The sequence below is a fragment of the Shewanella sp. SR1 genome (genome assembly GCF_020447145.1).
In the GTDB taxonomy this organism is placed as follows: Bacteria; Pseudomonadota; Gammaproteobacteria; order Enterobacterales; family Shewanellaceae; genus Shewanella; species Shewanella baltica.
On the sequence record NZ_JAJAEF010000001.1, the window covers coordinates 115,343 to 173,013 of the forward strand.

A 57,671-nucleotide genomic window follows, 5' to 3' on the forward strand; every position below is an offset into this window, starting at 1 on the left:
ATTCACAATGCGATCAGCTGTGGCCTCTGGAGACATATCAACGCCATTATCGTAAGCGGTTTGAGTCGCGTTTTCGCCCATAGTAGGCGCTAGCTCTTTGTCTATGGCATCAATAGCTGCACGATAGAGCAAGGTCATAGATTGATCGCCTGACTTGATATTCACTTCCTGCTGCGCTGATAAGATCGCTTGATTCATTAATAACTTACTAGTCTGATATGCCGTTTGCTTGGATGTGACTTTCGCGTCCTTCGAATCACTCACTTCGGTACCCTTAGGCGCCGTATTTTCAGCATATTTTTTCTGCGGCAAAGGGGTACTTTGCACTTGAGAGGATTTATTGATTTCCATGATGACTATCCATTCAATTCGGGTCGACTTTATTATCGACCAAAATTTGACCAGCTTTAGTAATTTTTAGAATTGAAGTACCATCGTGACCACAAGGCCATGATAAGGCCCGCATAAATTGAGTGGGTTCATTCTTTATAAATTGCATAAAGCGCCATCCACCCGCATGCAGCTCATTACTATCGTCGAGCTTAGAGATAAGCCAATAGAAAAGGATGTTACACCATGGCAACAGGCCGCAGTTTGAGTCATTTCCGCTTTCACGTGTTTACACGAATGCTTAAGCGCACTACTGAGCACTATATGGGCATCAATATTAAACGCCTTAGTTTGCTCACTGGTCTTATTATCTTAACTTGCCTCAGCCTCGCACCGATTAGCCAAGCCCATGCAGAAAACAGGCTGATTATTTTAGTCAGACATGCCGAAAAAGCCGACACGCCAGCCAATGACCCACAGTTATCGCCCAAGGGGGAAATGCGCGCAACGTCACTGATCACCGCCTTGAACCGCACGCCATTGTCGCAACTCATCGCGACTCAATACCTGCGAACCCAGCAAACACTCGCGCCCATCGCCGAGGCTCGCCATTTGCCCGTGACGATAGTCGAAGCAGCTAAACCTATCGAAGAACATATTCAGCAGATTGTCGAACAAGTGCATACAGTACAAGGCAATACGCTCATCGTTGGGCATTCAAACACAGTGCCATTGATCATCAAAGCCCTGGGTGGACCTGAGATCCAAGCGATCGGCGAAGAGGACTACAGTCAGCTGTTTTTACTCTCTCTTAATGATGGCCAACCCGCAAGCTTGATCGCCACCCGTTACGGACAAGAATAAGGATAAATAACATGAGTGAACTCAATTGGTTTATGTGGGGACTCGATCTGTTTTCAGGACTGTTTTTGATCGTTATAGGACTCGCAGTACTCGCGGTTATTTACATGTATATCGCAGATAAAATGCAGACCAAACAAGCGGTAAGACATAACTATCCCGTGATTGGTCGCTTTCGATATCTGTTCGAAAAACAAGGTGAGTTTTTCAGACAATACTTTTTTGCCCAAGACAGGGAAGAACTCCCCTTCAACCGTGCTGAACGCAGCTGGGTGTACCGCGCCGCCAAAAATGTCGATAGAACCATAGCCTTTGGTTCGACTCGCCCTTTGGATACAGCTGGTACTATCATGTTTATGAATACCGCCTTCCCAACCCAAGATGAAGATATCACTCCTATTCACCCGCTGACGATTGGCACTCACTGTCGTCAGCCCTATACAACTCAAGCCATTTGCCATATTTCAGCCATGAGTTTTGGCGCTCTATCGCGCCCAGCCATCACCGCCCTTTCCCATGGCGCAGCGCAAGCGGGTTGCTGGCTTAATACGGGTGAAGGCGGTTTGAGCCCTTATCATCTCAAAGGTGGCTGCGATCTCGTCTTTCAAATTGGAACAGCAAAATACGGTGTGCGAAATGAACAAGGACATTTAGACGATGAAAAACTGAAAGCGATAGCGATTCATCCTGAAGTCAAAATGTTCGAAATCAAAATGAGCCAAGGCGCAAAACCAGGCAAAGGTGGCATTTTACCCGGTATTAAAGTGACCGCAGAGATTGCCCATATTCGCGGTATTCCAGAGGGACACGACTCAATCAGTCCCAATGGCCACATCGAATTTAAGTCAGTAAACGATATTTTGGATATGGTTGAGCGAGTACGTGAAGTTACAGGTAAACCTACCGGCATTAAAGCCGTACTCGGCGATGTGCAGTGGCTGGAAGATTTATGTGATGAAATTGAACGCCGCGGCGAAGACTCCGCCCCCGACTTTTTCACCTTAGACAGCGCCGATGGTGGCACGGGCGCAGCGCCGCAACCATTAATGGATTATGTCGGATTACCATTGAAAGAAAGCTTACCTATCCTAGTCAATATCTTGATCCAACGAGGCTTGCGTAAACGCATCAAAGTCATCGCCTCGGGCAAACTTATCGTCCCATCCAGAGTCGCTTGGGCTTTGGCATTAGGCGCCGACTTTATCGCATCAGCCCGAGGCAACATGTTCGCCCTCGGCTGCATTCAAGCCTTGCAATGTAATAAAGATACTTGTCCAACGGGTATCACGACGCACAATCCAAAACTACAACAAGGGCTAAATCCTAGGGATAAATCGACGCGGGTCGCTAGCTATAATCATAATTTACACCATGACTTAGGGCTGATTGCGCACTCTTGCGGTGTGACAGAGCCAAGACAGCTCAAGCCTTCACATGTACGAATTGTGCTCGATAGCGGCTTATCCATCTCACTCGACAAATTCTATTCGCACATGGATAAATAGCCGCGAACCCTTGCGGTTATTAGCCAGTACAACTTTTGTCTATATGGGTTTTACATCAGGTATATTTGAATGCGCATCACAAAAGAGGTAAGATTCGTGAGGTGAGGCGTTATTCAAATACCTTACCCACAATAGAACTTAAGGAAACACTTTGAAATCTAGCTTCGTAAGCCAACTGCCCCCCAGTAAAACTGTAAGCACGAGCTGTAAGAGCTGTAATCGCCTAACTGAGATCGAAGGCGAGCTTGTGTGTTTTCGTGAAGGACAGATCATTCGACTCACCTTGATCGATGAGTCAGCGCCTAAATTGAATCTTTTATGCGAAGGTTGGAAAGCTGGCAAGCTGAACGGCGTAGCTTAATTCGGTAATATTTATCGAGAGTCGCATTCATCTAGAGTAGTTCTAGAGCAAAATAACGCTTCCTTGAGCATCGAGAATAGAAGTTCACCTCTATCCTCCCACATTCTTATCTAACGCGTGCTTTCTAACGCATTTTCTAGCGTATGGCCTATGATCTCTAGCGCATGCTCATCATATAGTCACTTGTCGGCACGTTCATATCGCGGATCACACCCGCAAGTACCATCTCTGGATTGACCTTAGCCAAAGTAAGGCACCGAGTCGTCACCAGTAGACCCGCATTCAATTCAGCATGAATACGTTGCAGCGAATCATAATCAACACCACGTTTTTTCAATGTCGCCATGATGGCATCCCAATCAGTGGCGACTTTTTCTTCTTTGCCTTCAATGTTAACTCTCAGTGCAATATTTTCCATGCCAGATCTCTTCCGATTGATGTGTTGGCATTTGAGTATAGAGAGCCAAAGCTGAATAAAGACTGAACTGTATTGCGCTATTAACTGCTCAGAGGAGTATGTTGTTGCTCATTTTGTATCCGCCATAATTTGGCATATAGACCATTTGCCAATAGCAAAGTCTGATGATTACCTTGCTCAACAATTTCACCTTGGCTCAAGACGACGATTTGGTCAGCATCGACAATAGTAGATAATCTATGAGCTACCACAAGGCTGGTATGCCCTTTAGCAACTTCCCGCAGTGCCGACAAAATCGCTTGCTCGGAGCGGCTATCGAGCGAGGATGTCGCCTCATCAAACACCAGCACGGGTGAGCCCTTCAAAATGGCCCTCGCTATAGCGACCCGCTGTTTTTCTCCGCCAGAGAGTTTTAAGCCGCGCTCACCCACCTTTGTATCCCAACCAAGGGCAAGTGATGCGATAAATTGCTCTAAGTGCGCCAGTTTAATCGCGTTGCGCACCTCTTCATCCGTCGCGCCCGGGCGACCATAACGTATGTTCTCAACTAATGAATCGTTAAATAGCACTGTATCCTGCGGCACGATAGCGATGGCCCGTCGCAGCGCATCTTGCGTCAGATGACGGATATCTTGTCCATCGATTTTGATCCCGCCTTGGTCTACATCGTAAAATCGAAACAACAGTTTAATCAGCGTCGACTTACCGGCACCACTATCGCCGACTACGGCCACTTTTTTTCCCGCTGCAACCTTAAAACTCACGCCCCGCAAAATTTGCCGCTCGTCGTAGCTGAAATTCACGTTTTCAAATACCAGCTCGCCCTTGGTGGGCTGAAAATCGAGCGCTTGGGGTGAGTCGACTATCATGGGATGCTTATCGAGCAGGCTAAACATGCGCTCAATATTGGCTAAGGCGCCGCGAATTTCGCGATACACGAAACCTAAGAAGTTAAGGGGTAAAAAGAGCTGCATCATAAACGCATTAATCAATACAAAATCACCTAAGGTCATATCGCCATAGGTGACTCGGTACGCCGCCAGCGCCATCATAGCTGTCATCGCCAGAGCGATAATCACAGCTTGTCCGCCATTGAGCGCAAACAAAGATAAACGGTTTTTACGCTTAGCGACTTCCCACTGTTCGAGCGCTTGATCGTAGCGCTGCGACTCATACTTCTCATTATTGAAATACTTAACAGTTTCATAGTTCAGCAAACTATCAATCGCCCGTGTATTTGATAAAGAGTCAGCCTTGGCGGCATCACGTACATACTCAGTGCGCCATTCAGTCGCGACCACAGAGAAAATAATGTAGGCCAACACAGCAATAAAGGTGATTGCCGCAAACGCAATCCCGTAGTTATAGAAGAAAATGCCAATCACCATGACAATTTCGAGCAAGGTCGGCACTATGTTGAACACCATAAACCGCATGAGGAAACTCACGCCACTGGTGCCGCGCTCAATATCACGGGATAGACCGCCGGTTTTGCGCTCTAGATGAAAATCGAGATCAAGTCGGTGTAAATGGTCGAATACCGCTAAGCCTAAACGGCGGATCGCCCGCTCAGTCACCCGACCAAACAAGGTATCGCGGATCTCCCCCGTAATCGCCGTCAGTAAACGAATCGCACCATAGGCCAACACTAATCCCACGGGCACACTAAGGGCTTGCGCGGTTTTATCGGCATCTAAGGTGTCGACCAAATGCTTCAGTATAAAAGGCAAAGCCACGCTGGTCAGCTTAGCGATGATGAGGCATGACATCGCCAGGGCAATACGGCCTTTGTATTCCAATAAGTAAGGCCAAAGCAGCTTCATGACGTGCCAGTTTAATTTATCGACTGGACCTTCAAAATATAACGTTGGACGCATAGGAGATAACCTTGAATGAGTTATGCCAATTGTAACAGTACAAACCAGACATAAGCTAAACGAAACGAGCAAAGCTTGAATAAAATCAATCAGATTTTCCTGACAGACAAATAGACTTATTCACGACACAATCCGTTGCTATTCTGATCCTATTAAAAGCTAAAACGTCATACTTACGCATTACACTGGCATATTCATAATAAATGAATTTATACTGATTTCTGTGCTGGTATAAATACCGATAGCTTGCGTTTGACTTGACCTTTGCGCCGTATAACAGAAGACAAGTTTGCTGTGGGGGAAGGCTTAGCTCAACCTTACTGCTGTTGATTATTTTTGCAGTTTTGCCCAAAATGCCATGGAGGCGGTTATACAAATCGATAGAATTTGTTAACCTCTACACGCTAGATTTTGCGATTCATACGCCCAAGCTCTAGCGAGAACATTAAGACAAACAAATTAAATAAGATCAAAGGAAGCTTTATGTTGGATTCCGCTAAAGTTCAATACCCGCCATTACCACTGATCCAAACTTGGGTGTGGATGATGATCGAATCAGGCAATCCAGAGATACAAGATAAAGGTAGAGACAACCTTATTGCCGCCTTTGGTAGCTTAGCCAAAGCAAATGAATACATTGTTGAAATAAGCAATAAATAGATAAAACAAAGGCGCCGGGATAGCGCCTTTGTTTTTACTTTACCCGCAATCGTTAACGACTAACTCAGGTATCGTTGCGTTTGATGTTCGCACGAGCAGACAATTAAACCTGACGGCGTTCGATAATACTCTGATTCAGAATGGCCAACAGGCGCTCGGTATCATCCCAACCGATACACGCATCGGTAATACTCTGGCCATAACACAACTCTTGACCTTCAATTAAATCCTGACGACCTTCCACTAAATGGCTTTCTACCATAACACCAAAAATAGCAGTATTGCCCGTCGCCACTTGGCCAGCCACATCTTCGGCAACCACTAACTGACGTTGATACTCTTTACTACTATTGGCGTGGCTAAAGTCGATCATGATGTTGTCGGCAAGCTTAGCTTTTAATAACTGCTGGCTAATTTCAGCGACATGCGGCGCACTGTAATTAGGCTCGCGACCACCACGTAAAATAATGTGGCAATCAGGATTCCCTTTCGTCGAAACGATCGCCGAATGACCCAACTTAGTCACAGATAAAAAATGGTGCGGTGCATTGGCAGCACCTATCGCATCGATAGCGACTTTAATGGTGCCATCGGTCCCATTTTTAAAACCGACCGGACAAGAAAGACCTGAGGCTAATTCTCTGTGCACTTGTGATTCAGTAGTACGGGCGCCGATGGCTCCCCAGCACATTAAATCTGCCATATATTGTGGGGTTATCATATCAAGAAACTCACCCGCGGTTGGCATGCCGCTGTCGTTCAAATCCACCAATAACTTACGCGCAGTGCGTAAACCATCGTTGAGTTTAAAGCTGTTATCCATGTAAGGATCGTTGATAAGCCCCTTCCAACCCACTGTGGTTCTTGGCTTTTCAAAATACACTCGCATCACGATTTCGAGTTGATCCTTATAACGCTCACGCAGCGCAACCAGACGTTGACCATATTCCAACGCCGCTTTGGGATCGTGGATAGAACAAGGCCCAATCACCACTAACAGGCGATCATCAGTTTTAGCCAGAATATTGTGGATACTATTTCGCGCATTAAACACAGTCGCAGAGGCTTTTTCAGAAGCAGGAAATCGTTCTAGAATCGCGATAGGAGGAAGTAACTCTTTTACTTCTTTAATGCGAACGTCATCATTTTGGTAATACATAATTTTACTGCTCCAACTCTGGTGTTTTAGGCTATTTCTATCGCTGCGATAAGGGATCTCAACTGCAATACTGAGTTCAATTTATCGAGTCTCAAGCGCCAATGCAACCAAGTTGTCTCCATTTCAAAAAATCAAATATAACTTATTGTTTTAATATATTTTAAAAAAATCAAAATTCAAATATGCCAGCTAACTCACAGCCTTGATGAACAAAATCGAATATGGCGGATAAAAAGCAGGCGGGAAATGCTTGCGGCAAGTATGAGTGAGCTATCCATGCCTGTCAGCTAAGGTGTTAACGACTAAACGCTTGAATGAGTGCAATTGATGCCAGCCCTCTATGCAAGAGAACTGGATGCTAGATAGCCGGCCAACACTAATGGTGCAGCATGACTTGTAACTTGTTCTGATAACGGTGACGCTCTGAATCATCGCGGCTCAAAGCTAGCGCTTTTTCCATATTCAGTTTGGCACGCTTTTCATCCCCCAGCGCCCAATAGGTTTTTGATAAACCGAAGAAGAATTCATGCCGATAATCGGCCTTAGCCAACGCCCTTTGATACCAAGCCAAAGCCTCGTCGTATTGATGCTCATCAAAGGCTTGCTGCGCCATATCATAGTAATAATAGGGATTATGTATCCTTGCTAATTCAAGCACTTTATTAATTTCGGCCCATTCATCAAGCCGCCCCTGATCCCCTAAAATCAAAGCTAAGTTATAAAGCGTGGTTAAATTTTTCGCTTCAAATTTAAGGGCATAGCGATACACCTGTTCGGCCCGTTTCTCATCCCCTTTATGCCGATAAATGATGGCGAGCGTATTGAGTGAGGGCACAAACTGACCGACGTTTAAACCCGCTTTGATGAGGGCATAGGCTCTGTCTAAATCGCCATTCACTAAAGACTCTGCCGCCATGTTGTTGTAAAACATGCTGATTAAGGTCTGCTTATTCACTCGGGTCTTACCATATCCTCGTAGGGCGCGCTCAGGCATAAAGTCCACTAAGATTGCCGAAGATGACACATAGACTGAATGCAAATTCTCTGGCGGAAGTAAGCGTAAGTTCACATGACCATTGATTAAATAAAAATCCCCTTGCTTGTCCCATACGGGTTCAATGGCAATATCTTGATACTCAGCGCCCACATTCAATATGTCCGCCAGCGCAGAAGTCATTACCACTAAGGACATGCAATTCCCCGCCCTTTGGGCGTAGGTTTCACGGGCAATTTGGGTCAGGTTATCTTGATAGCGAAAATCAATTTTAGCGCTATTGGTTTGACTGGCATTGATATAACTGGCTAACCATTCGTTGGCTAACATGGCGTTATTGTGGGAAAAAGTGTATTTGTCATAGCTACGTTTTACGTCTGTCACCACCTCTGGCGGCAAATAAAAAATATCCGCAACTGAAGGAATATCAGCTACAGGGGAAAACAGTGAATCGGCAAGTAGCGACTCAAGATCAGATGGATCAGGCTCGATGGTCGTCGAGCTACAGGCAAACAACTGACTGAGTGCAGCGCCCATGATGGCACTCAGGTATACGGCTCGGAATAGTTTCGACATATGTCCTCCCACACCATTAGCTCCTATTTGAGCTTATTACAAATGGCGAAAAAGACGACATAAAATGGTTACAAAAAATGACAATCGCTATCGTTCAAAAATAATGGCAAGTGATTTAGCAAGTTAGTTACTGCGAAGGTCGATCAACCTCTATGTATAGCTCGCGCTGCTGGTAATGGTATGGCCGATAGTTATGTTCTCCACAGGTGAAATAGCGATAGGGCTTCATCACAGTAATACAACCTAAAGGTAAAGCCTGCAGAATTTGGATCTGCTGCTGACGACGCAGCGACTCCTGCCACTCAAAATCCTTGAGCACTTGATCGCGCACAGCAAAGGCATCGACAGACTCACTCGAGCGATTAACTATGACTTCTCCTGCTAAGGCAGATACTGATATCAAGCCAGAAATGACGATAAGACTGAGTCGCGTAAATTGACCGACAGCTGTGGCATTTAAACTCATAGTTCACTCCTTTATTCGTGCAGTAAATGGTGCAGGTAAATAATGCTGCAAGGAAACAGTAATACTCGGCAACCGACTTATGCCTTCCCCCTTAAACTACTTGAGCTTCAACCATTGCGATGACCCATATAAAAAGCAGAGCCTAAGCTCTGCTTTACTATCCCTCGATCCACGCTAGGCATCAAGTTGAATCACAATTAATTCGCCAGTTTACTTAGCCAGCATTTTTAACCGTAACAAACTCTGGATACGCATCGATACCGCAATCAGACGCATCCATACCATTGTATTCTTCTTCCTCTGTCACACGGATCCCCATGGTTTTCTTAATCACATACCAAACCACAAAGGATGAACAGAATACCCAAGTAAAGATGAAGGCTGCACCGGTCAACTGCCCAGTAATAGTCGCATCAGCGTTGGATAATGGCACACACATTAGACCAAGGAAGCCAGCCACGCCGTGTACTGAAATCGCGCCCACTGGATCGTCAATCTTAATGCGATCTAAGCCCACAATCGAGAACACCACCACGCCGCCCGCAACTAAACCAATCACACCCGCCATTAACAGTGAAGGTGAAAGAGGATCTGCCGTAATCGCCACTAAACCCGCCAAAATACCGTTGAGTATCATGGTTAAATCCGCTTTACCCCAAATCATCTTACACACGATCAGCGCAGAGATAGCACCGAACGCCGCCGCAGTATTGGTATTAACAAACACTTTTGCCACTGAGCTCGCATTCGCCGCATCCGACACCATTAATTGCGAGCCACCGTTAAAGCCAAACCAGCCCATCCACAGAATAAACATACCTAAGGTTGCCATCGGCAAGTTAGAGCCAGGGATAGGATTCACTTGACCGTTAGGGCCATATTTACCCTTACGCGCACCGAGCAATAACACACCCGCAATCGCCGCCGTCGCACCTGTCATGTGCACAATACCGCTACCGGCAAAGTCCACAAAGCCCAGTTTAGAGATAAAACCTTGGCCCCAAGTCCAATACCCTTCTACTGGATAGATAACCGCTGTCATCACCACAGAGAAGAACAGGAAAGCCCATAACTTCATCCGTTCCGCCACAGCGCCAGAGACAATTGACATCGCCGTTGCCACAAACACCACTTGGAAGAAGAAGTCAGATTCTAATGCATGGCTCGCATCTGATGATTGAGAACCGATTAAGGTACCAATCGATGGCAACCAACCCCCTTCAGTGTTATCCACATACATGATGTTGTAGCCCACCAGCAGATACATCACACAGGCAATCGCGTACAACACAACGTTCTTCGTTAAAATTTCAGTGGTGTTTTTAGAGCGAACTAAACCCGCTTCTAACATGGCGAATCCCGCCGCCATCCACATAACTAACGCACCAGAAATCAAAAAGTAAAAGGTGTCGAGTGCAAAGCGTAGTTCAGTGACTGTGCCGCCTAATTTTGTTAATTCTTCCATTGTCAGCCCCTTATAGCGCTTCTGTATCGAGTTCACCCGTACGGATACGGATAGCTTGTTCTAAGTCGACGACGAAGATCTTACCGTCGCCAATTTTCCCCGTATGGGCCGCAGTGGTAATGGCCTCAATCAACATGTCGAGATTTTCAGCCTTAGTGGCAATTTCTAGTTTTACTTTTGGCAAAAAATCCACCTGATACTCGGCGCCACGATACAACTCTGTGTGCCCTTTTTGACGGCCAAAACCTTTAACTTCGGTCACCGTCATGCCTTCAATACCTATTCCGGCGATAGCTTCACGGACATCATCCAACTTAAATGGCTTGATGATAGCGCTGACTAGTTTCATCCTGACCTCCAAAAAAACGCGATTGTTATTAACTTGTATCAAAGGTAATTCAATCATTAGGCCAACAATTTAACTTACTGATTATTTTAAACTTTAACTAAACAAGGTTATTTTAAAAGGTTAAAAATGCACCATGATCGAGCACAAACAAGTGCAACGCACTCTTTTAGTGAGCAGTTTAAGTGCAGCAGCTATTCGACCTTAGGCCTATTGGTAACAAGGTTAAATTGGGGTCTACTGGGGGAAGCGTAAATCGAGATGAAACCTGAGCATCACAGCACAAGCTCTTAGACAAAAGCGAAGATCATCACTAAGACAATCATCAAGCGCAGAAGGAAGGCCCGATGTTAAAACCCGAAGAATGTGTTCTCGTTATCGTCGATGTGCAGGGAAAACTTGCACAAATCATGGATAACAGTGACAAGCTGCACCAACAACTACAGACCTTAATCCAAGGTGCACAATTATTTGAAATACCCATACTGTGGTTAGAACAGCTACCCGATAAACTCGGAGCAACCAGTCCAGGGCTTCAAACCTTGCTGGAGAAAACCGGCTCCCCCATTGCCAAGCAACATTTTAGCGGCTGGCACTGTGAAGAGTTTGCGCAGGCACTCACTAAGACGGATCGCAAACACGTCATACTGGCGGGCATTGAAACCCATGTGTGTGTTTATCAAACCTGTTGTGACCTTATAGAACAGCAATATTCGGTGCATCTCGTCGCAGATGGCGTCTCGTCACGCAGTGCCGATAATAAACAACTGGGTATTCAGATGATGACGGCCAGAGGCGCCTTATTAACTAACGTGGAATCGCTATTATTTGAATTACAACATCAAGCCCAAGGCGAGCGCTTTAGGGCATTATTAAAACTGATCAAATAGCAATTCACTCCTTGGCTCTAATGAAGTAAACAGCCCTTGGTTCAGGCATGACGTTGACATTCACTCCCATAAAAAAGCCCTCGCTGAGTCAGCGAGGGCTTTTGCTTACATGAGGGGTTAGCTCAGGTTAAAAACAATTTGTTAAACACTATTTATAAGTGGCTTCGCGTTTTTTCGCTTCTTCATCCCACTTAGGTAACATGTCTTTCTTAAATGCTTCTTTCTCTGCATTCATTTTTTCCATGTCCATACCTAAAGCGGCTTGTGCCTTGGCTTTAGTAGAAATATCAGGGATCGCGATAGGATCTGTGATGCTTTTCTTCGCTAACAATTGCGCTAACTTAACCCGCGCATCTGCCGCTTTATCTACCGCTGTGCCTAGGATACGTAAGACTTCTTCAGGGGCATGCGCAGCAGCGCCGTGTGAAGCAATCGCATAGTCCCAACGCCATTGTGAATGACGGATATCGGTTAGAATGGGCTTCATTTCCGCTTCAGTTGCACCGGCTTTCCAAGCGGCCGCAGCTTCAAAGTGCGCTTTCACTAGTTGCGCTTCGGCGCGGCCTTTTAGCTCTTTCACTTTAGCTTTACGTTCGTTGGTCAAGCCGACTAAGAACTCTTTACTTTGGCTGTGGCACGTCGCGCAGGTTTCTTCAAAACGATCAAATGGGTTACCCACTTTATGATCTGTGTACTTACGGCCCTTGTCGTTGGTCACTTTTGGCATGTGACAATCAACACAGCTCACATCATTCTTACCATGAACACCGAGTTTCCAAGTTTCATAGCCAGGATGCTGCGCTTTTAACATAGGGGTTTTTGACAGCGCATGCGTCCAATCTGAGAACTCAATACCGTCGTAATAGGTTTCCATTTGCTCAACGGTTGTGCCCATATCCCAAGGGAATTTAACAAAACCTTTTCTGCCTTCTTTTTTCTCGAAGTAGTATTCAACGTGGCACTGACCACAGACCATTGATTGCTTGTCTTTTTTAGACGCTTTGGCAAAGGGTGTGCCTAATGCTTCCATACCACGTTCAGCAAAGGGGCGGGATATACGCAGTTTTGGCGTGCCTTTTTCATGGCAGTCACCGCAGCCTATGGTGTTCACCACTTCTGGGCCGCCTTTTGCCCATTTGCCTTTGAAGTAACCATCTTCGCCTTGTTCTTCAATCAAACGCGGCACATCTGGGCTCTTACAACTCCAACAAGCCATCGGCATTGGGCCATCTTCCGCGTTGGTGGGTGCGCCAGTACGCAGAGTGTTACGCACATCCGTAATGGCGTACATGTGACCACGTGGTGCGTTGTAATCTTTAGCAAAACCATAACCTGCCCACAGCACGACTAAGCTTGGGTCCGAGGCCAACACATCGGTATTCTCAGTGCTTTTATCTGTGTCATGCCAACTGGCGTATTGATTAGCAAATTTGTCTTTATAAACTTCGTTACGAGGCTCTGTTTTATCACTGGCCATTGCGCCCGCCGCCATGAAGCTGGCGGCAACCAGTGCACTCAGTGCAAAGGACTTACCTGTCATCTTCTTCATCATCTCATCTCCGCGTTGCATTATTGTTGTAAAATACGACATCTCCATGATCAAAGTTAGTGACTAAACCCTGCTAAAAATATACCTCTTAGGGGGTATCTGGGTTGAAGTTTGCGCTAGATCAAAATGTAAAGGTGTTGTTGTTCACATTTTTATGCTTTTGTTAATGTATTACATTATTTTCTAATGTAAAAACCACTGCAAAGTGCCATAACAGCGGCCATTAAAATGAATAGCGGATTAATGAAACGAGGCAGTCTAACCTCAAAAGTTCTAGGATTGATGCTAGTACTCATTCTGCTCTCTAGCAGTTTATCGACCTTTGCTATCATCAATTTGTCCTACAGCTTGGGCGATGCTAAGGCAATTAACGCCTCGGGTTCTTTGCGGATGCAAAGCTACCGGCTGATGTTTTACGCCAACTCTGGCAGTGATGCCGCGCAGGACAAAATCACCGAATTCGAAAATACCCTCTATTCCGATACATTAAAGCCTTCGGACAGTTGGTTTAGCCCACGGAAGATTGCCGATCAATATCAGCTCGTGATCGATAAATGGCTGGTAATGAAGTACTACATAGAGCAAGAAAACTCCCGCGATTATGTAGCGTCACTAAAGGACTTTGTCGATACCATAGATTTACTGGTACTGGAGATGGAGCATCACGCCGCCTTTAAACTCAGGCTCCTTGCTGCCAGCCAAATATTAGGCTTAAGCGTCATGCTGATTATCGCCTTTGTGGCGGTGCGTTTTACTAAAAAGAAAGTGGTGATCCCGCTGCAAAAACTAATGGAGTCGGCGAATACCATTTCTAAGGGCAATTTTGAAATCGAAATGCCCGAAACCGAATATATCGAACTCACTGCGCTCACCCATGCCCTGCAAAAAACCGCCAAGGAACTCGCCATGCTTTATGGCGATTTAGAGTCGCAGGTGGCAGAGAAAACCTTAGCACTCACTCGGGCTAACAATGAGCTGGCATTTCTATACGATAACCTGCTGACATTAAACGCGAATAAGCTCGATTATAAAGCGCTCAGAGCGGCACTGAATCAGTTAAAAGGTTATGAGTCACTCGACTACCTAAGACTGATTATCCAGTATCCAGAGCAAGAGCTTGAAGTGATTGAGGCCGATGGCGGCTGGCCAGAGGTAACTCAAAACAGCACCCGTTTCCCGCTGCAATTTGAGCAAGCGAATCTGGGTTACTTAGAGTTGATTGCCGATCAAACACCGAATATCGCGCTATTTAATAATTTCGCGATTATGCTGACTCGCTCAATTGTGATCCACAACGCCACTGAGCAAAGACAACAACTGGCGCTGATGGAGGAACGCGGCGTAATCGCACGGGAATTACACGACTCCTTAGGTCAAGTGCTGTCCTTCCTTAAAATCCAAATTAGCTTATTACGCAAAAACTTAGATCACAGCTGCCGCAACCCTACCGTTGAGGCTCAATTAACCGAAATCAATGAAGGCGTGAGCACTGCCTATGTGCAGCTCAGGGAATTGCTGTCGACCTTTAGACTCACGATTAAAGAACCCGATCTAAAAAGTGCCTTAGAGGCTATGCTTGAGCAGCTCAGAACCAAGACGAGTATCAAGATCACCTTAGACTATAAACTTGCACCACAATGGCTAGAGGCAAAGCAACATATTCACATACTGCAGATCACTCGGGAAGCGACCTTAAACGCCATCAAACACGCCGAGGCCAGCCTCATCAATATCCATTGTTATAAGGATGACGAGGGCATGGTCAATATCAATGTTTGCGATAACGGCATAGGTATTGGACATTTAAAAGAACGAGATCAACACTTTGGCATAGGGATTATGCATGAGCGAGCCAGCAAACTTTCAGGTAAAGTCGTATTTAGCGACAACGAGATAAGCAGATTTAAACCTGCTACGGCAACCACGATTGAGCAAGGATGCAACGAACAAGACGATACACTCAAGCCTAACCATTCATTCAATCTTGCGCAGCACAGCAAAGGTTCAAGTGGTACTAGAGTGACGCTTATTTTCCCCTCTCAACAGGAGCCTTCAAATGGGTAAACCTTATTCCGTACTTGTGGTCGACGACCATCCCCTCTTACGCAAAGGCATCTGCCAGCTCATTGCCTCAGATCCAGACTTCAGCCTTTTTGGCGAAGCCGGTGGTGGTTTAGATGCATTAACCGCCGTCGCCACCGATGAGCCCGATATCATCTTGCTCGATCTGAATATGAAAGGCATGACAGGCCTAGATACGCTCAATGCCATGCGCCAAGAGGGCGTCACCTCGCGCATAGTGATACTCACAGTTTCCGATGCCAAACAGGATGTGATCCGTTTATTACGCGCAGGAGCCGACGGCTATTTGCTCAAAGATACTGAGCCCGATTTACTGCTCGAAAAACTCAAAAATGCCATGCTTGGCCACAGAGTTATCAGCGATGAAGTGGAGGAATACCTCTACGAGCTAAAAGATGCGACCGATGAGCAAGAATGGATTTCGAGCCTGACGCCAAGGGAGCTGCAAATTCTAGAGCAACTGGCGGAAGGCTTAAGTAATCGGATGATTTCAGAGCATTTACACATTAGTGAAGGCACAGTCAAAGTGCACGTGAAAAACCTACTGCGCAAAGCCAATGCCAAGTCGAGAACCGAAATGGCGGTACGCTACCTTAATCAGTAATACCTGAGTTTAGCGAGGTATAGCGCAAACAATAAAGGCAATCCTATGATTGCCTTTATGTTTTTATCGAACAGGATTTGAATGGACGATTACAGACCTTTCTCGATAAATGTCTGCCAACTCAGTAGCGCCAGCTCAAAGTCCTCTAAGCCACAATAGGCTTCAGATTCAGCATCATAGAGTGACATCGCCTCTTCTAATTCATACTCTTGCTCGAAACCTAACGTATTCGCAAACACCCGCGCCTGCTCACGCTCTAACTCTAAGGTGAAATCATTACCGACGAGACGCCATGCACCGCGTTTATCGGTTTGAATTTCTCTAATAATGTCTAACACTTGCTGAATTTTGGCTAACTCAGGCCCTAATTCTTCTGTAAACCATTGCCCCAGCACTTCATGATCCATGCTAAAGCTGGCCAGAAAAGTGCCGGTTAAACTGTTACGCCGAAATTCGTATTCCATTTTATTGTCTCTTTGCTCTAAGCCTACTAATGCTAATTTTAACCTATCCTTGCCGAAGTTGCTCGCCCCACGCAGCACAGCCGATTTAATACCAATCGTACAAAATATCTGTTCATTCAGCGGGAGTTCAACGCGCTTTAGACAAGGCGAAGGCTTGAAGCCTTAAACGCAGTATAAAGCGCGTTGCCATGCCGTTAACATCAGCCGCCCTTCGGGAGCCACACAGGCATCCCACTCCCGTGTTGCATTGGCTTAAAAGGGAATAACCATTCCTGCCTTGGATTGAAATACCTGTGAGGCTCTGAACTGATTAGATATTTAATGTGATTGGTATAACTCTATTGGCGTTGGCCTCATATCCGTTAAGCACAAGTACTGACTTCATTTTCATGGCAAAATCAGTTAGCTTGTTTGTATGATTTTGAAAGTTATATGGAATGCGATATGCACGAAGGATTTATCTACAGTTTAGTGCTAAGCGGCGCCCAAGCGGGTTCCACCTTAAGCTTGGAACAGATCGAAAAATGGGATCCGCAGGATGGTCTACTCTGGTTGCACCTTCGCTATCGCAATAAAAAGGCGCGCCACTGGATACTCAATAGCGGCCTGCCGAAGGTCGAGAGTGATGCCCTACTCGCCCAAGATACTCGCCCCCGCGCCGTTATCGCCGGCGAAGGCATATTGCTCGCGTTACGCGGCGTCAACCTCAACCCCAATTCAGCTCCCGAAGACATGGTGGCCGTGCGTATTTATGCCGATAAACAGCGGATCATATCCACCTGCGATCGCGAGTTACAGTCGGTCAAAGATGTCGCCGAGCTGATCCTTGAGGGCAATGGGCCTGCAACTACGGGCGACTTTATCGTCGCTGTCTGCGAGCGACTCACTAACCGTAAAGTCGAGTTCATCGATAAGTTAGAAGAACAACTCTCTGATTTAGAAGAGCTCGTTGTCTCGGGCAATGTAAAAGACTTACGCACAGATATCGCCGAACTACGCCGCCAAACTGTCGCCATTCGCCGCTATTTAGCGCCCCAGCGTGAAGCCTTTTCAAAAATGATTTCCGAGCAAGTTAGTCTGTTTAACGATTCGGAGCGACTTAAACTCAGGGAAACAAATGATAAGCTTATCCGCACCATTGAAGATCTCGATGCCCTGCGCGATAGGGCGAATGTGACTCAGGAAGAATTACTCAGCCAACAATCGGAACAGCTCAATAAACGCTTATATTTCTTATCTTTAGTGTCGGCAATTTTCTTACCATTAGGCTTTTTAACCGGCTTACTCGGGGTCAATATTGGCGGCATACCGGGCGCCGACAACACTTGGGCCTTCGCCACCTTCTGCGGCATATTAATCTCACTCGTCGCCCTACAAATGGCACTGTTTTATCGATTTAAGTGGTTATAGCCACCTTAAAAACAACAACGCCAATCGATTAGGATTGCGTTGTTTTCGTTCATTCTTATAAGCTGAATGTTATGAGCTAATGCTTATGCTCTAAGCGGGCGATTATGTCGTCGGCAACTCAAACACATGAGTCATGACTTTATAAAGCTCTGTCCCTTGGTGCACAGACGCCGAAGCAAAATGCAAAATCGGCACGCAGTCCTGCGGCAAACTGACCGTCTTTAGCTCATCTGCCGTACCGTATAAATCCATACGCAGTAAATTCACTAAGGGCTGTCCCGCAGTCAGTGGCTCACCCACAGGCGCGAGGTATTCCACTAACCCTGAACTTGGCGCGTGATACTTTTTATAGTCCTTAAGGTAACAACCAAAGCGCTGCATTTTAGCGGGCGCAACAGTTTCAGCGATCACGCCGCTGTGGCTTAAATACGCCAAAATCCCTTGGGCATCAACCAACGCATCCTCAAGACAGACGCGCTCTTGGCTCGCCAACTCCAAGGTTAACGCTGACACAGCAACGGCTAAATCTCGCCCCTGCGCTTTTGCAAAATCACTTAATTGCCACCAAGGACAAAACGCTGCCTCATCCATAGCACCACCAAAGGTGTTGGGGATAACAAGCGTATAAGGGATCGACAAAAACTGCGCGGCAGCTAAGTCATATTCAGGACAATACAAGTGCTTACAGGATTTAGGACCCGTATGCAGATCGAGCACTATATCCGCGCCGTGGGCCATAATCTGCAGATTAACCGCAAGCCTATGCCCGGTTGTAATGCCCCATTCATGCCGTAATTTTTGCTGACAGGCTTCAACCAAAGTACTGCGATAAGCTTGGATCAGCTCGCTATCACTCAACTTGGCATGTTCGCTATACCAAGTTGGCAAATCGATAGCATGATTCAAATACTCACGATTCCAATTCGCCCCCGTAATAGGATCAAATCGGCCAAGGGTAAACTCACCACTTTTTTGGTTGATCCCAAGAGGATTGGCAAGCGGCACTAAGGTGATTTCGCCGCGGATGTCACAGTGTTCGAGCTGCTTCATCAACTGATAAATCACCGCATTACCTTGCACTTCAGCGCCGTGGACATTGGCCTGAATATACACTTTAGGGCCAGTCGCCTTATCGTCGCTCGGCTTAAAATGGTAAATAGGCAAGGTAAGCGCTTGCCCTGCGGCAAGCTCGCCAATTTGCAGAGACGATGTTGTCGGCAGCATATTAAGCGCCTTCGAACAGATTTTGATGCAGCGATTTCACCACTTGCGCCGCTTCCGATTCTGCCACTAACACACACAGATTATGTGGGCTGGCGCCTTGGCAAATCATCCGCACATTGTGTGGTTCTAACACTTCAAACACACGGCGACAAATACCTGGCGTGGTCGCGATGCGGTTACCGATAATCGCCACTAAGGCCAAACCGTCTTCGACGCGCACCCGGCAATGCTGTGATAATTCTTGCAACAATGCCTCACTCAACAAACCTTGGCCACTTGAATCTGAGCCAGTTTTATCGAGGGTTAGAGACACGTTCACTTCTGAGGTGGTAATTAAATCCACACTGATCTTATGTCGCGCCAATGTCGCAAAGGTTTCCGCTAAAAAGCCCTGTGCATGCAACATTTGCAAGCTGTGAAGATTTAACAGGGTTTGGTCGCGGCGCAAAGCCACAGCGCGGAATACGGGCGCATCTTCCACTTGATGACGGATCCAAGTCCCGCCCTTTTCAGGCTCTTTACTTGAACCCACAAACACTTGAATTTGTTGACGAACAGCAGGAAGAATGGTCGCAGGATGCAATACCTTGGCACCAAAGGTCGCCATCTCGGCGGCTTCATTAAAGCTGATCTCGGCAATCGGAAAGGCATTGGGCGCAAGGCGAGGATCGGTTGTATAAATCCCTACGACATCGGTCCAAATCTCGACCGCTGAGGCGCGTAGCGCTTCGGCTAACAGCGCAGCAGAATAATCACTACCACCGCGGCCTAATGTGGTCGTTTGACCTGCTTCATCGGCACCGATAAAGCCTTGTGTGACAATCACTTGTTCCGCTAATAGTGGCTGAAGATAATCACGAGCTAAAGTCGCAATCTGCTCAACCTGAGGTTCCGCGCGGCCAAAGTGGCTGTCGGTACGTAATACTCGGCGTACATCGAAGGCGCTGGAGTTAACACCTTTCTCGCGGATGACTGCTGAAAACAACGCCGAAGAACATTGCTCACCGAGGGACAACAACTCATCCATGGTCGCTTTGCTGCGTTGTGATGCGAGCGCGTCACTCAATACTGACATGCGACTCAATAATTTATCTAATGCGGCGGCCACATCGTTAGGACGACCGAGCTTATCTAAAATCGCGTATTGAATTTGGGCAATTTGTTTTAATCGCTGTAATCGACCATCGTCGTTGATGGATTCTTGAGTCAATTCCACTAACAGATTGGTCACGCCACTCGATGCGCTGACCACGACTAAACGGCAATGAGGATTAGCTAACACTATGTCGGCACAGCGATTCATAGCGTTATAGTCGGCGACTGAGGTGCCACCAAATTTTGCGACAACGAGGGACATTAGCGCACCTCCGTGAAACACGTAGGGCAAGAAATAAACGCAGATTGAATAAAATATTGATTAACTAACATGATCACACTCCGAACTAACTTCGTTCGAAGAGCCTGGTGCTCAATGATAACGCACCCCAAAAGAAGGGAAACAGCAATCGTCACCAGAAGCTCTCCACCAATTACAGGTGACAATCGTCAGGATTCAGCCTGAGCGACCGACATAAACATGCAGCAACCATATCTATGCCTCGGCGTTAATCTCCCTCATCAGTCATCGCTGGAGTTTGTGCTCCTCTGACCGACTACCTAGTTAACGCTCCTCTTCTGTTCCTTTCCTAGGAAAGGGACGAAAAAAGTAGCAATAAACCCCTAATGAAGTCAATGCTAATTTCATAACAAATGAATAATTTAAATAAAATCTTTTGAAAACAACTAAGTGCTTAAATCGGGTAACTCGTATACCAACTGCACATAATCACTAAATTTGCCTAAACACACTTCATCATGTCCGGCCAAGGTGCAAGGCACTAAGCTCACATCCCCTTGTTCGACCACATAAATCGCGTATTGATTAAATTTCTTCCCCAATTGCAGCGCCATCGTTCTATCGATAAACACGGCCCAGCTTTTTTCCATGTGGGATAAATCCGGCGCCGCGCCCACTAAAGCACGATAGGGACTGCCGAGTAATTCAATTTCACGGAGAAGTTGGCGATCGAGTAAACGGTTTTGACTGGGAGAAAGCAGCTTTGAAGCGGGATTATGAGCGGTAATAACAGCAAAGGAAAAATCACAGGATAATGCTTGAGTCAGCAAAAATAACGGCGCTTGGTAACATTGCCACAAATCTTGAGTCTTATTGTCCATTGGTAGTCTAATCGAAAAATGAACCCAGGCTAGTGTAGCAGAGTGATTGTAAAATCCAAAGAGGCGTGAACTGGCTCACAGGAATGGCAAATACATTAGTTATACTAATCAATAGCTAAAGTAAATATCATGGTAAAAAACCCGACTCACCTAAAATTTGTTAACATTTCATTTGTTAACAAATGACTAAAACGAGTACAATGTACGTACTGGTGAGTTGAAACAGATTGAGCAAGATGCTTATCGTTCAATACAGTTTGTTACATATATCGCTTTAAGTAACGTGAACTGACCGGGCATCTGTTTAAAATGTGTTCTACATTTGATTTGTCTTTTAAACATTTAAAAAAAACAATAGTTAAGGAACTTATTCTAACTATTGCTTATCGAAGTTGGTACTGATTACGTTTTCTCGTATTACACTTAAACGTGCACTTAATCTACATCCAGATATAGATGTCACCGTAAAGATTTTCCTTTTGAGCACAAAGCAGTTCAAGGAAGTATCAACGCTTTTATGAATATAAGAGCCCGAAGTAAGTTGCTCTTATTGGTTAGTATAAACTGATTAAAATTTAGGTAAATAATATGCAAAATCCGCACATTCTGATCGTTGAAGATGAAGCCGTTACCCGTAACACGCTGAGAAGTATTTTCGAGGCAGAAGGGTATGTGGTAACTGAGGCCAATGATGGCGCAGAAATGCATAAGGCTATGCAGGAAAACAAAATTAACTTGGTCGTTATGGACATTAACTTGCCAGGCAAGAATGGCCTGTTGTTGGCACGTGAACTACGTGAAATCAACAACATCGGTCTGATCTTCCTGACAGGTCGTGACAACGAAGTCGACAAAATCCTTGGACTTGAAATTGGCGCGGACGATTATATTACCAAGCCGTTCAACCCACGTGAATTGACGATTCGTGCTCGTAACCTTCTGACTCGCGTCAACAGCGCTGGTGCCGAAGTCGAAGAAAAGAGCTCAGTAGAATACTATCGCTTCAACGATTGGAGCTTAGAGATCAACAGCCGTTCATTAGTGAGCCCACAGGGTGAATCTTACAAACTGCCACGTAGCGAATTCCGCGCTATGCTGCACTTTGTTGAAAACCCAGGCAAAATTTTGACTCGTGCCGATCTACTGATGAAAATGACTGGCCGTGAACTTAAGCCACACGATCGTACTGTAGACGTGACTATCCGTCGTATCCGTAAGCATTTCGAAAGCTTGCCAGATACGCCAGAAATCATCGCGACTATCCACGGTGAAGGCTATCGCTTTTGCGGTAACTTAGAAGGCTAATTGCCCGCTAAGCGACACCCGCATTAGCAACAGGATTGATTCGATAAGCATCAATTCACAAAAAAACCAGATCCTAGGATCTGGTTTTTTTATGTCTAAAATTTAGCGAATCAGATTAATAGGCGACGCTTACAGAGTTAAGAGTCAGGCTGATGGCAAAGCCGATGTCCAAAATAGAGACGAAAATCTTCTTATAAAACAGCAGTATAATTATAAAACAAGCTCCACCTATCAGCGCTAATGAGAGCGAGTGATGTAAGAGCGAAACAAGGAGCGAGCCTACAACGTATGGCATACGCAAGCAGGCCCGCTCTCTATCTCGCGCTACTTAGCGCTTTTCAGCTGTCTATCGAGGAAATCCGCTAATGAGCGGTATAAGTGATTACGCACTTTCTCGCCACGCATCGAATGTTTAGATCCCGGATAATCGATCATCTGGAATAATTTGCCTTCATCCTGCAGCGCTTTATAAACCCGAGTGCTGTTTTCAAACAAGACGTTATCGTCAGCCATGCCGTGATACATCAACAGACCTGCTTGATAGTTTTTCACGTAAGGAAACACGCTGCTGGCTTCATAACCCTTTTCATTACCTTCGGGGTGACCTAAGTAACGCTCAGTATAATGGGTGTCATACAAGCGCCAGTCGGTCACAGGTGCGCCCGAAATCGCGGCTTTAAAGTAATCCGGCGCCTTAAATAAACTCATCAAGGCCATGTAACCACCGTAACTGTGGCCGTAAATCGCCACATTATCGGCATCGACAAAGGGCTGACTCCGTAAATAATCCACCCCCACTTTTTGATCATTCACTTCAGCTTCGCCCAAATGACGGTAAATCACCTGCTCGAACTGAGTGCCTCTGTGGGCACTGCCGCGGTTATCTAATTGGAATACCACATAGCCTTGTTGCACAAGATACTGGGTAAAGTAGTCCTGCTCGCTCCAACTATTGGTCACTAACTGGGCGTGCGGCCCACCATAAACCCGCACTACGACAGGGTATTTCTTGCTTGCATCGAAGGGAACGGGTTTGAATAAGCGGGTTTGCAGCACTTGGCCATCTTCGGCTTTCAGTTCACCAAATTCAGGGATTTGCCACAGCCCTGCATAATCATATAAAGGATGACCTTGCTTAACCGCATTTTGCTCGACCCAAGCCAGTTGCTGGCCCTCGTCACCGTGTAAACTGATTTGCGGTGGCTGAGATAAGCTGTTGAAATAATCCAGATATACGCTCTGATTATCGGCGAAAACAGGATTGTGCATCCCCGCTTGCTTGCTCACGCGCTCAACCTTGCCGCCCGCTAAAGGCACGCGATAAAGCTGTTTTTCAATTGGCGTGTCTTTACGGCCGGTGAAATACACCCAGCCTGCGGTTTCATCTATGTATTCCAACTCATCGACAGCCCACTCGCCCTTAGTCAATTGTGTTTTGAGTTTACCTTTTAAGTCAAAAAGATACAGATGATTAAAGCCGTCACGCTCAGATGCCCAAATAAAGGCAGACTGCTGTTTTAAGAAATGCAGATCGTTATTGAGGTTTACCCAAGCATCACTGCGTTCTTTCACTAAGGTTTTTGGCTTAGTCAGCGCATCTAACGCCACTAACTGCAAATCGAGCTGATGTTGATCTCGGCTCTGCCACTGGAACGACAAGTGTTTGCTATCGGGCAACCAATCGACACGCGGCAGATAAATGTCTTTGCTATTCTCTTCGCGCAGGCTCACCCAATTGATGGCCTTATCTTTTAGCGTGACCACACCTAATGCGATGTCGACGTTGTTTTTACCTGCGGCAGGATAACGCTGCTCGGTGAGTTTAATACCATCGGCATAGATCTCATTGCGCGTCACTTGCTCGACCGCAGATTCGTCGATACGGGTGAAGGCGATAGCCGATTCATCGGGCGCCCACCAGTAACCGGTCATGCGATCCATTTCTTCTTGAGCGACAAACTCGGCCATGGCATTTTTAATTGCCCCGCCGCCATCGGTCGTCATAGCTTGGAGTTTTTTCGTCGCCAGATCTAACACATACAAATTTTGATCCCGCACGAAAGACACAAAATGCCCCTTGGGCGATAAGCGTGCATCTGTAGCAAACCCTTCGCCAATCGGCAATTGGGTCACGCTATTGTCGACGAGGGAAAAATAATACAGATTGCCAGAGGCCGGAATTAATAGCGCTTGGCTATCATCGGCCCAGAAGTACTCCATAATGCCTTCGCCATAAATACGTTGGCGCTCGCGGCGGGCTTTTTCTTCATCGGATAATTCATTTGTCGCAAGTTTATCGGCATTTAATAGCAGGCTCGACTCACCGGTTTTGACATCCATCTGCCAGAGATCATAAAAACTTTGATTATCTTTACGGCCAGCAAGATAGGTAACCCGCAGCCCATCGGGTGACAATTTTAAGCCACGGGGACTGGTGCCCGCTAAGGCAGGTGAGGCATTCATTCGCTCAATCGTCAGTGGCAGTTTGCCACCTTCCATTGCCAAAGCTGGGGTGGTTGTTGAAATCATAGCTGTCGAAATCATGGCCATTTGGCTCGCTATCAGTAGGGGAACGGCGCGCACCTTAAGTGAGCACGCAGGGAACCAAGTTAACCTATTTTTAATCATTATTATTCCTTGGAAGTATAATCGCCTAAGATGTCAGCGATTAAAAACAAGCCGACATTGTGCCAGAGGCAAACCCCAAATAGAAATAGCATGCAATATACAGATACAAATTAGGAGCATCTCGTCGGCTCAGTCCAAATAATCCCTAAAAGCCCTAATATTCGCTAAAAGCATCAGCAACATCGCTGAAATTGTCGACTAACTGAGTTATCATTCGCGGCAAATAACGAAATTGACCTCATTGTTGAACCTCTAAAGGACATAACATGCAGACTCTGACCCAGCACCTGACCTCACAGGCAGTGAACGACTCCCTCTCCCAGCTGATTTTAACCTTAGCCGACACCTCAAAAGCCATTAGCCATGCCGTTCGCCACGGTGCGCTAGCAGGCGTGTTAGGCGCGACTGAGCAAGAAAACGTCCAAGGTGAAACCCAGAAAAAACTGGATATCATCACCAACGACATGCTCAAAGATGCATTAAAAGCTGACGGTACAGTGCGCGGTTTAGCGTCGGAAGAAGAAGATCATATAGTTGAAGTCAGCCAAAATGGTCAATATCTGGTGTGTTTCGATCCACTAGATGGCTCATCTAATATTGATATCAACTCGTTAGTCGGCACGATTTTCTCTATCCTGCCCGCCCCTGCTGGCGAGTTGACTGAAACCAGCTTTTTACAATCTGGCCGTGCGCAATTAGCCGCAGGTTATGTACTTTATGGTCCATCGACCATGCTGGCATTAACCACAGGCCAAGGCGTGCAACTCTTTACTTTGCACCCAGAAACCAATGAGTTTTTACTGACTAACGCCGCCATGAGCATTAGCCCAGATACCCAAGAGTTTGCCATTAACATGTCGAACCAACGTTTTTGGGAAGCGCCAATGCAGACCTATATTGCCGATTTACTGCTCGGTAAAATTGGCCCACGCGAAAAATCATTCAACATGCGCTGGATTGCGGCCATGGTCGGCGACGTACACCGCGTGCTATCACGTGGCGGTATTTTCACTTACCCAACCGACAATAAAGATCCTAAAAAACCGTACAAACTGCGCTTGATGTACGAAGCCAACCCAATGGCCTTGTTAGTCGAACAAGCCGGCGGTAAAGCCTCAACGGGTTATGAAACTATTTTAGACATTACCCCAACGCATATTCACCAGCGTGTTGCCGTTATCCTAGGCAGCAGCAATGAAGTCGACGCTTGCCTGAGCTATCACGGTCTTGATTACAGTGAAGAGCCCAATCCAGAAGTGTAATTCTTGCGTTGTTAACGCTTAAACTAAAAAAGCCACTGATTACAGTGGCTTTTTTATCGATTCGCAGAATGCGACATTTTGATTTTTGATGCGACATAACCGACGAAGGAATTGCGGCCTTACGGCCGAGGTGAATCTTCCAACAGCGTTCCATCACTGGGATAGAGAACCCATAACAACACACTACAATCAAAGGCTGGATTTGAAAGCTCAATTCAGGCCAGAGCATGAAGGCTGTAACACAATACAAAGTGCGCACTATGGCATGGACTATGGCCACCTTTTGCGCCGCTATCACGCCATAAACCAACCACATTAAACCTGTCTGCACCGCAAGGGCGAAAGGCAATGCCAGATAATTTTCCATGAAGAATGGAATGCTGATAGCAAAGGTCAGGAAACTCATACCCACTGCGGCTATAAACACGTTATCAAACCAATTACGCTCATGCTTTTTCTTGAACGACATGTTCTCACCGGTTAGCCGAGAAATGCCCATGGCTAAATAGACGATTGAACCCGTTCCGATAAATACCGCCATCACCAAATGTGAAGGCGATAACATAAAACTTAATACAAATAGCAAGATCCACACTATCATGCCAGATAAGGGCATAGCCAAAGCACGTTGTTGACGGTATTCGATTAACTGTTGATCCAATGATGTGTGTTACATGATTAAGCCTCCTTGTTTAGATGACTTAAGTATCTACGCTAATAATCCAACACGGCAGTGTGTGTTGTCAGCAATAGACGATGACAAATGTCACCTCTTTCAGCAAAGTCCTAGAAAGTGTAAAAACGTGGCCCCCTGTTGCTGAATTTACTTTGGTATCAGCTTGAAAAAAGCGACAATCAAACATATCAAAGGCATAAGTAAGTTAATCCCTGTAGCGCAGCTAATACCCAAAATAGGGTTTAGATGACTACAATGGTGACGAAAACACAATAACAGCATATAACTCACGCTTTACCCTAGGGCTATCGCGCGCCTAAAATGCGCTATGTTACTGTTTTAGTCATTGGCAACTCGATTTTTTACCGCATTTTTAGATTAAGGGTTAAATGGAATATGGAACAAATATTTGAAAAATTGATGTATGCATCTCGCTGGATTATGGCGCCGATTTACTTGGGACTAAGCCTAGTCCTAATCGGTTTAGGCATTAAATTCTTCCAAGAGATCTTCCATATTCTACCGATTATTTTTGAGATAACCGAAGTCGATCTGGTGCTGGTCACCCTATCGCTGATTGATATCACCCTAGTGGGTGGCCTTATCGTGATGGTGATGTTTTCTGGCTATGAAAACTTCGTGTCACAATTAGATGTGGGCGAAGACAGTGAGAAGCTCAGTTGGCTCGGTAAGTTAGATTCAGGCTCATTAAAAAACAAAGTCGCCGCTTCTATTGTGGCGATTTCATCTATACACCTGCTGAAAATCTTTATGGATGTGAAGAATATCGATAACGATAAAATCATGTGGTACCTATTAATCCACATCACCTTTGTGTTGTCAGCCTTTGCCATGGGCTATTTAGACAAAATAACCCGCACCGGCAAGTAGTAGAATCGCAAGCTGTAAATCTTTTGAAATCGTAAAAACAAAAAGCCACTGATGACAGTGGCTTTTTGCATTTATAGCATATGACTTAACGTCCAGATTAGCTCTTCGCTAGTTCAACCTGATGCACTTTCTCGGTTTGGTCCACTATGGTCAATACAGCAGCATCACCTACCACGTTACAAGAGGTCAGCACCATATCGATAATGCGATCTAATGCCGCAACGATGGCGAAAGCTTCAATCGGTAAACCCATTTGATGGATTAACACGCCTATCATTACCATGCCGCCGCCGGGCACACCGCCAGCACCGACAGAGAGCAGGAAGATGCTAAATAACAGCGAAGGCAATTGATCAGAGGTGATAGGCATGCCAAAGGCGTTAGCGACAAAGAAAATCGCGATAGTGATGTAAATCGCCACACCGCCCATGTTCATGGTCGCGCCGAGCGGCACACCAAAGCCTGCTACCGCACGATTCACGCCTAACTTTTCGGTTAAGGTACGCATAGTCACAGGAATCGTAGCATTCGAGCTTGCGGTCGACAGTGAAAACAGCACTTGCTCTTGGGTCTTCTCGCGGAAGGTTTTTGCCGAAATTGGGGTAAATATACCCACCGCCATAGGGTAAACCACAAAAATCCACAGCAGTAGCAGCGCGAGGATCAGCACCATGTACTCAACTACGCTCATAAACACGCCAGCATCTAAAGTCGCGCCGAGCTTGAACATCAAGGCAAACACACCGTAGGGCGCTAGGCTCATGACCACAGAAATCAGCTTCATCATGATTTTATTCGCGGTTTGAAAACCTTGCACTGCGCCAGCGACATGCTCACCGAGTGACTTGATCACGCCGCCAAGCATTAGGGCCATAAAGATCACTTGCAGCATATTGCCCGACATAAAGGCCGCGACAGGGTTACGTGGGACTATGTCGATCACCAGTGCCATCAAACTTGGCAGCTCAGTAGCAGTAATCGCCAGGCCGTCTGTGCTGCTCATATCGACACCTTTACCAGGGTCGAGTAACAGCACGACTAATAATGCCGTCGCGATCGCGACAAAGGTATTGATGATATAGAAACCGAAGGTCTTACCGCCTAAACGGCCAAAACTTTTGAGATCTTGCAGCTCACAGACACCACAAACAATACTCACAAACACTAATGGCACGACTAGCATCATGATCATATTGACGAACATAGTGCCAACGCCGCCGGCAAGCTCGACCAAATTGTCCGAGAAGAAACCGATATCGTTTAAGAAGTACTGCACTATTGTGCCGAAAATAAGACCCGCAAACAGACCTATAAAGATCCGCGTCGAAAGTGATTTAATCATGCTTGTGGTTTCCCCAGAAATGTAGTTTTTTTGTTATTCATCTTCCATGATGAGCACAATTGCCAATCCATTTTTGGCTTAGACAGGGGATAGTGAAACATGCTAGCCGTTAATTCAATGAATAAATTTCACTTTTTCATCTTAAATTAAGCTAACCGCATCACGGAAAATTAGTAATAAATTGATTTTAAATGATAAATAATAATTATGCTCAATCAATGAGCAGACTAAAGACTTATTTAAAACCGCATATTTAAACAGAATGAAAACCAATAAATCACAATGCAAACATATTAAAAACAATTAGAAAATCAACCTCAGTCTTAATGACTAAAATTCAACTTATAAAAGAATTTAAAACTAGATAATTACACTAATGCAGAGAGATGGAATGCGTGATGGCTAAATATATGGCACTAACACTAGTTCAAGGCCGTGAGCTAGCAGGTGTTGCTGTTTGATGCTAATACTGTGTTGAGTTAACCAAAAAGCTAATTTTTGCCAACGCTTTAAATCGGCATGCTGAAGATATTTGGTCTGTTTCGCTTGCTTGTCGAAATCATAGGTTGAATTAATTTGCCCAATAGCCAACAACTCGGCAGGTGCTGCCAGCGCAAGTTGCGGCACAAGGCAATGGGTCACCCCCATTAAGGTATGGGCGATTTGCAGCCCTGCGGGATCTAAGTCGGTAAAGGCGATAATCGGCAGCTCACCTGCCATCGTTTGCAAAAAATGCCGCACGCCAATCGGTGAATGATGACCGCTGCCACGATAAATGACCATGAGGTTTGTTAGATCCTCAGGTAAACGCGCTTGATGGATAACATCAAACACATCCAAGTTTTCAACCACTAAGATGGCTGCGACATGAAGTTCACGACAATGTTTTTGTGCTTCATCCAAAGGAATACGCAGCGAGGATAAAGCGGATATTGCAACAGGTGGCGATTGAAAGCCCAGAAACTTGAGTAACACATACTCGGCTTCGGGGCGGATCTTGGCGAGCTTCTCATTATGACTTTTGGCGGACATCGCCATGCGATCGACATTAAAATCCAGATCCCTGAGATCGAGTCCCATTAGCGCCAATACGCCTTGCCTTAACAGATCAAAATCTTTGAGCGCGAAGCACAAATGCTTTTCAGACTCGTCTAACTCGCCCACTTCTAACTCGCGGTAAATCGCGCGCCAGTTAGCCGTGAGCTTAACCTTGGGAGAACGCTTAATAAAAGCCTTCTCCAACAGCTGCAGTTGTTGCTGGCCTAGGCTAGCCATAACTCAACATCGCGAATGATAAAGTTACCGCTATAAATGGGATGCGGCTCACCCAAAGGCTCAAGCTCAAAGTAGGCTTTATGTTCATCGGGTAGGCCTTCGTAGCCGCCAATCACTTGATAAATCCAGCTCTCAGCTTCCCAAGGCAATGCCTTATCCACCAGATATTCCAGCGCGGATTGACGCAGGCCAGACTCAATAACATCGACAAAATACTCATCCACCGCCTGTTTAAGCGGATTATCCGGCACATCAAAATCTTCACTTTGGGTGAGTGACACGGACGCATCTCGCTCACGCACCGCTTCAATCACGGGATGACGACTAATAGCTTTAATGTGCGCGACTATGCCCATCAACTCCAGTTCTTGGCTGGCGTTGTGAACATCTACCGCAGCAGGTGCGAGCAAGATTTCAGCGCGATTGAATAGACTCGGAATTTCCTTGTGGGACACATGGTCCGCAGGACGATAATCCGGATGCAAGTCTGTGTAGAGTAACCAGCCCTTGAGCAAACGGGTACGGCCACGGATTTGCCTAAAGCGACCTAAGAGTTCGAGCAAACGCCCCTGCACTACGCTCAATTCCTGGGCGCAGTCGCTCATGGTTTCTTGCAAAGTCGTCACTAAGAGTTTTCGCAGCTCTCGGATATCGCCGGCGATTTCGCCAAGCTCACTAAACTGGAACATCTCTAAGCCATTAAGCAATTCAGAGACTTGGCTTTGGGCTAATTCATTTTCACGGATCTTTGCGTTGATCGTACCGACGTAGCCGAACTCGTTGTTGATCCGACCCCAGAGCACACGAATCGAATAACGCAGACTATCGGCGAAACTATAAACATGCTCGCTCAAATCCGACAAATAGGCTTCAGCAGCGCTGTAATCTGAGCTATGACGGGCTTCTTTGTAATGGTCGGCCAAGGTTTTAATGGTCGCGAGAGCCGAGCCGACGTTAGAGTCGATTTGGCGATTACGCTCGTCACTTAAACCTTCTTCGAGCAAGGCACGCACAGAACGCTTAAGGCGCAGCTCTTGATCTGGCTCTGGCCGCCACAAAATGCCGGCCTGTTTAAGCTTTTCGACCACGCTTGGATCGTGGGCATCCTCGTTTAAGGAACCCGCTAAATAGGCGTCCATAATGATGTCAGCATGGCGACCTAACTGCTTGAGCAGCTTAACCCCTGCCTGATGTAAGTTACTGCTCATCACGGCCTCCTTGGTCGCAGCTTTTACCTAGGTTTAATCGTGCCAACATTAGATTAAGTCCCGCTGAGTCGCCGTTTCCGCCTGCGCTTCTAGGCTTAGGCCTTCGGTTTCGTCGATAAACCGAATGACTTCATACAGATAATCCAGCTTGCCCGTGGCGATATAGATTTGCTTCTCCGCATTGGGGCGCACTAAATAGCCGAGTTCGACTAAGCGTTTGAAGACTAACTTGATTTGCGCATCGCTGTTGGTACTGGTCGAGCCAAATAAACGATATTGGCTGAGTTTGGCTAACTGCTCACGAAACGCTGGCGTGTCTTCGATGCGGCTTTGCAGCTCAGTTAAACGCACGGGCGCGCCTTCGCTCAGCGGCGCATCTTGGCCACTGGCTTCTTGCACTAATACCAGCCATTCCACCAGCGGGATCAATGCCTGACAGATATCTTTAAACTGCGATGAAATCACTTTGCGTTCGCTATCACCGAGCTGCAAATAACCACAGAAGAACACATCGCCTTCGGCGGCGGACGCCACGGTACGGTTGATCTGGTTTAAATAGGCTTCGACCCGCTCGCGGGTGCTGCTATTTTTAAGGGCGCGCCAGCCTTCTTCATTGGTGGTGCGGCAAATAAACTCGCCCTTAAGTAACAACTCAATCAAAGCGCCAGTGCCAACTAATACGGTTTGGGTTGCATCACTCATTAGATGGCCTCCTTCGACAAACGCTTGTTCAACATGTCTGCTATTGGGTTCACCTTTGGTTTTACCACCTGCAACTTCTTGGTTTGTTTGTTGATAATGTAACGATTGGCGAACAAGTTCAGCACCTCAGACTCTGGGTTCGGGAAGGCGCCCAGCACACAAATATTGTTGTTTTCGCAGGCGTCGAAAATCTTCTTCACGTTGGTATGGTGCAAAGTGCCCAGCTCATCAATTGGCCAGTGAATGGTCACATCGGCGCGGCCACGCAGCAAACGCGTGAATGCCAGCAGGAACTTACACAAAATCAGATACGCCATGCCGTGGCTTGAGGATTCGTTAAGCTGTCTGTCGGTGCGGATAATTAAGTCGCTGTTACCTTCTTTAAGGCGCAGCTCGATTTCCAGCAACTTAGCGATGCCCCCCGTTAACGCGGCGCGGCCGATAATGTCTAAGGCGCGGCGCATGCTGTTGGTGTAATCCTCATCGGGCAAGCCATTAAAGCCATCGGCTTTCCAATGTTTAAAGGCTTTGACGAACTGTTCAAGCTCTGGCCAGAACTCTAACTCGCTGATGCGCGAGCGAATACGTACCGCCGATTCAGACACACCTTCAAGGAATAACTCTTCGCCCACTTCGCGGGTAATACGCGCACTTTGGGAGGCGATGCGGCGGTCGATATCGGCTAATACATCATAGAAGGCAGTTAAGTCGACGCCGAAAATTCGTCCTTGCTCACGCAACGCAGTAATAGATTGCGGCACTATCACGTTCAACAATTGCTCAAGCTGTGGCACTAACTTGCGGTAATCCAGCAGACGAATACCTTTGTCGTTGATAAAGCTCGATTCTTCACGGGCACGCTCCCAGGTTTCGGCAAGGCCCGAACCTGACTTGCTGGCGATCACTGAGTCGAAATGCTCTACATATTGCTTCACTGAACCCATCAAATAATCGCGTTTCAGCAGCAAGTCTTCGCCTTGGCGCAGACGCTCGCCTAGGCTGCCTTGGGCTTCTTCGTTATTGGTCGGCAACTTAAGCTCGGCGAGTTTACGCATTACTGCACGTAACTTCGTTAAGTTTTCAGAGGCTTCCACCTGCGCCGCATCGGACGCTTTACGCTCGGTTTCGAGTTGCTGACGGCGAGTCTTCACATCTAAGGTTTTCGCCTTAAGCTGTTGATCGATTTCCGATACCGCGCGCTTCACATCTGCAAGCTGAGTTTGCAGTTTAGGTTTACGCATCAGCCAAGTGTGTTGATACCAATCATCGAAACGCAGTACGTCACTACGACGCTGCTCAGCGCGGCTAATTTTGGTTTCTAATTCGCGGATCTGTTGCTTGAGTTTGAGGATATTCTCCTCGTCCACACCGCGGGATTTAAGCTCGTTTTTGTACCAGGTCTCGCAGGCTTTCAGCTCGATTTTGGCGCTTTCACGGCGGCCTTCAATGGTCGCTTTAATTTGGCCGAGTTGATTGTCGAGCGCGCCGATCACTTCCTGCCAATAGGCTTGTTTTTCCATGCGCGCTTCGAGCGCTTGCTCTTTTTGCTCTTCGAGCCAGAGTTCGTGCTGATGTTTAAGCTGTTTCAGCTCGCCATCGAGTTGAGTCAATCTTTGTACCGCATGGGCTTTGCGATCGCTCAATGCTTTGTTGATTTTATCTTGCTCACTGCGCTTTTCATCGAATAGGCGACGCAGATCGTCACGGCTATTTTTATACGCTGTGCGGGCAAAAGTGAGTTCACGGCTGAGATTATCCAACTCGCCATTAATCGCCACTAGCTGAGATTCAGCCTCGGCCTGCATTTCTTGGGCGCTAGTGTGGGCTTCTTCGGCTTTACTTAACCGAATCCGCAGCTCTTGTTCGGAGGCGGCATATTCAGGCACATCGATCGCCTTAAGATCTAAATGCACGCCAAAGAAAGCTTCGCTCGACTCACTTACTAAACTGGGGTGTAAATCAGTGCGATGCAGTAGTTCAGGTGCGATCACTTTACCTAAACTTTGCTCCCAACCTTGGGCTTCCTTACGCAGGAACTCCAATAGGGTGTGGGATTGCGGGAACAGCATGTGGTGCAGTTCATCCAGCGCAGTTTGACGCTCGTTCACCCTTAGGGTGGCGATACGCAAGGCTTCGTTGGCTTGGTCGCGTTTGGCTCTAAGCTTGCGCTCATCACTGCTTAAGCGCTCAACCTTGGCATTGCAGCTTTCTTGTTCTTCATCGGCGCGGTGAATACGTTCGTCAAAAATCGCTAGGCTTAACTTTTCTTCTTCGGTGTAAGTCACGCCATCGACACGCAATTTAAGCTCGGCGGCAGTGAGTTTAAATTGGTATTCCTGCTCGCTAAAGCTGGCCTTGCCCGCATCCATTTGGTTGCGCCATTGCAGCTCTAAGGCGTCAATATCGGTGCGCGCCACTTCGCGTTGCTTATCGCGGGCTTCGCGCTGCTTGTCTTGGTCGGCATGCAAACCTTCTAGCTCGCGGTTTAACTGCTCGCCAATCTTACTGCGACGGGCATTGTAGGCCGCCTCGATATCTTGGTGCTTCTCGGTTTGCAGCTTGTGGCGTTCACTTAAGTTTTCAACATCGGTGCGCCAGTTTGGCAGCATCTCAAGATCGGCCTTAGCTTGCTCTATGTTGGCATCTAAAAAGGCGCTGTGCTGATCTTCAATGGCATCGAGTTCATACTCGCACTTTGCCACATCGCCCTTGGCTGCGGATAAATCGAGGTTGAGCTCATCGCGCTGCTCTTTCCATTCATCGTCGAGCAATCTGAGTTTTAAATTCAGCTCTTTAGATAAGGTTTGCTGAATATCTTGGCGATCGGCTTCTAAGGTTTCATCGTTACGATAACCACGGGACAAGCTTGATAAGCGCAGTTCGGCGCTGAGCAGTTGGTTAAATTCTTGCTCGAGTTTTTCAAACTCAGGGCGAATGACTTCAAACCCTTGGATAAGTTGGCTTTCACGGATCCACGCCTCAACGCGCTGTGGATTTAAGCGTGAGCTGGGCGGATTAACTCCGTCTTCCTCTAAAATGGCGGCGATCATGGATTTGACCGTCTCCATCTTGCCTTCTTTGGAGTGCACCGCTTTGGCGAGTTTTTCGATGTGGCGCAGGGAATGCTCGCCCTCACACAGGGCAAATTGGCGGGCATAGCCGCGCAGTTCGCTGCGGTTGCTGCCCGTGCTTAATAGGGTGCGATCGTTTTGGATAATGGCGCGATATTCGCGGGTGTTGAGCAAGTTAGTGGTGGCGATGCCGGCACGTTTTAAATCACGGCCTAATTCCGCCATGGTGTGGCACAGAATAGTGTCGCCATTTTGCGATTTAATATAATCGCTTAGCTCAAAACCTTTGGCGATAAAGCGATAGTTAACGCCCTTACCATCACCCGCCGATGCCAGCACGGCTTGGTACAGTAACCCATCGGCCTTTTGATATTCGTAAATGATGTAGCTTGAATCGTGTGGCAAATACCAACGCTCGAAACTGTCGCGGGTCGAAGGCACCACGCGGCTTGGGTATTCGCCATAAAAAACAGGTACTAGACGTTGTAATGTCGTCTTACCCGAGGCGTTAGTACCACAAATGTTGGTATGGCCATTGAGGGCGAGTTCCACAACGCCCGGAAGGTGCGTATCAATCAGCACAATACGAATCAAGCTTGCCATTTCATTCCTTATGCAAACGGGAGCGTCTTATCTAAGCTGCAGAAGCCTTCTACAGGACAAAGCAAAACAATCCAAGAGGGCCACAGACCTTAAAAAAGCACTGTAAAAAGTGATTTTAAAATCATGACCTAAAAATAGTGCCCCTAAAATAAGGCAATCGCGGTGTATTGGCAATTAAGCGGCGCTGCACTAATGCCACAGCTTACATCTCAGCCCAGAACTAAGCGGATCACTAAGCCCATTGCTCAGCAAAAAATAAACCCATAGCCAGACAAATGTTAAGCGGCTAATGATACGACAACTTAGCCAAAATAGGCGGCTAACAAAGCGGCAATTAGCGCAGTAAAAGGTAAATTTTAGCGGTTATCATCAAGGCGCAGGCGATCAGCGATCCGGCTATAGATCAGCATCATTTCCGCCAGCGATCCCACTTGCATGCCTTTCATCAAATTGGCGCGGTGGATCTCGACCGTGCGCATGGCAATACAGAGGCTATCGGCGATCTCTTGGTTCTTCAGCCCTTGGGCAATCAGGTTGAGTATTTCCCTCTCCCTTGGTGTGAGCGCTTGATACGTCTCAAGATACTGATTGTCTTGATGATGCGCCTTGGTATGTTCCAACGCTTTGAGTACCGCTTCGGCTAACTTAGCGCCATCGGCGGGCTTTTGGAAAAAATCCACCGCACCGAGTTTGAGCGCTTCTACTGCCATAGGCACATCGCCATGGCCGGTCAAATAAATCACAGCTAACGGACTATTTTTGGCGACTAATTCAAGATGCAACTGTGGGCCGCTCAAGCCCAGCATACGCACATCAACCAGCGCACAACCCGGCAGGGTTAAGTCTACGGCGGTAAAAAAGGCTTCGGCGCTATCAAAGTCGGTGATCTTGAGGCCATAGCTTTCGAGCATAAAACGCAAAGAACGACGCACTGAGTCATCGTCATCGATTAAATACACAGGTAACTCAAGACTCATTAAAGTGCTCCATTAGGTTCAGGTTTACGCGGTATAGCCACCTGCGCTTGGCAACCGCCACCCATAGCGCTTTCTAGGCTAAACGTCCCGCCATGGCTCTCGGCAATATCGCGGCAAATCACTAAGCCTAAACCTAATCCCTCTGATTTAGTGGAATAAAAGGCTTGCATCAGCAAGCTGGCAGCTTCGGTTAAACCCGTGCCATTATCTGTGACAGTCAGCAAAAGTGTGCGTTCTTGATAGCGAAGATCGATATCGATCGTCGGCGTGTATGGCTTTTGCGTGATGATCTGTTCTGTGCCACTGGGTTCAAGTTCCAGCCGCTGAACACAGGCATCGGCGGCGTTTTTCAGCAGGTTAAGCAGCAACTGCTGCATGCCGACTTCATCGAGGGACTGTAAATAGGGCTCGCCGCTCACATTCACGGCAAGATTGATTTGATGTTGTTCAAACTCATAGGCGAGCAGCGGCACAGTCTCATTGACCAGTTCATGCAAATACAAAGGTTGTTTCGATACAGGCCGTTTCTTCAACAGGTTGCGTAAACGGCTGATAATGCTGTCGGCTCGCGTGACTTCCTGCTGGATAAGCGTCAATACTGATTGCAGTTCCTCAGGGCTAGTCCCCCGCTGTAATCGCACTTCGGCGCCATGACAATAATGGCCAATCGCCGCCAAAGGTTGATTCAGTTCGTGGGAGAGACTCGCGCCAAGTTCGCCAGCAATCGCAATGCGCTGGGCATGTTCCAGTAGCGCGCGGTTTTCATTGAGCTGGCGCTGAGTGTTAATTAACTCCCGGCCGCGACGACTAAAGCGATACTCCAACCAGAAATGGTACGCATTGAGCAGCACCAGAATCGCCAGCACAAACCAAGCCCATTGTTGATGTAACTTGACCCACTGCCACGCCCTTTGCCACCAAGGTGTTTGCAAGGGATGCATGTCGAGATCTTTAAGTAACTGATCAATCGCCAGCTGACTCACGGCCGTGGTCCAACCCGCAGAATCGGCCGTCTTAGCGGCGAGGTGATCTTCGGGCAGCGCCAACAGCGCTTGAGTCACGCTTTTAGCTAAAGATTGCGAGGCGCGATTGGTCTTCGCCATAGACCAGTTGGGATAGAGACGAGTCGAGACTTGGCAATGAAATCCCACCGGCGTTTGGTTATCGAGCACCCGATAATGGCCGATATTAATCAGCCCTTCTGCCTGCATCTGCTCAAGCTGACACACAGGCACTACAGCCGCATCCAGTCGATTGTCTTTCGCCGCATCATTACTACTTTTTTGATCATCTAACTGATACAACAGATTATCTAGCGGGAATCCCAGCGGAATAATCTCACCCACAAAGCGAGGCAAATCTATGCCCTTTAGCTGCGCTTCGTACACTAAGGTCAAGTAACCGCCGAAGGCATTTTTCGACACTATCCCGAGCCGGCGTCCCTTGAGATCAGTTAAAGTCTGATAGGGTGAATCGGCGCGCACCACCAGCGCCGAACCCACTTGCATCGCCGCGCCATTATTTAACGGGCTGCGTAGGGTCGCCAACCAAGTGAGAGAATATTGCCGCGCCAGCAACACGGATTGCCCGGGGTTAGTGATCACAAAATCGAGCTCTTGGGTTTCAACGCCCTTGGCTAACTCATCGAGGGAGAGAGGATGTAACCTGAAGTAACTGTTGGGAATTTGGGTTTCGAGCCAACCCATTAACGGCTGCCAGCGGTTAATCGTCGCCTTATAACCGCGGATGGCTAACACGCCCACATCAACCACTTGATAACCGGGTTCTTCGGTAGCGACTGGCGCAACAACCTCAGCGTCCATTACATCCGAAGGCGCAGTTTGATTCTGCGGCTCTTCGGCGAACACATTTGCCGAAGCGAGCAAGCACGCTAACGCCACGGCTAGTGCCATCCTGAAAATCGTTCGAGGTGCCATCTTAGGCACTGTTCCTTGAATCGATAATGGCCGCTTGAGCGACATAGCTGAGCTAAACACTGTTTTCATCATCCTAAATAACGTGAAGTGCAATCCTTTATCCCCATTGACTCAAATTCAACTCAAGCTCAAATCCAGTTAAAAGTAGGTCCAATTCAAATTGGAAGCAGGCCAAACTTAAGTTTAAAAGCCGTAAAAAATAAAACCCTATCATTTTGAAGGCTATTCTAACGGATATTTGTTGCGCTAGATCAAACCCACGCCTGATATGTGGAAAACCACTATAGTTATGCCGCCTCGCCTTTTACAGAATGCCTGTAAACCTCGCCATAAACCTTAACTCTAGGTCTATGAGCCAGTTTATTCGCCATCTGCAAGAGTGAAGGAAATCTGTATGGACAAGAGTAAACGTCAGTTTCTCGGCAAAATGGCCAGCATCAGTGTTGGCGCCGCACTGATCCCTGTGGTGCAAGTGTATGCGCAGGATGATAAACGCGGCACTCAAGTGCACAGTGCCAGCGAAGGCCAAGTGGGTAAACGTTACGGCATGGTGATCGATCTACGTCGCTGCGTGGGCTGCCAAGCCTGCACCGTCGCTTGCACTATCGAGAATCAACCGCCCCTAGGGCAATTTCGCACCACAGTGCAGCAGTATGAAGTCTCGCAGCAGGAAGATACCACGCCGCCTGCGTTTTTAATGCTACCAAGACTTTGTAATCACTGCGAAAACCCGCCATGTATTCCCGTTTGTCCTACGGGCGCTACCTTCCAGCGCAAAGACGGCATAGTGGTCGTCAATAATGAATGGTGCGTTGGCTGTGGCTATTGCGTGCAAGCCTGTCCCTATGATGCCCGCTTTATCAACCACGACACTAATACCGCCGACAAATGTACCTTCTGCGCCCATAGGTTGGATGCGGGATTACTGCCCGCCTGCGTCGAAACCTGTGTGGGAGAAGCCCGTGTGATTGGCGATCTTAACGATCCCCACAGTCAGATAAGCCAACTGCTCGCCACCAATAAAACCGATATCAAGGTACTCAAACCGACGGCCAATACTTCACCGCGCGTGTTCTACATCGGCATGAGCAGCGCTTTTGAGCACAAGATTAGCGGCCAAGCCCCCGTAAGAACCTTACTTACCGATACTGGCGAGGAGATCCACCATGGTCATTAAAGAAATCTTTACCCCAGATATCGCCATTACTTGGCTACCTTGGGCGGTGCAATACTTTTTTATGATGGGTTTGGCCTATGCCAGTGTGTGGGTCGCGACAATACACTTGTTTAGTCACGCGAAACCCGATGACAGACTGCTGAAACTCTGCGCCTGTTTAATGCTGACCGCAGGCATAGTCGCGCCTATTGCCTTGCTCGCCGATTTACACCAACCGCTGCGGGCTTGGCATTTTTATGCGCAAGTTCGCCCTGAATCTTGGATGTGGTATGGCGCCTTTTTACTGCCGGTATTCTCGGGCACCAGCGCGCTATTTGCTTGGCTATTACTGCGTCAATATCTGCCTAAGCACACCGCGCATCAAGACTCAGATTGGCTGAATAAAATAGGCCAATTATTGAGATTCGGTGATTGGAACAGTGACAAATTCATCAAGCCGATCGCGATTATCACAGCCCTGAGTGCCTGCAGCATCGCCCTCTACACTGGCATGGAAACCATGGCTATTAAGGCGCGGCCACTGTGGCACACCTACTGGCTACCACCTTTGATGGCGATGAGCGCCCTACTCGCCGCCTGCGGCACTTTAGCGGTATTGAATCGATTATTAAAAGGCTACCAACAAACTACCCAAGACAAGCTATTACTCTGGGTAAGGGCCAGCTTTGGTCTGTTCGCCCTGTGCCTTATCGGCTGGGCATTATTCGATAAGGGCTCGGCCCCCGAAGCCGCGTTATTGCTTGAAACCAGCCCAAGCTGGCAACTTGCTGCAATTTGGGTGCTAGTCACGCTCGCCATGCTGGCACTGATGCTCGCCATTCGTCACTTACCCAATGTTGCAATGCTAATCGTCAGCCTCACGGCCATTCATCTCGCGTGGGGATTTCGCTGGATAGTGTTAATCCAAGCGCAAACCGATCCTAAATACGGCGCAGGGACTTACCTCTATCAACTGCCTTGGGGACCCGAAGGGCTATTAGGCATAGCCGGCACCTTCGGTCTTTGGCTGGCATTAATGGCGCTGGTCTCCGAACTTATTCGCCACACGCCTGCGGCAAAGCTTGCTCGCTGAGCACCCAATTAGTTTACAGAATGAAGGAGTCCATCATGGATAAGAGTAAACGTCGTTTTATCAAAGGGGCCGCTGTCACGGGTGGTGTGGGATTATTTGCCGCGGGTTATAGCCATACGTTAGCGCAAATGGGCAAAGGTGTCGTCAATGGCACCTCGGGGAAATCGACCCAAGATCCGCTGCATGGCAATTCCTTAACACCTGAATATAAAGTCGATTTACAGTCAGGTCAGCTGATCAGCAATGACGATCAGCGCGTCGCCAATACTATGTGCTTAGGTTGCTGGACCAAATGCGGCGTGCGCGCTCGTATCGATCAAAAAACCGATAAGATCATCCGCATCAGCGGCAACCCTTATCACCCGTTGTCATCGCGCGAACATATCGATTTCGATACGCCAATCAAAACCGCATTTGTCGGGCTAAGCGCCTTTCAAGAACAAGGTCTACAGGGGCGTTCCACCGCCTGCGCTCGTGGTAATGCCATGTTAGAACAATTGGATAGCCCGCATCGCGTTACCCAATGTCTTAAGCGCGTGGGTAAGCGCGGCAACGGCCAATGGCAGAGCATTAGCTTTGAGCAGTTGCTGAATGAAGTCGTCGAAGGCGGTGATTTATTTGGCGAAGGCCAAGTTGAAGGCTTAAGGGCGATTCGAGATATCGCCACGCCGCTCGATGCCAATAATCCAGAATACGGCCCTAAGGCTAATCAGTTGCTGGTCTCGAACGCCTCCGATGAAGGCCGCGATGCCATTATCAAACGTTTTACCTTCAACAGCTTTGGCACGCGTAACTTTGCCAACCACGGTGCTTATTGCGGGTTTACCTACCGCGCTGGTGCAGGCGCGTTATTGGATGATTTAAAAAAATACGCCCACTTAAAACCCGATTGGGACCATAGCGAATTTTTACTCTTTATCGGCACCTCGCCGCAGCAATCGGGCAATCCTTTTAAACGCCAAGCGAGACAATTGGCAAACGCGCGGGTGAATAACAGCAATTTCAGTTATGTGGTGGTGTCGCCCATGCTGCCCAATACCTCGAATCAACCTTGTGCGGGCAACAACACTTGGCTGCCGATCCGCCCCGCCACCGACTCGGCCCTCGCCATGGGCATGTTGCGCTGGATTATCGATAACCAGCGCTATGCCGGCGAGTTTTTGAGTGCGCCGAATGTCGATGCCGCAAAAGCATCAGGTTACCGTGGCTTTAGTAATGCAGGCTTCTTGATAATCAGCGAGCCCACCCATCCAAGATATGGCCAGTATCTTTTTGCCAGCGATCTTGGCTTGCCCTTCGAAGGCAAAGTCTATGGCGAGCAGGACTCGCAGTTGGTTGTCGATGCAACGAGTGGCGAGGTAGTTTTGGCTACCCAAAGCCAGAAAGCCAAGCTCGAAGTAGACCAAAGCGTCGACACACCTAAGGGAGTGATTGCGGTTAAATCCAGCTTCCAACTGTTAAGCGAAGCGGCGCACAGCTTCGAAATGGCACACTATGCCAAGGAGTGCGATATCAGCGAGGCGCAGATTATTGCCCTCGCGGATAAATTTACCAGCCATGGCACTAAGGCCGCAGTAATCTCCCACGGCGGCACAATGAGCGCCAATGGTTTCTATAGCGCGTGGGCGATCATGATGCTCAACGCCATGATAGGTAACATCAATTTAAAAGGCGGTGCATTAGCCTCCGGCGGTTCCTTCCCCGCCTTTGGTAAAGGCCCAAGGTATAATCTGCAGGATTTTGACGGCATGGTCGAACCTAAGGGCGTATTCCTATCGCGCTCTAAATTCCCCTACGAGAAAACCTCAGAGTATCGCCGTAAAGTCGAAGCGTGCGAATCGCCTTATCCCGCTAAAGAGCCTTGGTTTCCGATTTCATCTCCCTTATTGGGCGAACATTTAACCGCGGCGGTACACGGCTACCCTTATACACTCAAAGCCTGGATTAACCACATGGGTAATCCGATTTATGGTCAAGCGGGTTTAGGGGAAGCTATTGGTGAACAACTGAAAGATCCTAAGGTGCTACCGCTGTTTATCAGCATCGACAGCTTTATTAACGAAACCTCGGCGCTGTCGGACTACATCGTGCCCGATACCTTAACGTACGAGTCTTGGGGCTGGACCTCAGCATGGCAAGGCACACTAACCAAAGTTGCCACAGGCCGTTGGCCGATTGTCGAGCCAAGGGTCGCTAAGATGGCCAGTGGTGATGTGGTGTGCATGGAGTCTTTCTTGAGCCAAGTGGCGATGAAGTTGCAACTACCCGGCTTTGGCGAAAATGCCGTTAAGGCCGCCGATGGCAGCTTACACCCGTTAACGCGCGCAGCGGATTACTCACTTTACGGCGCCGCCAACGTGGCCTATTTAGGTAAAGCCGTCGCCGATATCAACGCCGAGGACATGTATCTTAGCGGTGTAAGCCGCATTCAAAGTGAGCTCAACGCTAGACTCAAGCCAGATGAAGTCAAAAAAGTCAGTTACTTATTTGCTCGCGGCGGCCGTTTTGAAGAAATGCGCGGTGCACGCGATGACGCGGGGAATCCGAGTAAAGTCTGGCCTAAACCTATGATGCTGTGGAATCCCGACGTCGGCAGTCGCCGCAACAGCCTAACAGGGGAATTTATGAGTGGTTGTCCGCGCTTATATCAACCCGCCTTGGCCGATGGCACGCCGCTCGATAAGGCGTTTGATAAATCACAGTGGCCATTACTGATCAGCAGCTACAAGTCCCATACCATGAGCTCTATGAGTATTGGCTCGGATCGTTTACGCCAAGTACACCCCAATAATCCGGTGCGACTGAACGAGAAGACCGCCACTCGCCTTAGCATCAATACAGGCGACACAGTAAAAATCAGCACGCCTAACGGCAGCGTGATCGCTTTAGTGGAATGTGTTGCCGGAGTGCACCCAGACTGCATCGCTATCGAACACGGTTATGGCCATAAAGAACTCGGCGCGCGTGACACTGTGATTGACGAGATTAAAATCGTCGCCAATCCGCGGATCCGAGTCGGGATCAACATGAACGACTTAAATCTGTTCGATCCCAGTCGTCACGGCCGCTATCCGCTGGTAGACTGGGCAAGTGGAGCCTCGGCAAGACAAGGCCTACCCGCTAAGATTGAAAAACTAAGCTAACCGCCGAACATAGATAACACTTAAGAAGCTGCCCTTTGGCAGCTTTTTCTATGGCATTCATTCAACCTAGATTACTCGAATAGCATGCTAAAATTCGTTATCCGCTCTGCCGCTACGTCTGGTCGGGCTAAAACCAAAGCCTAGTCGAGCTAAAACCAAAAAAAGTGATCTTCTTTTGCTCAATTTAGGTATATAGATCCCGATCACGTGTTTATTAGAAATAAACCACACATTAAAATCACAGCTATATTTATCTGTGTATCCAGCTCGTTATATCGAGCTTTCAATAAAGACCAGCGGTTTTTGAGTCAGTTAAGCTCATCAGGAGTATCTCAGTGTTCAATTCTTCATTACGTAAAAGCCTAGAAGTGAGCGAAAACAAGCGCCAAGAAGCGGAGTCGGTCATCGACGCCATTAAGCAAAGTATTGCCACGGTAGAATTTACGCCTGAAGGAAAAGTGCTCGATGCGAATGCCTTGTTTTTAAAAGTAGTCGGTTATTCACTTAATGAAGTTGTTGGCCAACACCATAAGCTGTTTTGCTCAGCGACCTATGCTAATTCTCCTGCATACCAACAATTTTGGAGTAATTTAAAAGCCGGTCATCCACAGGAGGGACATTTCGCGCGAGTGAATAAAAATGGCCAAGAAATCTGGCTAAGAGCGACTTACTTTCCTGTAAAACAGGCGGGCAAAGTCGTGAAGATAATGAAAACGGCTTCTGAAATTACCCAATATAAGCAACAGCTTGACGATCAATCCGCCATCTTCGATGCCCTAAATCGCTCCCAAGCCATTATTGAATTTACCCCAGATGGCACTATCCTGAAGGCAAATGCCAACTTTTTAAAAACAATGGGATACAGCAAAGAACAGATCTTGGGTAAGCATCATAGAATTTTCTGTTTCGATGAATTTTATCGACAAAATCCTCACTTTTGGGACGAGCTTAAGCAAGGTCGCTATAGCAAAGGGCTATTTGAGCGCAAAAATGCCTATGGCGACTCAATTTGGCTGGAGGCGGCTTACAATCCCATTATGGATGAGCATGGAAAGGTCGTTAAAGTTGTTAAGTTCGCCAGTGATATCAGCAAGCGGATCGAGCAAAGCCACGCTGTGCGTGAAGCCGCAAATATTGCGCTCACCACATCGCAACGCACCGTTGAGCAAGCGGAACAAGGCGTTAAGTTGCTTAATGCGACCTTCAATACCTCCAATGCCATTGCTGAGCAAACCCATAAAACGACTCAGGCGATTACTCAATTGAATGAGCAATCCCAAAGTATTCAAGCCATAGTCGCGACGATTAGCTCGATTGCCGATCAAACCAATTTGCTAGCATTAAATGCCGCGATTGAGGCCGCGCGTGCAGGTGAACAAGGCCGAGGTTTTGCGGTTGTCGCCGATGAAGTGAGGCAGCTCGCTTCCAGAACCAGTAAATCAACCAGTGAAATTGCCGCCGTAGTCACTAAAAATACCCAGCTCACCACAAGTGCAACAGACATGATGAACGAAGTTGAAGGTATCGCACAGGAAGGGAAACAACAGTTAGCTGAGGTAACTTTGGTGATGGGAGAAATACGCAACGGGGCAGAAAACGTCTCACAAATCGTCTCTCAACTTTCAATCAACGGTCATTAATCCCCTGCATTTCATCGCGCAAGGATTGCATGGCGTTTTATCTAAAAGACAAAAACGCCATGTGACTGTTCCGTCAATCAATAATCAGTTTTACTACCTTCATAGGTGGCGCACATTTGCTGCGCCAGCGCCTCGTCATAAGGACGTAATCCACTCATGACTAAGGTTTTGATACCTGTGCCGACTAAAGTATCGCCACTGTGTAATTCAAAGTGCAGTGTCACATCGCCACGTTTACCATCGATTTTTAAATCTTGGTCAACGAGTGATAAGGTCACTTGCACAAAATCGAGGGTGGTTAAGTCAAACGACATGCTTTCGTAAATCACTAAAGGTCGGTCTGGGTTGATCATCACTTGATGTTGTTTCATCAAAGGGATCAGGATATCGATAAAATTATGCCCAGAGAAAGCAACATATTGACGAATAAAGGATTCTGTCTGCGCATCGCAACAACTTACATCGCCTTGACGGCTCACATTAAGATAGGTTTTTTCGCGGCCATCGCGAATTGAAAAACTCTCGCTCACTTGTTCCGGAAATTGCAGTTCGACACTCGCGCCCACCATACCCGCAAAGCTAAATTTCATGCTCTGACTCAGGCCATATTGAGTCAATACTATGGCAAACAGTAAATCTCCCGGCACGCAAAAGCGTTTTGCGCCCACATTGTGTATGGGATTAAAGTCCTGCGCAATTTTCTTCGCGAAGTCGCTGGCTTGTTGTGCTGAAACGGAAATGGCTTGATTTTGCTCGGAAAAATAAGGCGCTAGAAACATATAAACTCTATTTGTAATAACTCAATACAGGGATGGATAACAAAATTATCACGAGTCTACCTTAAATTAGGTATTTAACTCACCCGATGACTTGATCCCACGGAAGATGTACAAAGTAACACCATGCCCACATTTGTAAAGCCAAACAAATTACAAGGGTATTAACTTAGGTTAACAGGCTAGCGCCTTCCATTGGACAAGGAACAAATAGTTAGACTTGTTTAAATTCACGCTTCAATTGAAAACTATCGTCAGTGACCAGCTGTTCTAGCACTTCGACACGCTGACGCAAGGTAGCTAACTCGGCCCGCAAGGCTTGATTTTCGGCCTCTTGCTCACGGCTCGACACACCTTGCTTGTCGCGGATTTTCATAATCGCCACCACATATCCGCCAACAATGGCGAGTATCGGGATAAGTAAAGCGAGGGCTCCGGTATTCATAGTCATTTCCTTTATCTATTGGCGTTATCGTTATCAGGCTAAAAACTCAGGCTTATTTCGACTCTAGACATCAATCAAAGTCAGAGTATGGGAATGAGTATGCGCAAAATAATCCTAATCCACCAGTGACAAAAGTCATGAGGTTTGGCTAAGGGTGCATCATTCCTTATCGAAGCTATCCACCACAATGGCGCCCATAGAGGCTGGCATAGTGATGACGATGATCCGTTTGATCGAGGTCAGCGGATCTTCAAAAAAAGGCACTTTATCGAGGCACAGCAGGACGAGGAAAACCACCAGCGCGGTGAGCAAATACGCCACCACGATGCGGAAAATAAACACAGGGACTCGGGCACTAATATTTTGCTGGAACACACTGTGATAAGTAAAAACCCCTAGAAATAACAACGATAAACTAAAGAGCATGGCGAGATTGAGCACAGGCAAGGTTTCGCCGAGATGCCAGGCTTCCTCTGAAAACGCCACGGGCACCGCCAGCGCAAATGCCCCCACGCAAACTTGGCTCGCATCTTCGGTATTAAAACTAAAGGTCATGCTCATCGCTCCTTAATATTCCAATCCATTTGATTAGCCGAAAATGACGTGCGACTAAAGACGCTCTACATAAGGGCTTATTGCTGCGGTATTAAGTGCGATACAGCACTTTAACCACATGCCAGCCAAATTTAGTTTTAACTATGTGCGGCACTAATAACTCGCCCGAAAATGCCACTTTATCAAACTGTGGCACCATTTGGCCTTTTTTAAACTCGCCTAAATCACCGCCTTTTTTGGCCGAAGGGCAAGAGGAAAAACGCTTGGCGAGTACCGCAAAATTAGCGCCATTATTCAGCTGCTTAACGATATCCTCAGCCTGCTCTTTGTGTTTCACTAAAATATGCACGGCGGCAGCGGTTTTAAACATGTTATTTCTCACTTTGGGTTAACGACCTAGGCTAAGGGAAGATGGCGTCACGCCTGTACTCTCGATAACGCCACGTCCATTTGCATAGGTTCTACTACTTAAGATTTTATATTCAACGTACAAATGCGTGAGTGATTGGTCGATTATCGAGCCTATTGGCCGAGTATTTTCTGCCACCATTGCAAAGGCTCACCGCAATTATTCACCGGACGATAAGTCGCGGTTAATGCCGGAAGCGCATCAACATTACTGCAATCAGACTCCTTCGCCACGCCGGTATCTCGGTCAAAAAAGCCCTTCACGACGCCATTCACTTGGGTAGAACGCAGACTAATAGGTGGACGTTCCTTCAAGAAGGCAAGATATACGGCCATGGCGCCACTGCTGCCATACAAGCTGGTTTTGCCGTTATCATCACGCCCCACCCAAATAGCGGCGACATTACGCTCATCAAAGCCCGCAAACCAAGAGTCGCGGCTATCGTTACTTGTACCTGTTTTACCCGCCAGCCCAACGCCTGGGAAGGCATTGCCTAAGCGCGTCGCTGTGCCCGTATTGACCACTTGCTGCATAGCGTACTGGATCAAAAAGTCAGTATCGGGTGAGATGGCCTGCTCTTTAGGCAATCGCGTCACAGGTAATGGATTTTTATCAGCATCCAACACAGCCGTCACTGTGGTTAATTTACGGTAAACCCCGCTATCGGCTAAGGTTTGGTACACCTGCGCCACCATTAATGGCGAGCCATTGACGGCGCCAAGTAACATAGAAGGATACTCGTTTAACGGCTCCTGCCAGCCCGACTTAGCCAAAGTTGTCGCGACGGCATCCACGCCCACCGCAATCCCAAGATTTACTGTCGGGACGTTCATCGACTTTTTCAGCGCCGTTAACAAAGGCACTTGACCGCTGAACTTCTTATCGAAGTTTTGCGGTGACCATGTCTTACCTTGCTCACTCTTTAAGGTAATGGGCTGATCTTTAAGGGGAGTCGCTAAGGTAAATTGGCTATTGGGTGCCAGTGCAGTGGCGTACACAAAGGGCTTAATTAACGAGCCAATCGGACGACGAATTTCAACCGCACGGTTAAAGCCATCAAATCCAGGGGTTTTATCGCCGACCATTGCCGCGATACCGCCCGTGTATTTGTCGGTCACCACCATGCCTACCTGCAATGACTTGTTGCTCTTATCTAAGCTCTTAAGGGTTTGAGTCACCGCAATTTCGGCGGCTTCTTGGGCCATAGGATCGAGCGTGGTATAGATTTTTACCCCAGATTGCTTCAGTAACGCATCGCCATAACGCTCGTTCACTTCCTGTTTTACCAGAGCGAAGAAGGAAGGTAATTTCTGGTGTGCGGGTTTATTAAGATTACGGATCGCCAGCGGTGACTCTACCGCCGCCTTGTACTCGGCCGTGGTTAAATCGCCTGCATCCATGAGTAAACGCAATACCAGATCGCGACGCTCTTGAATGCGATCCGGATATCGCCATGGATTGTAGTAAGACGGTCCCTTAATCGCAGCCACTAAAAATGCCTGCTGGGCGATAGTCAACTCACTGATAGGACGGCCGAAATAGAAACGCGATGCCAAACCCATACCATGAACGGCGCGGGATTTATCCTGCCCCATATACACTTCGTTAAGATAGGCTTCGAGGATTTCATCCTTGCTGTAACGAAAATCGATAATCACTGCCATCAAGGCTTCGCGCACCTTACGCAGCAAAGAACGCTCACTGGATAGAAAAAAGTTTTTCGCTAACTGCTGGGTTAACGTCGAGCCACCTTGCACTGTGCGACCGGCGCTAATGTTTACAAACGCGGCGCGCGCAATGGCGAAGGGATTCACCCCATGATGTTCGTAAAAGCTACGGTCTTCCACCAGCAGTAACGCCTGCACAATCGACTTAGGCATTTCTTCGGTCGGCACAAACAGCCTGTCTTCACCATCGCCAGTAATAATGCGATCGAGCAACACAGGCTCAAGATGGAATACGGCAAGTTGACGCTTATCCGACACCCGGGAGACTGAACTGACGCCATTGCTGTCGAAGCTGATCATGACTCTTTGTTCGACTTGATCGCCTTCTGGATGTAAGAACGGTCGACGCCACAATTCGATACGAGTGCTTGATGCCGAAAACTCTCCCACTTGGCGTGGATTCGCGACTTTGCGATAGCCGAGCAACTTAAGCTCAGCCATCATTTGCGGATGACTGACCGCCGCGCCGGGATACAGCGCCATAGAACGGCTGAACACCTGCGCGGGCAAGTGCCATTTTTGGCCTTCAAATTTTTGCGCAATAATTTGATCGAGATAGATGCTGTAGAACGTCACTACAGCTAATCCGGCGAAGGCTAATTTCCAAGTGATTGACCACATTCGTCGAAATAAACCGCGGCCATTGTTGGCCCTACGGGAAGCGGGTGTTTTTTTTGTCGTCTTAGTCGTCATATCTACTTCATCATTCATACATTTAAAGACATCAGCCACAATAACAAGCGTGGTGCAAATCAAGGCGTGTTATCACGCGATTTAAAACCAGCAACACTGCGCTATGGCTGAGCTAAACCCAAGGTTTTCTTCTTGGTAAATTTTGTCGGTAGTGTATTCACAGGATCGTCCGGCCACAGATGTTTTGGGTATCGGCCGCGCATTTCCTTTTTCACTTCCACATAAGGTCCCTGCCAGAAACTAGCTAAATCCGCCGTCAAAGCCAATGGACGTTGAGCGGGAGAAAGTAATTCCATTGTCACCTTTAGCTTGCCCTGCGCCAGCATAGGGCTTTGTGCCATGCCAAAGGTTTCTTGCAGACGCACCCGCAGCAGCGCACGCCCAGACTCATCGTATACGATTGGCGCAGAGGTACCTGTGACTAACGGCCAATAGGTTGGCAATAATTCGTCCAGTCGCTGTTTCTGCTGCCAGCTCAAACAGTTTGCCACAAAACTAAAACAATCGAGCTTAACTAATTGCGGCAGATTATTCACATTTTCGAGGTAAGGCGCCAGCCAAGTTTCTAGGCTCGCTAATAACGCCCCATCATCGACCTTGGGCCAGTCGCTGCCCGCGTCGAACTCAGTCGCGAGTTTGAGCCTGTATTGAAACTGCTCTAAGTTAGCGTTCCAATTGAGAATTTGTAATCCTTGCTGGCGAATATAACCCAGTAAGGCCGCGACAATTTGCTTGCGCTCAGGCTTAGCAATCGTCTCGGTTTTCACTAAAATTTGTCCGACCTTGTATTGGCGCTCGGCAATGACTCGGCCTTTGCCTTCATCCCAGCCACAGATCTCGTGGATTTCCTGCAAGTCTTTCAGCTCGCTATCGAACAAGCTCGGCTGAAACTGACTCGCCAAGTAAATCCGTCCGGCGTTTCGGCCTTCAGTTTCTTGGAAATCCGCCACCACCATCCAAGGCGTTTGCGACAAGGCATCTTCGGCTGCCAGCACCACGCCAGTGCCATTGGCTAATTGATAGCCCTCAACGCCGCGCGCTTTGGCGATGCGATCTGGATATGCCAACGCCAGCAATAATCCCACATCACTGTGGTGAGCATGGGTCGCGACCTTCGCTAAGTCGGCAGTTAATCCGAGCTTTTTCTGCCACTGCTTTGCCTGCTGTCCCGCTTGCCCCTGACAGGCAAAGTGCAGGTAATTCATGATATCGGCGCCCTTTTTAGGCAAACCGCGCGCCTCTACAATCCCCGACAGCAAACAGGCCAAACTGCCCAATTGCCCAGTTTGCTCATTAACATTGTTTACGCCTAAGCTTTTCACACTTAAGCTTTTCGCGCCCAATAGCATATGGGCAAGCCTGGGGTGACACCCCAGCTCATAGGCCGCTTTACCGTGGGAAGTGAGTTTATTGTCACCATCGACCATGCCTAAGCGCTGCAGTAATTGCCACGCCAGCGCCTCATTCACACTCGGTGGCGGCGTTAACAACATCAAGTCGCTGAAGGATTTTGCGCCCCAGTAAGCACAATCGTGGGCCATAGCCACCAGATCCGCTTGGCTGATCTCGGGTTCATCGGCCCTGAGCATACGGCCATGTTCTTCTTGGCTCCACAAACGCACGCACACACCCGCTGATAAACGTCCGGCGCGGCCACTGCGCTGAGTTGCCGAGGCTTGGCTAATACGTTTCAAACCTAAGCGGGTGACGCCGGTTTTAGGGTTAAAACTGGCCTGACGTTTATAGCCGCTGTCGATGACAAACCCTATGCCTTCAATGGTTAAGCTCGATTCCGCCACGTTAGTCGCTAGCACGATTTTGCGCCTGCCATCTGTAGTTGCCGCAATCGCGCTATCTTGGTCAGCACCCGAAAGCTCACCATAAAGGGGGCAAATCAGAAAGGCATCTTGGGCTAAGCGCTCACGCAGAAACTGCTGCAGTCGTGAGATTTCGCCTTTTCCCGGTAAGAAGACGAGCACGGCGTTATTGCTAGCCGTTTTATCAACGTTGGCGCTACTGGCCGAGACCAGATCGAGTACGCAGCGGCCAAGATGATCGATCCAATGCTGCTGCGTCGGCACAGGGCGATATTCAACCTCAACGGGAAAACTGCGGCCTTCACTGTGCAAGGTCACGGCCTCTGGCATCAGTTCGCCCAAGGCAAGGCCTGATAAGGTTGCCGACATGGCCAATATTTTTAAATCGTCCCGCAGTGAAGCTTGCACTTCGAGCGCTAAGGCGAGGCCTAAATCGGTAGTGAGGTGGCGTTCATGGATCTCATCGAAGATGATCATCTCAATCCCAGTTAACTCGGGATCTTGCTGGATCATCCGCGTGAGTATGCCTTCGGTGACAATCTCTAAGCGGGTATTGGCGCTGACTTTAGCTTCACCGCGCACGCGATAGCCCACTTCTTGCCCCACCTTTTGCTGGCGACAATGGGCAATATAGTGCGCCACACTGCGCGCAGCGACACGCCGCGGTTCGAGCATTAAAATGCGTCCGCTGATTTCTGGCCAATCCAACATAGCCAAAGGTAATGCGGTAGATTTACCCGCACCTGTCGGTGCCTCGAGGATCACTTGAGCGTGACGAGAAAAAGCCGCACGCAGCGGTGCTAATAAGCTATGAATAGGTAGAGAGTTCAAGAAAAAGACATCAGCGGCCAACACAGGCCGTCAGTGTACTAACAATCGACGGTGAGTACCATTTCACTGCAACATAATCCGGCTCAGTAGATAAGTGTACCAAACACTAGAGTTGGGGATAGGCGGCAAAGGTCTCACGTTTTTCGAGCCAAGGCTGACTGAGTCCAGACTGTAATTCAGCTAACCGTATCGGTTTATTGATGGCGTAACCTTGGGCATAGTCGACGCCTAAGGCTTGCAGTTTTCGGCCAATATCTTGGGATTCCACAAATTCGGCAACCACATCAAAGCCCATATCTTGGCCGAGTTGGCAGATCGATTTAACGATCGCCTGATCCGCACTGTCTTCGCAGATGTTCACCACAAACTGACCATCCACCTTCACAAAGTCCACATTAAGGCGCTTGAGGTAGGCGAAGCTAGAAAAGCCAGCCCCAAAGTCATCGAGGGCTAACTTACAATTGAGCGGGCGCAGTATATCGAGTAACTTTGTCGCTTGATCGAGCTGACTCACGGCCGCGGTTTCAGTGATCTCGATGCAAAGCTTGTCTACCAGCTCAGGTTCGGCCATCAAACGCATTTCTAGCCAGTTCATAAACTCAAAGTCGCCTAAAGAGGTCGCCGACAAATTCACCGACACGAGATCCAATTGCTGCCAGATATCTAAATGGCAACCGCCCCACTTGAGCAAGTTATCGATCACCCACAAGTCGACCTTAGAAGCTAAGTTATATCGCTCGGCGGCGGGCAAGAAAATGGCAGGAGACACGATAGTGCCGTTGGCCTGCACCATGCGCAGTAAGATCTCTAAATGCAGACCTGACTCCTCACGGTTTAATGGCACTATGCTTTGAAAATAAAGCTCAAATTGGTTTAACGCCAGTGCGCCGACTATGTCCACCGACGCCATCATCTCAGTATAGAGACGGTTCATTTTAGGATCGCTCGCACTGTATAAATGCCAGCCATTACGGCCTTGATCCTTCGCCAAGCGACAAGCAGCATCGGCCTGACTCATGACGGTATAAATGTCGGCGGCTTTTTTATCGAGTTTAGCAATCCCCATGCTGACACTGACATTGTGGCTGCGACCTTCCCAAATAAATTCATGGTTCGCCAATTGGGTACAGATACGTTTTGCGATTTGTTTCGCCGAGTCCACATTGCAATAATGCATCAAGATACCAAACTCATCGCCACCTAAACGGGCGACGATATCGCCCTTACGCACGAGCTGTTTTAAGCGTAATGCCACTTGGCAAAGCAGCTTATCGCCCGCCTGATGGCCACTGATATTGTTGATGACTTGGAATTGGTCGAGATCGAGAAACGCCACACAAATAGGCATATCGTCGTGGGCGTGCAGCAGGTTTTCTAATAGGGCTTCGAAATGCAACCGATTGGGCAATCCTGTGAGCGCATCATAATTGGCATGGAACGACAGCTCATCGGCTAGGCGATACTTCTCGCTGACATCTTCGGCAATCATGACTAAGGTATCTTTATCGCCACTGATCTGGCTAAAACTGAGTTTCAACCAAGCCAGTTGATGGATAGATTTCAACGGTAATTCACACCAAGCCTGACCAAGCACACCTTCACGTACCACATGCAAGGTATCGGTTAACATGTCGTGTTCTTCCTCACGCACCATGTCGAATAAATCATAACCATGTTGGATTGGCAGCGTTTGCAGGGCGACTTTATTGAGCATAGTCAATTGATTACATTTATCTAACAAGGCGCAGGCTAAGGGTAACTGATTGAAGACTTCACAGTATTTATGCTCACTGGCGAGCATGCTCAGGGCGATACGCGTCAGTTCCATCGCCGAGCCAATCATCACAGCGGCGTGGTTAAACTCACTTATAAACTCTTCGCTCCATTCGCAACACTCGGAGCAATTCACCGCGCCCAGCGCAATACGCGTTTCGCCAAATACCACAGGTGGCAATACCAATAGACTCTTCACGTCCCAGTCCCTTAATAGGGCTCGCTCGGCCTGCGCATCGGCAGGCAAGGTATTCACATCGGACAGATTTAATAGTCGCGGGGTGCGGACAAGGGAGCGAAAGAATGGCATGCGTGCTAAGGGCCAGACTCGGGTTTGTTGGCCTTTGGCAAATAGGGGTTTTAGATACAAATTACGCGTGCGTAAACGATCCAGAGACTGGCTGCCGGTTAATACAAATACCCCGTCACAATGCAGCTGCAATGTAATGGTCTCAAGTGCTCGGTCAACATTTTGCTCTAAGGTTTCTAGCGGAGACTCACTAAAAATACTCACCAAGGCCTGTTGGAGTGGATTTGCTAAACCTACTAACATGAAAAGTGACTTCCTTACCTAAAAATCCATTTAAGGTATTATCGACGTATATTGAGTATAGGCTCAAAGTAAATTAAACGTCTGTCTGCTTGAGTCGCAAATTAGCCGATAAATTCAACAACTAGATTAACGCTCAAAGACGCTAAACGTCAAAGTGTTCCCAGAGATAATCCGTGTTGAACGCCACAAAGGACGATAATCAGATGCAACAAAGGCTATTTCTCGGCTTCGCGCCTACCGCTGCACAAATGACAAGGCTGAGTGATTTACAACAGCGACTGTTCTGCCACCTTAATCCTGAGGCGAAAGCGGTTAGCGTCACTAATATGCATTTAACGCTCTGCTTTTTAGGGCAAGTGGACGACGAGCAACGCATCGCCCTCCTTGATGCGATTGACCGCTTAGCTAAGCCTAGATTCAGCGTTCAGCTTAACCAGCTCGACTTATGGCCCAATGCCCAAGTTTGTTGCTTGAAAGGCGATGACGTTGAGCCGCCATTAGCGCAATTAGCTAAGCAGACGCAAGCAATCGCAGGCCGCCTGCAATTGCATAGCAGTGAACACCACTTTTGCCCGCACATCAGTTTATTTAGGAAGGCTAAAGAATGGACGCTAAATGAGTCGGCGTTATTGCAACTCAAGGACATGAATACGCTAACGTTAACGCCCGAATGTTTGCATTTATATCATTCAAAAAGCACAAGCACGGGTGTGGAATATCACATCCTACATTCTTGGACGCTCGGTTAGCGTGAATTAAAAACAAAAAAGCCCGAGTATTAACTCAGGCTTTATTTTCAACTTATAAATCTATGCATCAATTAACACATGAATAAACCAATAGAGCTTAATTAAACCGACCCAATAAACAATGCCTTATTCGAGTAAACGTAAGGTTTCGCGATACGCACGCTTTTGCTCGTAGGTTTGTAAACGCTGCATAAATTCATCTGTCTTAGTCATTTCGGCGCTCATCTTTAACGCTTCAATCGCTTTTTGTTGCGTCGAAATTGCCGCACCAAAATCGCCGACTTCGGCATAAGCCGCCGCCAGATTATCTAAATTTGTCGGGTCGTTTTCATTCACTTTGAGTAACTTTAAGGATAACTCGACCGCTTTATTGCCATCGCGATACTCAGCTTCGGGGCAAGTCGCTAAAATCCACGCCACATTACCTAATGCAATATCATCACCCACTTGGGAAAATTGCTCGACCGCTTTACCACAGTTGCGCTGCACCCCATCGCCGCCAGAGGCATAAATAAAGCCCAAACGGAATTGTGCCCAACGACTACCCTGCTCACTCAAGGCTCGATACCAATGCTCGGCCACGGATAAGTCACGCTTGATTAATTGGCCTTCAAAAGACAGGTCGGCTAAGGTTTGCTGGGCTTTTTCATGTTGCTGCTCGGCGGCAAGTGAAATCCAGTGCAAACCAGAGGGCACTTCTTGCGCCACAAAACGCCCAGAAAGGTACATTAATCCCAGCAAAAATTGGGCATCGGCGTCACCTTGCTCTGCCGTCACCTGTATATGCACAAACTTACTGGCTGCGAGTTCGGCAGCAGGCTGCGGGATAGAAAATGCGTGCGCCGCAGAGCTCAGCCCAATCGTTAAGCTTAAACCTGCACCTAAAACCCATAATCTGTATTTCACTTGCTTACCTCTCTTAAAAGCGACTGCCCTCAAAGTTAGCCAGAATTAACCCCATAAGTCGAGCCTAAAT

46 protein-coding genes and 1 riboswitch (1 of these 47 cut by a window edge) are annotated in these 57,671 nt (G+C 47.7%); of the genes, 16 read left to right on the forward strand and 30 right to left on the reverse strand.

Going from position 1 to position 57,671, the window contains the following annotated elements; translation table 11 throughout:
* Positions 1-351 carry the 5' portion of a DUF5610 domain-containing protein gene (locus tag KV201_RS00535; protein ID WP_226058224.1) on the reverse strand. It extends 267 nt beyond the left edge of the window, so the window shows 351 of its 618 coding nt (coding positions 1-351); the start codon lies at positions 349-351; its stop codon lies beyond the left edge, outside the window.
* A 225-nt stretch (positions 352-576) separates the two neighbouring features.
* Between KV201_RS00535 and KV201_RS00540 the strand changes: the two genes are divergently transcribed.
* The 3 genes from KV201_RS00540 (at position 577) to KV201_RS00550 (ending at position 3,057) form a co-directional block, all read left to right on the forward strand.
* Positions 577-1,194, forward strand: a complete 618-nt coding sequence (locus tag KV201_RS00540; RefSeq protein WP_226058225.1) for a histidine phosphatase family protein — start codon at positions 577-579, stop codon at positions 1,192-1,194.
* 11 nt (positions 1,195-1,205) lie between these two features.
* Positions 1,206-2,696 carry an FMN-binding glutamate synthase family protein gene (locus KV201_RS00545; protein WP_006084153.1) on the forward strand — a complete coding sequence of 497 codons (1,491 nt, stop codon included), beginning with the start codon at positions 1,206-1,208 and terminating at the stop codon, positions 2,694-2,696.
* Positions 2,697-2,847: 151 nt separating this feature from the next.
* Positions 2,848-3,057 carry a hypothetical protein gene (locus KV201_RS00550; protein WP_006080153.1) on the forward strand — a complete coding sequence of 70 codons (210 nt, stop codon included), beginning with the start codon at positions 2,848-2,850 and terminating at the stop codon, positions 3,055-3,057.
* A 157-nt stretch (positions 3,058-3,214) separates the two neighbouring features.
* On the opposite strand, the gene KV201_RS00555 is transcribed toward KV201_RS00550, so the two are convergent.
* Complete coding sequence (locus KV201_RS00555) at positions 3,215-3,475, reverse strand: hypothetical protein (protein ID WP_006080152.1); 261 nt, start codon at positions 3,473-3,475, stop codon at positions 3,215-3,217.
* Positions 3,476-3,555: 80 nt separating this feature from the next.
* Positions 3,556-5,352 carry an ABC transporter ATP-binding protein/permease gene (locus tag KV201_RS00560; protein ID WP_226058226.1) on the reverse strand — a complete coding sequence of 599 codons (1,797 nt, stop codon included), beginning with the start codon at positions 5,350-5,352 and terminating at the stop codon, positions 3,556-3,558.
* Positions 5,353-5,835: 483 nt separating this feature from the next.
* Between KV201_RS00560 and KV201_RS00565 the strand changes: the two genes are divergently transcribed.
* Positions 5,836-6,012 carry a hypothetical protein gene (locus tag KV201_RS00565; RefSeq protein ID WP_006080150.1) on the forward strand — a complete coding sequence of 59 codons (177 nt, stop codon included), beginning with the start codon at positions 5,836-5,838 and terminating at the stop codon, positions 6,010-6,012.
* 103 nt (positions 6,013-6,115) lie between these two features.
* Here the strand turns inward: KV201_RS00565 and aroG are convergent, their stop codons facing one another.
* From aroG to KV201_RS00590, 5 genes are all read right to left on the reverse strand, one after another.
* On the reverse strand, positions 6,116-7,171 hold the full coding sequence (gene aroG, locus KV201_RS00570) for a 3-deoxy-7-phosphoheptulonate synthase AroG (RefSeq protein ID WP_006080149.1): 1,056 nt from the start codon (positions 7,169-7,171) through the stop codon (positions 6,116-6,118).
* A gap of 376 nt (positions 7,172-7,547) precedes the next feature.
* Entirely contained in the window at positions 7,548-8,741 is a 1,194-nt protein-coding gene (locus KV201_RS00575; protein ID WP_012588580.1) for a lipopolysaccharide assembly protein LapB, read from the reverse strand.
* Positions 8,742-8,868: 127 nt separating this feature from the next.
* Positions 8,869-9,207, reverse strand: coding sequence for a hypothetical protein (locus KV201_RS00580; protein WP_012090222.1), 339 nt, complete (start codon positions 9,205-9,207; stop codon positions 8,869-8,871).
* A 214-nt stretch (positions 9,208-9,421) separates the two neighbouring features.
* Positions 9,422-10,672, reverse strand: coding sequence for an ammonium transporter (locus KV201_RS00585; protein ID WP_006080145.1), 1,251 nt, complete (start codon positions 10,670-10,672; stop codon positions 9,422-9,424).
* 10 nt (positions 10,673-10,682) lie between these two features.
* Positions 10,683-11,021 carry a P-II family nitrogen regulator gene (locus tag KV201_RS00590; RefSeq protein ID WP_006080143.1) on the reverse strand — a complete coding sequence of 113 codons (339 nt, stop codon included), beginning with the start codon at positions 11,019-11,021 and terminating at the stop codon, positions 10,683-10,685.
* Between the two features lie 344 nt (positions 11,022-11,365).
* On the opposite strand from KV201_RS00590, the gene KV201_RS00595 reads away from it, so the two are divergent.
* Positions 11,366-11,908 carry a hydrolase gene (locus KV201_RS00595; RefSeq protein ID WP_107403670.1) on the forward strand — a complete coding sequence of 181 codons (543 nt, stop codon included), beginning with the start codon at positions 11,366-11,368 and terminating at the stop codon, positions 11,906-11,908.
* Positions 11,909-12,056: 148 nt separating this feature from the next.
* Here KV201_RS00595 and nrfA read toward each other — a convergent pair whose 3' ends face one another.
* Positions 12,057-13,460, reverse strand: coding sequence for an ammonia-forming nitrite reductase cytochrome c552 subunit (gene nrfA / locus KV201_RS00600; RefSeq protein ID WP_226058227.1), 1,404 nt, complete (start codon positions 13,458-13,460; stop codon positions 12,057-12,059).
* A gap of 225 nt (positions 13,461-13,685) precedes the next feature.
* On the opposite strand from nrfA, the gene narQ reads away from it, so the two are divergent.
* Both narQ and KV201_RS00610 read left to right on the forward strand, forming a co-directional pair.
* On the forward strand, positions 13,686-15,521 hold the full coding sequence (gene narQ / locus KV201_RS00605) for a nitrate/nitrite two-component system sensor histidine kinase NarQ (protein WP_226058228.1): 1,836 nt from the start codon (positions 13,686-13,688) through the stop codon (positions 15,519-15,521).
* Positions 15,514-16,143 carry a response regulator gene (locus KV201_RS00610; protein ID WP_006084162.1) on the forward strand — a complete coding sequence of 210 codons (630 nt, stop codon included), beginning with the start codon at positions 15,514-15,516 and terminating at the stop codon, positions 16,141-16,143. The genes narQ and KV201_RS00610 overlap by 8 nt, the downstream gene beginning before the upstream one ends.
* Before the next feature lie 89 nt (positions 16,144-16,232).
* On the opposite strand, the gene KV201_RS00615 is transcribed toward KV201_RS00610, so the two are convergent.
* A complete protein-coding gene (locus tag KV201_RS00615; RefSeq protein WP_226058229.1) occupies positions 16,233-16,607 on the reverse strand; it encodes a YacL family protein in 375 nt (124 codons plus the stop codon).
* A gap of 444 nt (positions 16,608-17,051) precedes the next feature.
* Between KV201_RS00615 and KV201_RS00620 the strand changes: the two genes are divergently transcribed.
* On the forward strand, positions 17,052-18,017 hold the full coding sequence (locus KV201_RS00620; RefSeq protein ID WP_012588585.1) for a zinc transporter ZntB: 966 nt from the start codon (positions 17,052-17,054) through the stop codon (positions 18,015-18,017).
* Positions 18,018-18,119: 102 nt separating this feature from the next.
* On the opposite strand, the gene KV201_RS00625 is transcribed toward KV201_RS00620, so the two are convergent.
* The 3 genes from KV201_RS00625 to KV201_RS00635 form a co-directional block, all read right to left on the reverse strand.
* The gene (locus tag KV201_RS00625) at positions 18,120-19,241 is read right to left on the reverse strand and encodes a succinylglutamate desuccinylase/aspartoacylase family protein (RefSeq protein WP_226058230.1); all 1,122 of its coding nucleotides are present in this window, start codon (positions 19,239-19,241) and stop codon (positions 18,120-18,122) included.
* 1 nt (position 19,242) lies between these two features.
* Positions 19,243-20,598: a lysine-sensitive aspartokinase 3 gene (lysC, locus tag KV201_RS00630; protein ID WP_226058231.1), complete on the reverse strand. Its 1,356-nt coding sequence runs from the start codon at positions 20,596-20,598 to the stop codon at positions 19,243-19,245.
* A 150-nt stretch (positions 20,599-20,748) separates the two neighbouring features.
* A riboswitch (Lysine riboswitch) is annotated at positions 20,749-20,923 on the reverse strand.
* A 100-nt stretch (positions 20,924-21,023) separates the two neighbouring features.
* Positions 21,024-21,458 (reverse strand): DUF3293 domain-containing protein, encoded by a 435-nt coding sequence (locus KV201_RS00635; protein ID WP_071939948.1) that lies wholly within the window; start codon positions 21,456-21,458, stop codon positions 21,024-21,026.
* Positions 21,459-22,046: 588 nt separating this feature from the next.
* Between KV201_RS00635 and arcA the strand changes: the two genes are divergently transcribed.
* Positions 22,047-22,763, forward strand: coding sequence for a two-component system response regulator ArcA (gene arcA / locus KV201_RS00640; protein ID WP_006080127.1), 717 nt, complete (start codon positions 22,047-22,049; stop codon positions 22,761-22,763).
* 324 nt (positions 22,764-23,087) lie between these two features.
* On the opposite strand, the gene KV201_RS00645 is transcribed toward arcA, so the two are convergent.
* Positions 23,088-25,391 (reverse strand): S9 family peptidase, encoded by a 2,304-nt coding sequence (locus KV201_RS00645; protein ID WP_226058232.1) that lies wholly within the window; start codon positions 25,389-25,391, stop codon positions 23,088-23,090.
* 266 nt (positions 25,392-25,657) lie between these two features.
* On the opposite strand from KV201_RS00645, the gene KV201_RS00650 reads away from it, so the two are divergent.
* On the forward strand, positions 25,658-26,653 hold the full coding sequence (locus tag KV201_RS00650) for a class 1 fructose-bisphosphatase (protein ID WP_226058233.1): 996 nt from the start codon (positions 25,658-25,660) through the stop codon (positions 26,651-26,653).
* Here the strand turns inward: KV201_RS00650 and KV201_RS00655 are convergent.
* Entirely contained in the window at positions 26,568-27,314 is a 747-nt protein-coding gene (locus KV201_RS00655) for a hypothetical protein (protein ID WP_226058234.1), read from the reverse strand. The two genes, KV201_RS00650 and KV201_RS00655, sit on opposite strands and share 86 nt — an antisense overlap.
* A gap of 411 nt (positions 27,315-27,725) precedes the next feature.
* On the opposite strand from KV201_RS00655, the gene KV201_RS00660 reads away from it, so the two are divergent.
* Entirely contained in the window at positions 27,726-28,220 is a 495-nt protein-coding gene (locus KV201_RS00660; RefSeq protein ID WP_107403650.1) for a TIGR00645 family protein, read from the forward strand.
* A gap of 97 nt (positions 28,221-28,317) precedes the next feature.
* On the opposite strand, the gene KV201_RS00665 is transcribed toward KV201_RS00660, so the two are convergent.
* From KV201_RS00665 to KV201_RS00695, 7 genes are all read right to left on the reverse strand, one after another.
* On the reverse strand, positions 28,318-29,562 hold the full coding sequence (locus KV201_RS00665; RefSeq protein WP_006084179.1) for a dicarboxylate/amino acid:cation symporter: 1,245 nt from the start codon (positions 29,560-29,562) through the stop codon (positions 28,318-28,320).
* Positions 29,563-29,964: 402 nt separating this feature from the next.
* Complete coding sequence (locus tag KV201_RS00670) at positions 29,965-30,837, reverse strand: hypothetical protein (protein ID WP_226058235.1); 873 nt, start codon at positions 30,835-30,837, stop codon at positions 29,965-29,967.
* On the reverse strand, positions 30,825-32,045 hold the full coding sequence (locus KV201_RS00675; RefSeq protein WP_011845750.1) for a hypothetical protein: 1,221 nt from the start codon (positions 32,043-32,045) through the stop codon (positions 30,825-30,827). Before KV201_RS00675 ends, KV201_RS00670 begins: the two co-directional genes overlap by 13 nt.
* Before the next feature lie 48 nt (positions 32,046-32,093).
* Positions 32,094-32,747, reverse strand: a complete 654-nt coding sequence (locus tag KV201_RS00680; RefSeq protein ID WP_006080105.1) for a hypothetical protein — start codon at positions 32,745-32,747, stop codon at positions 32,094-32,096.
* Positions 32,747-36,421: an ATP-binding protein gene (locus KV201_RS00685; protein WP_226058236.1), complete on the reverse strand. Its 3,675-nt coding sequence runs from the start codon at positions 36,419-36,421 to the stop codon at positions 32,747-32,749. The genes KV201_RS00680 and KV201_RS00685 overlap by 1 nt, the downstream gene beginning before the upstream one ends.
* A gap of 356 nt (positions 36,422-36,777) precedes the next feature.
* Positions 36,778-37,398, reverse strand: coding sequence for a response regulator transcription factor (locus KV201_RS00690; RefSeq protein ID WP_226058237.1), 621 nt, complete (start codon positions 37,396-37,398; stop codon positions 36,778-36,780).
* Positions 37,398-39,335 (reverse strand): PhnD/SsuA/transferrin family substrate-binding protein, encoded by a 1,938-nt coding sequence (locus KV201_RS00695; RefSeq protein ID WP_226058238.1) that lies wholly within the window; start codon positions 39,333-39,335, stop codon positions 37,398-37,400. The genes KV201_RS00690 and KV201_RS00695 overlap by 1 nt, the downstream gene beginning before the upstream one ends.
* 394 nt (positions 39,336-39,729) lie before the next feature.
* Between KV201_RS00695 and dsrO the strand changes: the two genes are divergently transcribed.
* From dsrO to KV201_RS22585, 4 genes are all read left to right on the forward strand, one after another.
* On the forward strand, positions 39,730-40,512 hold the full coding sequence (gene dsrO / locus KV201_RS00700; protein ID WP_226058239.1) for a sulfate reduction electron transfer complex DsrMKJOP subunit DsrO: 783 nt from the start codon (positions 39,730-39,732) through the stop codon (positions 40,510-40,512).
* A complete protein-coding gene (gene nrfD / locus KV201_RS00705) occupies positions 40,502-41,584 on the forward strand; it encodes an NrfD/PsrC family molybdoenzyme membrane anchor subunit (RefSeq protein WP_226058240.1) in 1,083 nt (360 codons plus the stop codon). The genes dsrO and nrfD overlap by 11 nt, the downstream gene beginning before the upstream one ends.
* Positions 41,585-41,619: 35 nt before the next feature.
* Positions 41,620-44,727: a tetrathionate reductase subunit A gene (locus tag KV201_RS00710; RefSeq protein ID WP_226058241.1), complete on the forward strand. Its 3,108-nt coding sequence runs from the start codon at positions 41,620-41,622 to the stop codon at positions 44,725-44,727.
* 335 nt (positions 44,728-45,062) lie between these two features.
* Positions 45,063-46,367 (forward strand): methyl-accepting chemotaxis protein, encoded by a 1,305-nt coding sequence (locus KV201_RS22585; RefSeq protein ID WP_226058242.1) that lies wholly within the window; start codon positions 45,063-45,065, stop codon positions 46,365-46,367.
* A 77-nt stretch (positions 46,368-46,444) separates the two neighbouring features.
* On the opposite strand, the gene KV201_RS00720 is transcribed toward KV201_RS22585, so the two are convergent.
* The 7 genes from KV201_RS00720 to KV201_RS00750 form a co-directional block, all read right to left on the reverse strand.
* A complete protein-coding gene (locus tag KV201_RS00720; protein WP_006084189.1) occupies positions 46,445-47,146 on the reverse strand; it encodes a DUF3581 domain-containing protein in 702 nt (233 codons plus the stop codon).
* Positions 47,147-47,357: 211 nt separating this feature from the next.
* Complete coding sequence (locus KV201_RS00725) at positions 47,358-47,588, reverse strand: hypothetical protein (RefSeq protein ID WP_006080092.1); 231 nt, start codon at positions 47,586-47,588, stop codon at positions 47,358-47,360.
* A gap of 159 nt (positions 47,589-47,747) precedes the next feature.
* Positions 47,748-48,143, reverse strand: coding sequence for a DUF2391 family protein (locus KV201_RS00730; RefSeq protein WP_006080091.1), 396 nt, complete (start codon positions 48,141-48,143; stop codon positions 47,748-47,750).
* 91 nt (positions 48,144-48,234) lie between these two features.
* Positions 48,235-48,513 carry a peptidylprolyl isomerase gene (locus tag KV201_RS00735; RefSeq protein WP_006084190.1) on the reverse strand — a complete coding sequence of 93 codons (279 nt, stop codon included), beginning with the start codon at positions 48,511-48,513 and terminating at the stop codon, positions 48,235-48,237.
* Between the two features lie 152 nt (positions 48,514-48,665).
* Complete coding sequence (gene mrcB, locus KV201_RS00740) at positions 48,666-50,990, reverse strand: penicillin-binding protein 1B (RefSeq protein WP_226058243.1); 2,325 nt, start codon at positions 50,988-50,990, stop codon at positions 48,666-48,668.
* 83 nt (positions 50,991-51,073) lie between these two features.
* Complete coding sequence (gene hrpB, locus KV201_RS00745; protein WP_226058244.1) at positions 51,074-53,644, reverse strand: ATP-dependent helicase HrpB; 2,571 nt, start codon at positions 53,642-53,644, stop codon at positions 51,074-51,076.
* An 82-nt stretch (positions 53,645-53,726) separates the two neighbouring features.
* A complete protein-coding gene (locus KV201_RS00750) occupies positions 53,727-55,946 on the reverse strand; it encodes a bifunctional diguanylate cyclase/phosphodiesterase (RefSeq protein WP_226058245.1) in 2,220 nt (739 codons plus the stop codon).
* Positions 55,947-56,149: 203 nt separating this feature from the next.
* On the opposite strand from KV201_RS00750, the gene thpR reads away from it, so the two are divergent.
* Positions 56,150-56,695: an RNA 2',3'-cyclic phosphodiesterase gene (gene thpR, locus KV201_RS00755; RefSeq protein ID WP_264175126.1), complete on the forward strand. Its 546-nt coding sequence runs from the start codon at positions 56,150-56,152 to the stop codon at positions 56,693-56,695.
* Positions 56,696-56,821: 126 nt separating this feature from the next.
* On the opposite strand, the gene KV201_RS00760 is transcribed toward thpR, so the two are convergent.
* Positions 56,822-57,601 carry a tetratricopeptide repeat protein gene (locus tag KV201_RS00760; protein ID WP_071940049.1) on the reverse strand — a complete coding sequence of 260 codons (780 nt, stop codon included), beginning with the start codon at positions 57,599-57,601 and terminating at the stop codon, positions 56,822-56,824.
* Between the last annotated feature and the right edge of the window lie 70 nt (positions 57,602-57,671).

Bases quoted from the DNA above. Each gene is read 5' to 3' on its own strand.
- KV201_RS00750 (WP_226058245.1), bottom strand. From the start codon at position 55,946: ATGTTAGTAGGTTTAGCAAATCCACTCCAACAGGCCTTGGTGAGTATT.
- KV201_RS00735 (WP_006084190.1), bottom strand. From the start codon at position 48,513: ATGTTTAAAACCGCTGCCGCCGTGCATATTTTAGTGAAACACAAAGAG.
- KV201_RS00610 (WP_006084162.1), top strand. From the start codon at position 15,514: ATGGGTAAACCTTATTCCGTACTTGTGGTCGACGACCATCCCCTCTTA.
- KV201_RS00660 (WP_107403650.1), top strand. From the start codon at position 27,726: ATGGAACAAATATTTGAAAAATTGATGTATGCATCTCGCTGGATTATG.
- KV201_RS00575 (WP_012588580.1), bottom strand. From the start codon at position 8,741: ATGTCGAAACTATTCCGAGCCGTATACCTGAGTGCCATCATGGGCGCT.
- KV201_RS00725 (WP_006080092.1), bottom strand. From the start codon at position 47,588: ATGAATACCGGAGCCCTCGCTTTACTTATCCCGATACTCGCCATTGTT.
- KV201_RS00710 (WP_226058241.1), top strand. From the start codon at position 41,620: ATGGATAAGAGTAAACGTCGTTTTATCAAAGGGGCCGCTGTCACGGGT.
- KV201_RS00555 (WP_006080152.1), bottom strand. From the start codon at position 3,475: ATGGAAAATATTGCACTGAGAGTTAACATTGAAGGCAAAGAAGAAAAA.
- KV201_RS00560 (WP_226058226.1), bottom strand. From the start codon at position 5,352: ATGCGTCCAACGTTATATTTTGAAGGTCCAGTCGATAAATTAAACTGG.
- KV201_RS00645 (WP_226058232.1), bottom strand. From the start codon at position 25,391: ATGATTAAAAATAGGTTAACTTGGTTCCCTGCGTGCTCACTTAAGGTG.
- mrcB (WP_226058243.1), bottom strand. From the start codon at position 50,990: ATGAATGATGAAGTAGATATGACGACTAAGACGACAAAAAAAACACCC.
- KV201_RS00595 (WP_107403670.1), top strand. From the start codon at position 11,366: ATGTTAAAACCCGAAGAATGTGTTCTCGTTATCGTCGATGTGCAGGGA.
- KV201_RS00590 (WP_006080143.1), bottom strand. From the start codon at position 11,021: ATGAAACTAGTCAGCGCTATCATCAAGCCATTTAAGTTGGATGATGTC.
- arcA (WP_006080127.1), top strand. From the start codon at position 22,047: ATGCAAAATCCGCACATTCTGATCGTTGAAGATGAAGCCGTTACCCGT.
- KV201_RS00620 (WP_012588585.1), top strand. From the start codon at position 17,052: ATGCACGAAGGATTTATCTACAGTTTAGTGCTAAGCGGCGCCCAAGCG.
- KV201_RS00690 (WP_226058237.1), bottom strand. From the start codon at position 37,398: ATGAGTCTTGAGTTACCTGTGTATTTAATCGATGACGATGACTCAGTG.
- KV201_RS00685 (WP_226058236.1), bottom strand. From the start codon at position 36,421: ATGGCAAGCTTGATTCGTATTGTGCTGATTGATACGCACCTTCCGGGC.
- KV201_RS00730 (WP_006080091.1), bottom strand. From the start codon at position 48,143: ATGACCTTTAGTTTTAATACCGAAGATGCGAGCCAAGTTTGCGTGGGG.
- KV201_RS00635 (WP_071939948.1), bottom strand. From the start codon at position 21,458: ATGGACAATAAGACTCAAGATTTGTGGCAATGTTACCAAGCGCCGTTA.
- KV201_RS00540 (WP_226058225.1), top strand. From the start codon at position 577: ATGGCAACAGGCCGCAGTTTGAGTCATTTCCGCTTTCACGTGTTTACA.
- KV201_RS00675 (WP_011845750.1), bottom strand. From the start codon at position 32,045: ATGAGCAGTAACTTACATCAGGCAGGGGTTAAGCTGCTCAAGCAGTTA.
- KV201_RS00670 (WP_226058235.1), bottom strand. From the start codon at position 30,837: ATGGCTAGCCTAGGCCAGCAACAACTGCAGCTGTTGGAGAAGGCTTTT.
- lysC (WP_226058231.1), bottom strand. From the start codon at position 20,598: ATGTCCCTCGTTGTCGCAAAATTTGGTGGCACCTCAGTCGCCGACTAT.
- nrfA (WP_226058227.1), bottom strand. From the start codon at position 13,460: ATGATGAAGAAGATGACAGGTAAGTCCTTTGCACTGAGTGCACTGGTT.
- KV201_RS00625 (WP_226058230.1), bottom strand. From the start codon at position 19,241: ATGCTGCCGACAACATCGTCTCTGCAAATTGGCGAGCTTGCCGCAGGG.
- nrfD (WP_226058240.1), top strand. From the start codon at position 40,502: ATGGTCATTAAAGAAATCTTTACCCCAGATATCGCCATTACTTGGCTA.
- thpR (WP_264175126.1), top strand. From the start codon at position 56,150: ATGCAACAAAGGCTATTTCTCGGCTTCGCGCCTACCGCTGCACAAATG.
- KV201_RS00585 (WP_006080145.1), bottom strand. From the start codon at position 10,672: ATGGAAGAATTAACAAAATTAGGCGGCACAGTCACTGAACTACGCTTT.
- KV201_RS00720 (WP_006084189.1), bottom strand. From the start codon at position 47,146: ATGTTTCTAGCGCCTTATTTTTCCGAGCAAAATCAAGCCATTTCCGTT.
- KV201_RS00665 (WP_006084179.1), bottom strand. From the start codon at position 29,562: ATGATTAAATCACTTTCGACGCGGATCTTTATAGGTCTGTTTGCGGGT.
- aroG (WP_006080149.1), bottom strand. From the start codon at position 7,171: ATGTATTACCAAAATGATGACGTTCGCATTAAAGAAGTAAAAGAGTTA.
- KV201_RS00545 (WP_006084153.1), top strand. From the start codon at position 1,206: ATGAGTGAACTCAATTGGTTTATGTGGGGACTCGATCTGTTTTCAGGA.
- KV201_RS00565 (WP_006080150.1), top strand. From the start codon at position 5,836: ATGTTGGATTCCGCTAAAGTTCAATACCCGCCATTACCACTGATCCAA.
- KV201_RS00650 (WP_226058233.1), top strand. From the start codon at position 25,658: ATGCAGACTCTGACCCAGCACCTGACCTCACAGGCAGTGAACGACTCC.
- KV201_RS00580 (WP_012090222.1), bottom strand. From the start codon at position 9,207: ATGAGTTTAAATGCCACAGCTGTCGGTCAATTTACGCGACTCAGTCTT.
- KV201_RS00680 (WP_006080105.1), bottom strand. From the start codon at position 32,747: ATGAGTGATGCAACCCAAACCGTATTAGTTGGCACTGGCGCTTTGATT.
- KV201_RS00695 (WP_226058238.1), bottom strand. From the start codon at position 39,335: ATGGCACCTCGAACGATTTTCAGGATGGCACTAGCCGTGGCGTTAGCG.
- narQ (WP_226058228.1), top strand. From the start codon at position 13,686: ATGAATAGCGGATTAATGAAACGAGGCAGTCTAACCTCAAAAGTTCTA.
- KV201_RS00615 (WP_226058229.1), bottom strand. From the start codon at position 16,607: ATGGAATACGAATTTCGGCGTAACAGTTTAACCGGCACTTTTCTGGCC.
- dsrO (WP_226058239.1), top strand. From the start codon at position 39,730: ATGGACAAGAGTAAACGTCAGTTTCTCGGCAAAATGGCCAGCATCAGT.